Below are 55,530 nucleotides of genomic sequence, written 5' to 3' on the forward strand. Positions count from 1 at the left end.
GGCCAGGAACGCGTTGGCGGCGTACTTGGTCAGCTCGGCGGTGCGTCGGCTCGTCACCACGATCGGCGCGGCGTTGAGGTAGAGCGGCCGGTAGACCTCGCGCATCACCGCCTCCGCGCGGGGATCCTCGCTGCCGACCACGATCCGGTCGGGGCGCTTGAAATCGGAGATCGCCGCGCCTTCGCGCAAAAATTCCGGGTTCGACGCCACGGCGACATCCGCCTCGGGCCGGATCTCGCGGATGATGCGCTCGACCTCGTCGCCGGTGCCCACCGGCACGGTCGACTTGGTCACCACGACGGTGAAGCCCGACAGCGCCCCGGCGATCTCCCGCGCGGCGTCGAACACGAAGGACAGGTCGGCGAAGCCGTCGCCGCGCCGCGAGGGCGTGCCCACGGCAATGAACACCGCATCCGCCTCGGCTACCGCGTCCTGCAGGGTCGAACCGAAAGCGAGGCGGCCCTGGCGGACGTTCTCGGCGACCAGCGCGTCAAGGCCGGGTTCGTAGATCGGCATGGTTCCGGCGTTCAGGCTGGCAATCTTGGCCGGGTCGCGGTCGATGCAGATCACGCTGTGGCCGAAATCGGCGAGGCAGGCCCCGGACACCAAGCCGACATAGCCGGCGCCAATCATCGCAATCCGCATCCGGCCCTCCCGGCAGCCCGCCACGCGGCTTGTTGCAACGCAGCATGATCCGAGACCGGCCACGATGCAACCGGGGCCGCTCGGCAGTCTCCGATTCTGTCGCGACGATGCAACACCCAAGAACCACGACTGTTTTTTGACAGCGCACCCGGTCTCGGGTTGACGGCGCCCGGATCCTGTCGCCGTAGCGACACCGAAAACATGTCTGCGGGCGGCTTCGCAGCGCGGGCGGCTTCCTGTAGAAGCGCGGCCGCCGGCCGGGCGAGGCCGGGCGCCGCGAAGCCCATTCCAAGGATCGGCGAAGGACGACGATGACCGAACTGCCGAACGTGCACGTGCGCGCCGAAGTCTTGGCCCAGGCGCTGCCCCACATGCAGCGCTACGACCAGGAGATCGTGGTCATCAAGTATGGCGGCCACGCCATGGGCGACCGCGCCGCGGCCGAGGATTTCGCCGAGGACATCGTCCTCCTGGAGCAATCCGGCCTGAAGCCGATCGTCGTGCATGGCGGCGGCCCGCAGATCGGCAAGATGCTGGACCGGCTCGGCATCCAGTCCGAGTTCCGCGGCGGCCTGCGGGTCACCGACGAGGCCACCGTCGAGGTGGTCGAGATGGTCCTGGCCGGCTCGATCAACAAGCAGATCGTCGGCTGGATCTCGGCCGAGGGTGGCCGGGCGATCGGCCTGTGCGGCAAGGACGGCAATATGGTCCGCGCCAAACGGGCGATGAAGACCGTGGTCGATCCCGAGAACCAGACCGAGCAGGCGATCGATCTCGGCCTGGTCGGCGAGCCGGAGCATGTCGAGCGCGGTGTCCTCGACGCGGTGCTGAAGGCGGAACTGATCCCGGTGCTGGCCCCGGTGGCCTACGGGGCGGACGGGCAGACCTACAACGTCAACGCCGACACCTTCGCAGGCGCTATCGCGGGCGCGCTCCGGGCCAAGCGCCTGCTGCTGCTCACCGACGTGCCGGGCGTGCTCGACAAGGACAAGAAGCTGATCCCCGAGCTGACCGTGGAGGATTGCCGGCGCCTGATCGCCGACGGCACCATCACGGGCGGCATGATCCCGAAGATCGAGACCTGCATGTACGCGATCGAGCGCGGCGTGGAGGCGGTCGTGATCCTGGACGGCAAGGTCAACCACGCAGTGCTGCTGGAGCTGTTCACCGATTACGGCGCCGGCACCCTGATCCGCCGGGGCTGATCCTCCGCGGCCCTACGGGACGGCGATGGGCGGAACGGACGCGGCAACGCACGCTCCGCTCGCGCATTGTCCTCAGCCTGGCGCAAGCCGGCGCTGCAAGCCTGATCGTTCCCAGCCTTCGATTCCGCAGGGACCGAAGGCCGGGGCGGCGTCGCACCACGGGTTCCGGGCCGCATCCGTTTGCAACGCGATCGGTCATGGCCCTAGAATCTCGCGGTTTCAGGATTTCAAAGGGACACGGTGCACCACCCGGAGAAAGCCCAGTTCACCACCCCCGCGTCCCGTGGGTTTGCCGATGTCGACACCTGGGTGTTCGACCTCGACAACACGCTCTATCCGAGCGACGCGCAGGTTTGGCCGCAGGTGGACGAGCGCATCACCCTCTACGTCATGCGCCTCTACGGGCTTGATGGCATCTCGGCCCGCGCCCTGCAGAAGTATTTTTACCACCGCTATGGCACGACCCTGACGGCTTTGCTGACGGAGGAAGGGGTCGACCCGCACGACTTCCTCGACTTCGCCCACGACATCGACCACTCGACGATCAAGCTCGACCCAAGCCTCGGCGATGCGATCGAGCGTCTGCCCGGGCGCAAGCTGATCCTGACCAACGGATCGCGCCGGCACGCCGAGAACGTCGCGGCCAAGCTCGGGATCCTCGATCTTTTCGAAGCCGTGTTCGACATCGCAGCCGCCAATTTCGTCCCCAAGCCCGAGCGCTCCACCTACGAGCGCTTCCTCGCGGCCCACGGCGTCGAGCCGACCCGGGCGGCCCTGTTCGAGGACATCGCCCGCAACCTCACGGTGCCGCACGATCTCGGCATGGCGACCGTGCTGGTCGTCCCCAAGGTCGTCGACCCCTATCGCGAGGCCTTCGAGCAGGAGGCGGTGCGCGAGCCGCATATCGATCACATCACCGACGATCTCGCCGCCTTCCTGTCGGCCTGCGTGCTGCCCGAGACGACACGGGGTACGATGGGCACAACGCGACCCTGACGCGGGCCCGCACATCCGCAATCGACAAGCCGGCGACGATCCTGTAGAGAGCCGCCCAACTCACAACAGGATCGCCGAAATCCTGGTGCCGGACGCCCATGAGGGGCGACACGGTGCAACGGCTGGAGCTATGCCATGAACATCATCGAGCAGCTGGAGCGCGAGGAAGTCGCGCGCCTGGCCAAGACCATTCCCGATTTCGAGCCGGGCGACACGCTCATCGTCAACGTCCGTGTCAAGGAAGGCGAGCGCACCCGCGTCCAGGCCTACGAGGGCGTCTGCATCGGCCGCCAGGGCGGCGGCCTCAATGAGAGCTTCACGGTCCGCAAGATCTCCTACGGCGAGGGCGTCGAGCGCGTCTTCCCGGTGCACTCGCCGATGATCGATTCGATCAAGGTCGTCCGCCGCGGCAAGGTGCGCCGTGCCAAGCTGTACTACCTGCGCGATCGCCGCGGGAAGTCGGCCCGCATCGTCGAGCGCACCGATCGCTACAAGGCCAAGGAAGCCCCGGCCGCGGCCGAGTAATCGTCCGGGTTTCTAGTGGACTTGCCGCCCTTTGGCGGGTTGTCGGGGTAGAGCCCTGATGAAGAGGCGGGCTCTGCCCGCACCCGCAAAACGTCCCGGACCTTTTGAAACCTGATTTCGACCGATGATCGACCGGTCCGGCTCAGCCGGACCGGTTTTTTTGTCTCTGTAAATCAGGCGGCCCGGACCCGGTCGAGGAACTGGGTGATCTCAGCGAAGATCGGCCCGGATTTCTGCGACAGCTCGGCCGCGGCACCGAGCACCTGCTCGGCCGCCGCGCCGGATTCCCTGGGGGCGGTCGAGACGTCGGCGATGGTGCCATCCGCCTCCTGCGCGACGCTCCACACGTCTCGCCGACGCTCAGCTCCCGCGCAGGGCCTCGAGGACCTTGCCCCCGGGCCGGCCCGTGGGGGTCATGCCGAGCTTGCGCTCCACGTCCTTGATCGCGTCGCGAGTCTTCTGGCCGACCTTGCCGTCCGGCTCGCCGACATCGTAGCCGCGGGCGGCCAGCCGGGTCTGGAGGTCGCGCCGCTCGGCCCGGGACAGGGGCGGATCGTCGGTGGGCCAGGCAGCCTGGACACCGGCCTTGCCGCGCAGGCGATCGGACAGCACCGCGATGGCGAGCCCGTAGGATTCGGCCGCGTTGTAGGAGTAGATCGCGTCGAAGTTCTTGGTGACCAGGAAGGCCGGACCGTCGATCCCGGCGGGCGCGATGATGCCGGCCGGGCCTTCGCCGGAGAGCGGGCGGCCGTCCACTCGGGTCACGCCGAGGGAGGCCCAATGGGCGATCGGCTTCTTGTTCTTGCGCCCGGCGGCGGCGACGCTGAAGCCGCGGGGCAGCGTCACCTCGTAACCCCAGACTTGGCCGTGCTGCCACTTGGCGACGTGCAGGAAGTTCGCCGTGGAGCCGACCGCGTCGGCCACCGAATCGACCACGTCGCGCCGCCCGTCGCCGTCGCCGTCGACCGCGAGCCGGTGATAAGTCGTCGGCATGAACTGGGTCTGGCCGAAGGCACCGGCCCAGGAGCCTGTGAGGCGCTCGGGCGCGATGTCGCCGCGCTCGATGATCCGCAGGGTCGCGATCAGCTCGGACCGGAAGAAGTCGCGGCGGCGGTTGTTCGAGCAGGCGAGCGTCGCCAGCGACTGCACCAGCGGCATCTTGCCGAGGTTCTTGCCGAAATTCGATTCGACGCCCCAGACCGCCGCGATCGTGTAGCGGTCGACTCCGTAGCGCGACTCGGCCTGGGCGAGGGCGGCCGCGTTCTGCCGCATGGCCGCGCGCCCGTCCTCGACCCGCTCGTCGTCCACGAGCGCCGCCATGTAGTCCCAGATCGGCGTCTTGAACTCGGGCTGCGCCTGCGAGAGTTCGATCACCTTGTCGTCGTAGCTGATGCCGCGGGTGGCCGCCTGGAAGGTCTGGGCCGATACCCCGGCCGCCGCCGCCTGCCCCTGGATGCCCGAGAGGCAGGCGTCGAAATCGGCGCGCGCCGGCACCGCAGCGAAGCCCGCAAGCAGACCGAACCCGAGCGCGACGCCCGATCCGAGGGGGTGATTCCGCATCCTGGCGTTCCCGTTCGACGTGGCCTGTATGGTGTTCGAATCAGGCAATACCAGGGTTAAGGACCGGTTAGGTTCGGCGTGATGAGCCGTCCGCGCGCCGGCGCCACGGGGATCCCTGTGCGAAGCCTCCGGGCGCGCGCAGCGAACCGGGTCGCGACCGATCCCGGAGGTGCATCGGCCGGATCGGGCTGAAGCCTTCGCGGTGCCGTCAACGGACGAGCCATGGCCGGATCCCCGCGGCCACCCCGATATTGAGATCGCTGAACCTCAACTGGTGCTTCATTGATCGGACAATGCTCACACTCAATCTCTGCCAATACCAGTCTACGCAAATCGATCGAACATGATATCCGATATTGATATTATATCATCGACTCATGCTGCTGAAGATATCGCATGTACTCGCGGATGAAGATTTCATCCCGTTTGATGACAATTGATTAATCGATGATCGTCCATATGAACGGGAATGATTCTCGTTTTGCCCGGAGAAACACGAATTATGCGCCTGTCAGATCTCTCCATCGCAAAAAAGGTTGTCGGCGCGTTCTCGATACTGATTATCATCGCCCTAGGGACCGGGTTCATCACCTACCGGAAACTGTCCTTCATCCAGACATCGATCGGCTGGTCCGAGCACACCTACGATGTGCTGAACGTGAACGCGTCCCTGATCACCACGATGGTCGACCGCGAGACCGGGTTGCGAGGCTATCTGGTGGCGGGCGATCCGGCGTTCCTGGCGCCCTACCAGAGCGGTGCCAAGGGCTTCGACGCCGCCCTTCAGCGGCTGCGGACGCTCACATCCGACAACCCGGAGCAGCAGACCCGCATCGCCGGGATCGAGGCCCTGGCCAAGCGGTGGCAATCCGAAATCGCCGAGCCCGAGATCGCCCTGATGGGTCAGCCGGCCAAGCAGGCCGAGGCCAGGGCCCGGGAAGCCAGCGGCGCCGGCAAGACGATCATGGATGGGATCCGGGCGAAGGTCGCGGAGATCGACGCGCGCGAGCGCACCTTGCTCGCCGGCCGTCAGGTCGACGCCGCCGAGGCCTTCTCGACCTCCTACGTCGCGACCCTGATCTCCCTCGTCGCCCTCCTGGCCACCGCCATTGCGGGCGCGATCCTGTTGACCCGGCTGATCGCCGTCCCGACGCGCGCAATGACGCTGGTGATGGGTGAGCTGTCTCGCGACAATCTCGATGTCGTCGTCCCGAGCAGCGACCGGCGTGACGAGATCGGCCAAATGGCCGCGGCGGTCGAGATGTTCAAGGAGGCGCTGATCGCCAAGCGGGACGGCGACGCGGCGGCCGCACGGGAAGCCGACGCCAAGGCCCGGCGCGCTGCCCATCTCGACACCGTGGTGCATCGCTTCGAGACCGAAGTGTCCGGTCTGACGCAGGCGCTCGCGGGCGCGGCCACGGAACTCGAGGCGACGGCCCAATCGATGACCGGCATCGCCGAAGAGACCGACGCCCAGGCACAGACGGTGGCGGGCGCCGCCGAGCAGGCCTCCTCGAACGTCCAAACCGTGGCCGCCGCCACGGAGGAGCTGTCGATCTCGATCCGGGAGATCAACAGCCAGGTCACCCGGGCGGCGCAGGCCGCGAGCGCGGCCTCGGACGAGGCGATCCAGACCGACGGCGCCGTGCAGGTGCTGGCCGAGAGCGCCGACAAGATCGGCAGCGTGATCGCCCTGATCTCGCAGATCGCCGGGCAGACGAACCTGCTGGCCCTCAACGCGACCATCGAGGCGGCTCGGGCCGGGGATGCGGGCCGCGGCTTCGCGGTGGTGGCGAGCGAGGTGAAGGAACTGGCCGGCCAGACCACCCGCGCCACCGAGGAGATCGGCGCTCAGATCGGCGCGATCCAGACGGCCACCGGCCACGCGGTGTCGGCGATCCGTTCGATCGCCCGCATCGTCGGCGAGATCGCCACCAGCTCGACCGCGATCGCGGCGGCGATCGAGGAGCAGGGTGCGGCGACCCAGGAGATCGCCCGCAACGTCCAGCAGGCCGCCTCCGGGACGGACCGGGTCACCGGCAACATCGTCGAGGTCAAGCGCGCGGCCGGCGAGACCGGCTCGGCGGCGTCCCAGGTCCTCGACGCGGCCCAGGGCCTCTCGCAGAACTCGAACGACCTCAGCCGCGCCGTGGCGACCTTCCTGGCGGACGTGAAGGCGGCCTGAGCGGCGGGCGCCGACGGGTCCAAGGGCTTATCTGGATCGCCGTCGGCCAGGCAGCCCCGCGGACGCGTTGGGATGGCGCTTGATGGCCGGCCTAGTCGACACCAAGCCGGACCGCGTCATTGGAGGTCCGCTTCGGTGCGCCTCGAATAACGCGGAGCAAGGGCGACGGATCCAGAGCCACACGCGGCGCGGGCCAGGGCTGTCGATGCCGCCGTTGATGCCGCCCTTGGACCAAGCGTGTCACCGTTTGACAAGAAATTATTGCTTCGCGATAATCTTGGTTGCCGAAGCGAGTCGATCCCTGCCTATGCCGAACGTCATTCCCCTGTCTGCCGCGCGGGCTGAACCCGCCGAAGCGGAGCATCCGGCGTTCCGCCGCTATGGATATTGCCTCGCTTGGTTGCTAACGGTCATCCTGGGCTTGACCGTGCTGTTTGCCGTCGCGGTGCTGGCCTGCGGCCTCCTAGCCGGCGACGTGTGGCTCTGGCTCGCGCCGGGTGCGGCCTTCCTGGGTCCGCCGCCACCCGATACCTCGGGCCTCGTGTCCTTCGACGCGCTGCCCTTGGCAACGCGCTGGGCCTATGCAGCGACCTTCATCTTCGACACCTTCCCAGTGATCCTAATCCTCGCCGAGGCGCGCGCCTGCGCCCGGGATTTCGGTGCCGGGATCGCCTTCGGGCCGGCAGCACCGGCCCGGATGCGCCGGATAGCCCTCGGCCTGGCGGCCCATGCCGTCGCGCCCGCCCTCGGGCACGGTCTGGTCCTGCTGGTCGGGCACGGCGTCGACCTCGCCTGGTTCCATGCGTCGTCGGTACAGGCCCTGTTGCTGGCGGCCTGCCTCGCCGTTCTCGCCGAAGTGGCGCGGATCGGGCACGCCATCGCACGCGATCTCGATGGGTTCGTTTGATGCCGATCGTCATGCGCCTCGACGTGATGCTCGCCAAGCGAAAGCGCCGCTCGAAGGATCTCGCCCAAGCCATCGGCATCACCGAGGCGAACCTCTCGCTGCTGAAATCCGGCAAGGTGCAGGGCGTTCGCTTCGCCACCCTGGATGCGATCTGTCGGGAGCTCGTCTGCCAGCCTGGCGATCTACTGGAATACGAGCCCGATCACGAGACCGAGCGACCGCGCATCGCCGGTTGAGGCCCCGCTGATCTCCCAAATCGCACTGCCGTTCCACGGATCGGAGACCCATGCTGTGTCGCGTCGCTATCCACGCCCGTTCGTCTGTGGATTGGCTGCCCTTCTGCCCGTAGCCTGCGCCGCGCCCACCGGCCTCGACGGCCCGGCAGCCGCGCCGTCCTCGGCGTCGGAAGTGGCGACGACCCGCGTCCAGATCGTCTACGGCTCGCAACGCCCCCTGGTCGAACTGGTCTTCACTGGAGCCGACGGACGCGACAGGCGCGTGCTGGCCTGGGTGAACATGGGCGCCCCGACGATTGTCCTGTCCAAAACCCTCTATCGCGAACTCGGCGTTGGGGCAGGGCGTGACCTTGCGTTCCGGATCGGCGCGATCGGGATCACCGTACCAGCGGCCTCCGTGACCGACGGACCGGGTGAGCTGGACGGCCGGGATCTGTTCGACCTCCTGTTCGCGCCGCGCCGGGTCGAGGCCGTCCTGCCGGCGAGCGTCCTGCGCCGCTTCGCGATCGTGCTCGATCCGGCAGCCCGGACCTTGACCCTGGCCCCGCCCGGAACCTTGAAGCCCGCGGGCATCCCGGTTCCGATCCGGGTCGATCCGGCGAGCGGGATCGCCACGGTCGAGGCTCAGATGGGCGAGACGGCACTGCCGCTCGTCCTCGATGCGGGCGCCCCCTATACGTGGCTGCGGGGCAGCGCGGTCGCCGGGCTTCTGCGGTTACATCCCGAGTGGCACCGGGCCGATGGCGCGGTGGGGCGCAGCAATCTCGCGATGGCCGATCTCGGCCTGGAGCGGGACGGCACGCTGGTGCGGTTGCCCGACGTCACCCTCGGCGACCTCGTCCTGCCGGCGGTCGGAGCCCTGGGCACGGGTCCGATGCTCCGGCGCGTCGGCGACGCGCTCGTCGGCGAACTGTTCTGGGACCTGTGGCAGAAGCCTGCGCCGGTCCCAGTGGCGGGCTGGCTCGGCGGGAACGTCCTTTCGGATTTTCGGCTGACGATCGATTACACCGCCGGCCTGAGCACCTGGCAGCGCCAGCGGCCCACGGACCCGCACGATCTCGATGGAATCGGCCTGACCCTGGTGCGCTACGGCGACGATTACAGGGTGAGCCGGGTCGCCGACCGAAACGGGCAGCCCCTTGTCGCAGGCGTCGAACCCGGTGACCGCCTCGTAGCCGTCGATGGCCGCCCGCTCCGGGGCGCGGCGTCCGAATTCGCCTGGGACGCGCTCCGGGGCCGGCCCGGCACGCTTCGGCGCCTCGACCTGGAGCGCGACGGCCGCCCTCTTCAGGTCGAGGCGCCCGCCGTCGAGTTCTGAATGACAGCCGTCTCGATCAGGCCCATTCCCGCGCGGCGAGCTTCTGCTCGTAGGCGTCGATCGCCGCGCCGCGCTGCAGGGTCAGGCCGATCTCGTCGAGGCCGTTCAGCAGGGTGTGCTTGCGGCCGCTGTCGATGTCGAAATGCAGGGTGCCGCCATCCGGCCCCTTGATGGTCTGGGCTTCGAGATCCACCGACAGGGTCGCGTTCGAGCCGCGCTCGGCATCCTCGAACAGCTTCTCCAGATCCTCCGGCGAGACCGTGATCGCCAGGATGCCGTTCTTCGCGCAATTGTTGAAGAAGATGTCGGCAAAGCTCGTGGAGATCACGCAGCGGATGCCGAAATCACTGAGCGCCCAGGGGGCGTGCTCCCGGGAGGAGCCGCAACCGAAATTGTCGCCGCAGACCAGGATCTTGGCGTTCCGGTAGGCCGGCTTGTTGAGTACGAAATCCGGGTTCTCGGAGCCATCGTCCGCGTAGCGCATCTCGGCGAACAGGCCCTTGCCGAGCCCGGTGCGCTTGATCGTCTTGAGGTACTGCTTCGGGATGATCCGGTCGGTGTCGACGTTGATGATCCGCATGGGCGCCGCGACGCCTTCCAGCGTGGTGAATTTTTCCATCGTTCGAGGCTCTTGAAGGCTGGGTCTGGCGCTGGTTTAGCAGCCTCGGGGGCGGTCCGGAAGCGTCAGGCCGGATCCCCGGCCTCGGCGCGCCGCAGGGTGCCGTCGTGGAGCGCCGAGGCCACCAGCGCCCCGGCGATCCCGGCTTCGCGCAGGGCCCGCAGATCGTCCGGCCCGCGCACGCCGCCGGCCGCGTAGACCCGGCGGCCCGGCGCACGCAGGGCCCGGAGGGCTTCGAGGTCGGGGCCGGTGCCGGCCCCGACCCGGGCGAGCGTCATCGCGATCACGTCCGGCGGCCAGAGCGACGGATGGTCGTGGAGCGCCGCCGGGCCGAGGCGCTCGGCGCCGCGCGTGTCGAGGGACAGCACGGCGCGAGCCCCGAGACCGGCGACCAGCCCGGCATCCGTCTGACTCTCGCTGCCGATCACCGGCCGCCCGAGGCCGGTGGCGAGGAACGCCACGACGCCGTCCTGTTCGGCGAAGCCGGCATCGACCCACAGGTTGATGCCCGGGCAAGCCCGGGCGATGGCCTCCATAGCGGCCAGATTTGGCCCGGCGCCATCCATGATCGCATCGAGATCGGCGACGTAGAGGGTCTCAGCCGGCCAGGCGTCGAGCAGCCCGCGCGCCACGGCGGCGGGTCCGGAGCCCTTTGCCAAGGGCGTCTCGATCGAGGCATAGGAGGAGCGCTCGCCCCGGCGCGCCCGCACCACGCGGCCGCCGCGCAGGTCGAGCACCGGGATCACCGCGAAGCCGGAGCGCCCGAGTCCGTCGTTCATTGAGGCGTTCGTCGCGGTCATATGCGCATGCCAGGGGCAAAGACGATTGGGTGGGACCTCGGCGGGGTCCACGTCAAGGCCGCTCTGGTCGAGGACGGCCGGGTGATTGCGGCGACCCAGGTCCCGTGCCCGCTCTGGCAGGGGATCGGGGCGCTCGACGGTTCCCTGGCGGCCCTGCCGGACTGGGCGCGCGGCGCAGCGCAGCACGCCGTGACCATGACGGGGGAGCTGACCGATTGCTTCGCCGACCGGCGCGAGGGCGTGGCGGCGCTCTCGGGCTGGGCGGACACGCACTTGGCAGGCGGCGTGCGGATCTATGCCGGCCGCTCCGGCCTCGTAGCCCCGGAGGCGGCCGCGGCGGTGTTCGCGGACGTGGCCTCGGCCAATTGGCACGCCACCGCGGCGCTCGCCGGGCGGCACGCCCCGGATGCGCTGCTCGTCGATATCGGCTCCACCACCGCCGACCTGATCCCCATCGTCCACGGCCGCCCGGCCGCCGCCGGCTACAGCGATGCCGAGCGCCTGGAGACGGGGGAGCTGGTCTATACCGGGATCGTGCGCACGCCGGTGATCGCGCTCGCCGACCACGCCCCGTTCGCGGGCCGCCGCACCCGGCTGATGACCGAGACCTTCGCGCATATGGCGGACGTGTACCGGATCCTGGGCCTGCTCCCCGAAGGCGCCGACCAGCAGGCCAGCGGCGACCGCAAGGGCAAGTCGATCCCCGAGAGCGAGACCCGGCTCGCCCGGATCGTCGGGCGCGACCGGGGTGAGGGTACCGCCGAAGCCTGGGCGCTGCTGGCGGGCCATTTCGCCGAAGCGCAGCTGCGGCGGCTGCACGACGCCGCCGCCATCCTGCTCAGCCGGCCCGACCTCGCTGCGGGGGCGCCGCTCATCGTCTGCGGCGCGGGCGCCTTTCTCGGGCCGCGCCTGGCCGAACGGCTGGGGCGTGAGGCCGTCCCGCTCGTGAATCTGCTGCACGACCGGATCGCCGGGGAGCCCGACTGGATCTCGACCTGCGGGCCGGCGGTGGCCGTCGGCCTCATCGCCTCGGAGGATACATTCGCATGAGCGCCATCAAGATCCTGGCCCGGGTTCTGACGACCCGGGTCGGGCCGCATATCGAGCTGGCCGTGGAGACCGAATCCGGCGAGGTCCTGAAGGTGCTCGCCACCGAGGACCAGATCGATCGGCTCGTGGACGAGCTGGAAGACATGCTGAACTCGCCCGCCACCGAAGAAGACGGGGAGCCGCCGGAGGCCGCCTGAGACGGGGCGGGGCGAGCCGGGGATCCGCGATGAGCCTGATCGTCGCCAAGATCGCCATCACCCCGGCGCTGATGTGGGCCGTGTCGACGGCGTCGCGCCGCTGGGGCAGCCTGATCGGCGGCCTGCTCTCGGGCCTGCCGCTCACCTCGGCGCCGATCTCGATCTACCTCGCCGTCGAGCAGGGCGAGGGCTTCGCCGCCGACGCCGCCATCGGCTCGGTGGAGGGGCTCGGGGCGGTGACCCTCTGCTACTGCGCCTACGCCCTGTGCGCGCCGCGGATGGGCCCGGCCCCGGCCCTCTGCGCCGCCCTGTCGGCCTTCGTGCTGGGCGGCACCCTGCTGCACGGGCTGATCCGGCCGGGCTTGTGGCTCGCCACCGCGATCGACGTTCCGGCCATGGCGCTCGTGGTGGCGCTGTGCCCGCGGACGACCGAGCCCGAGGCACCGGTTCCGCGCCCGCGGCCGCCGCGCTGGGACATGCCGGCGCGCCTCGCGGCGGCGACCGCGCTCGTGCTGCTGGTCTCGACGCTCGCGCCCTATCTCGGCGCGGGCCTGAGCGGCCTTCTGGCGCCGATCCCGATCATATCCTGGCCGCTCATCGCCTTCGCCCGCTTCCAGGACGGCGTCCGCGCCTCCCTCGACGTGGTGCGCGGCAGCGCCCAGGGCGCGTTCGGCGTGCTGGCCTTCTACGTGTGCATCCACCTGCTGCTCGGCCGGACCGACATGATCATCGCCTACGCCGTATCGATCGCCCTGTCGGGGGCCTGCGTGCTGCCGTGGCTGTTCGTGGGGCGCCGCATCCGGGCGGGGTGACACGATCGCCATCACCAAGGGCTCGCGGCTGAAGGATAGCAGCGCGCGTCAATCGACCTGGTACAGGGCGACGCGGCCAATGCCCGCGATGCCGAGCTTCTGCGCGCTCGCGCGCGACAGATCGATCAGATAGTTCCGTTTGGCCTTGGTGTGCTCGTTGGTCCGATCCGTGATCTGAACGATGACCGAGTGACCGTTACGGGTGTTGACGACCTTCACCTTCGTCCCGAACGGGAGGGTGTGGTGCGCGGCCGTGAGCTTGTTCGGGTCGTATATCTCGCCGCTGGCTGTCCGGCCCGAGTGCTTGTACCAACTCGCCCGGCCGCTCCCGAGAAGTTTCGGCTTGGCCGCGGCCCCATCGTGTCCGGTCTGAGGATCGGGCGGTGCCGGCTGCTCAGCGACGGCTTCCGTGGTCGACGGCTCGGCACCGGAAGGCTCGGCGCTCAAAGGTTCCGATCGCACTCCGGCAAGCCCGTCCTGTGCCAACACCGGATCCACACGCTGGCCGAAGCGCCCCATGAGACCGGCCTGTTCCTGGCCGGCCGAATGGACCGATGCCGGAAACGTCGGCTGCGCGGGCAGGCTGAAGGACGACGCCTCCGGCGGATCTGTATTCTCGATCGATGATGACAGTGAAGGCAGTTGCGCGGTGAACTGGCGGTACGTGAAGACCGGTGCTTCCCGCTTCGGGCCGCTCACCTGATCCGGGCCGGATCGGATTTCCATGCCCGGTGATTGATCAGCCCGAGCCGCGGCGGCAGGAAGCGACAGGATCGAAGCTAAGATCAGGGTCCGGGCGACGCTTCGTCTGTTTTCGCCGCCAGGCCCGATCATAGCATTCACCCGTGATTATTGATAATCGACGGACGCATAAATCGTCTCAGGTGCCTGAGTTCCGCACGACTGCTAAAACCGCCGTCTGAGCGGCCTCATCCTTCGGACGTAGCCCATCGGTCAAGCTTGCCGATCTGACGGCCCGACGTTCGCCCCCCGTGTCGACGGCACCCCGTACGGTCCGCTCGACCGATGCAGCCGCCTGTGGCGCTCGATCCCGCAAAGAAAAACCCGCGGCCGTGAGGCCGCGGGTTCTTGCCGACAAATCCGATGCGGGCGGATCAGGCCGCGGTGCGCTTGCGGGCTTCCTGCTTGGTGTCGACGCCGGCGGCTTTGATCTCGGAGAGCTTCTGGGCGACGTTGCGCGAGAACACGAACTCAGCCGGGCGCTGGTTCTCCAGGCTGACCTCGGGCGCCATCGCACCGTCGGTCTTGATGCCGCGGATCGCGTGGACCAGCGGCTTCCACGGCTTGCGGACCGAATCGACCACCGAGGAGGCCTCGTAGCCGGAATGGACCATGCAGTCGGCGCACTTCTCGTAGTTGCCGGTGCCGTAGGAATCCCAGTCGGTCTCTTCCATCAGTTCCTTGAAGGTCGCCGCGTAACCCTCGCCGAGCAGGTAGCAGGGCTTCTGCCAGCCGAACACGGTGCGGGTCGGGTTGCCCCAGGGGGTGCAGTGGTAGGTCTGGTTGCCAGCCAGGAAGTCGAGGAACAGGCCCGACTGCTGGAAGGTCCACTTCTCGCGGCCCTTCTCCTTGCCGTGACGGAAGACGCCGCGGAACAGCTCCTTGGTCGCCTTGCGGTTCAGGAAGTGCTTCTGGTCGGGGGCGCGCTCGTAGGCGTAGCCGGGAGAGACGGTGATGCCGTCAATGCCCATCCGGGTCACGCTGTCGAAAAAGTCGGCGATCTTCTCGGGCGAAGAATTGTTGAAGAAGGTGCAGTTGATGGTGACCCGGAAGCCCATCTCTTTAGCCTTCGCGATGGCCGCGACCGCCTTGTCGTAGACTCCGCGCTGGCACACCGACTGGTCGTGCATCGACTGGTCGCCGTCCAGGTGGATCGACCAGGTGAAGTACGGGCTGGGCTTGTAGTCCTTGATCTTCTTCTCGAGCAGAAGCGCGTTCGTGCAGACGATCGCGAACTTCTTCTGATCGATGATGCCTTGGACGATCTGCGGCAGATCCTTGTGCAGCAGCGGCTCGCCGCCGGCGATCACCACCACGGGGGCACCGCACTCGCGCACCGATTCGAGCGCGTCGGCGACCGGCAGGCGCTTGTTCAGGATCTCGTCCGGGTAATCGATCTTGCCGCAGCCGGCGCAGGCGAGATTGCAGCGGAACAGGGGTTCCATCATCATCACCAACGGATAGCGCTTGCGGCCCGTGAGGTGCTGCTTGAGGATGTAGCCGCCGATCTTCGCGACGTACCGGAGGGGGATACCCAAGATTGCGGCTCCTTACTGCGTCGGCCCCGGGGCGTCGGGGTGCTTACCGCGAAAAAAACGCGAATTCCAGCACTCTAGCTTGGAACTCATCTGAACCGGCCCCGTTTCGGCGAGGCCATAACGACTTATCCCGTTCCTGACGCAAGCGCGCCACATGGGTGGCGTACGGCAGGATCTGCGGATCGGGTCACCTGACGGTTGAGGACAGCACGTGCATTGCGTCCGCAATGCGACCGGAATCCCAAAGAATTTGGTCTCGGCCCCGGGATTGCGGTGCGATATCGCACGTCCGCCTAGGCAAGGGCTGCGCCGGGGCCATTGCGTTGCAATCTGGGATCACGCTCTTTACTGAGCCCTGTGGCCGCAATGCAAGGGGTGGCCTGCGGCGGGCGATCCCGCATCGGACGGGTCCGGCTTGCACAGGCGCGCCGTGCGACCAGATTGAGCGGTGCGGCGTTCCCAGACACCGTAGGGCGCTCGCGCGGATCGCGGGGCGGCCTTCACGCGGGCGTTCGAGCCCGGTCGCGCCGATCCGGCCGGAACAGTTGGGATAAGCCGGCCGCGCATGGGGCGCGTCCGGGGCGAACAGGCAGGGTGCTCGTGATCGAAGGTCTCGTCGCGTTCTCGGTGCGGTATCGGTGGATCGTGATCGCCCTGATGGCGTTCGTCACGGTCGCGAGCCTCGGAGTCGCGGCGCATCTGTTCCGCATCAACACCGATGTGGAGCGGCTGATCGACCCGAAGGAGCCCTGGCGCCAGGACGAGATCAATTTCGAGACGGCGTTCCCGCAGCGCGGCAACACCATCGTGGCGGTCATCAACGGCGAGACGCCCGAGGAGACCGAGGAGGCGGCCGCCAACCTGGCCAAGGCGCTGACCGCCCACAAGAACCTGATCGAAACCGTCTACCGGCCCGATGGCGGCCCGTTCTTCGACAAGAACGGCCTGCTGCTGATGCCCCAGGCCCAGCTCGACAAGACGCTGGAAGAACTTACTCAGCAGCAGGGCCTGCTCGGGCCGCTGGCCGCCGACCCGTCCTTGCGCGGCGTGATGCGGGTGCTGTCGCTCGGCGCACGCGGCGTGAAGTCCGGCGACGCCAAGCTCGAAGACCTCGAGAAGCCCATGGGGCAGATCGATTCCACCCTGCAGAAGGTGCTGGCCGGCAAGCCCGCGCGGATGTCCTGGCAGGAATTGCTGGCCAACGGCGAGAGCAGCGTCACGGACAAGATGAAGTTTGTGATGATCCAGCCGGTGCTGGACTTCAACGCCCTGGAGCCGGGCTATCAGGCGACCAAGCTGATCCGCAACGTCGCCCAGGACCTCAAGATCGATTCCGAGCACGGTTTGCGCATGCGGCTGACTGGCACGGTCGCAGTGGCGGACGAGGAATTCGCGACCCTTTCGGAGGATGCCGGTCTCAACAACAGCATCATCGTCGGCGCGATCGTGCTGTTCCTGTGGCTGGCGCTGCGCTCCGGCAAGCTGGTCGGCGCGGTGCTGATCACCACCTTCGCGGGCCTCATCGTCACGGCCGCCCTCGGCCTGATCATGGTCAAGGAGCTGAACCCGATCTCCGTGGCCTTCGCGGCCCTGTTCGTCGGGCTCGGCATCGATTTCGGCATCCAGTTCTCCGTGCGCTACCGGGCGGACCGCTACGAGCAGCCGACCCTCCAGAGCGCGATCCGGGCCGCCGCCCGCGGGGTCGGCTGGTCCCTGACGCTGGCCGCCGTGTCCCTGGTGGCCGGTTTCTTCGCGTTCCTGCCCACCGCCTTCCGGGGCGTCTCGGAGCTCGGCCTGATCGCCGGCGTCGGCATGGTCGTGGCCTTCCTGTTCGCTCTGACCCTGCTGCCGGCCCTGATCGCGGTGTTCAAGCCCAAGGGCGAGAAGGAAGCGGTGCAGACCGCGTGGCTGGTCGGTGTCGATCCGTGGATCATCCGCCACCGCAAGCCGATCCTGATCGCGGTCGGGCTTGTGACCCTGGCCGGGGCGCCGCTGCTGTGGCACCTGCCGTTCGATTCCAACCCGATGCACCTGCGCAGCACGAAGACGGAATCGATCGCCACCTATCTCGACCTGATCAAGAACCCCGAGACCAGCCCGAACCTGATCGACGTGCTGGCCCCCAGTGTCGACGCGGTTCCGGCCCTGTCGAAGACCCTGGCGGCGCTGCCGGTGACCGCCACAGTCAACAGCATCGACACGTTTGTGCCGCGGGACCAAGACAAGAAGCTCGCGGCGATCGCCGATACGGCGCAGCTCCTCGATCCGGTACTCAATCCCGGCCGCAAGCCGCCGCCGCCGACCGATGCCGAGAACGTCAAGGCGCTCAAGGATGCCGCCACGGCGCTGAACGGCGTCGCAGGCGACGGCAAAGACGCCGCGGGCGCGCAGACCGCCAAGCAGCTCGCCGGGACGCTGGACAAGCTCGCCGGCGGGCCGGTGCAGCTGCGCGAGGCGGCTTCGGTCGCCCTGACCAAGGATCTCGTGCCGCTGCTGCAGCGCCTGCGCGATCTGCTCCACCCGGAAAAGATCACGCTGGACAACCTGCCACCGCAGCTGAAGGCCGATTGGGTCGCGGCGGACGGGCGCGCCCGCATCGAGGTCCATCCCAAGGGCAATTCGAACGACGACGAGGTGCTGCGTACTTTCTCGGACGAGGTTCTGAAGGTCGCGCCCCACGCAACCGGTGCGCCGGTTGCCACGACGCAATCGACCTACACGATCCTGGGCGCCTTCGTGCAGGCGGCCGTGACCGCCTTCGTGCTGATCTTCGTCATCCTGTCGGTGGCCCTGCGCAAGCCCTGGGACGTGGCGATGACGCTGGGCCCGCTGGTCATCGCGACCCTGTGGACGCTCATGGCCCTGCGGATCATCGGCATGCCGCTGAACTTCGCCAACATCATCGCTCTGCCGCTGATGCTCGCGGTCGGCGTCGCGTTCCACATCTACTACGTGATCGCCTGGCGGGCTGGCGTCACCGATATGCTGGCCTCGAGCCTGACCCGGGCGATCTTCTTCTCGGCGCTGACCACCGGCAGCGCCTTCGGCTCCCTGGTCCTGTCGAGCCACCCGGGCACAGCCAGCATGGGCAAGCTGCTGGCGCTGTCGCTGTTCTTCACCTTGATCGCGGCGTTCTTCGTGGTGCCGGCGACGCTGGGTGAGCCACCCGCGCAGGGCGACGACGACCGCCCGGAGGGTGAGAAGGCCGCCGCGGCCGCGCTACGGAAGAGCCACGCCCTCCCGGAGCCGGTGCCGGCCAAGTAGAGTGTCCCGGCCCCTTCAGAGGACCTTCTCGAAGAAGTGGTCGGGGTAGGGATCGTCGTTGAAGCGATCGATCTCGACCCAGCCCGCCTTGCGGTAGAGCGCCAGGGCCTCCGGGAGGGCGCTGTTGGTGTCGAGGCGCAGCACCGCGATCGACAGGTCGCGGGCGGCGGCCTCGACGGCCTCCATCAGTTGACGGGCCAGCCCGAAGCCCCGGGCGGCGGGGTCGATCCAGAGCCGCTTGATCTCGGCGACCGGTCCGCCGCGGCCCTTCAGGCCAACGCATCCCACCGGCAAGCCGTCCGCCGTAGCGAGCAGGAACGCGCCGCGCGGCCGGATCATGGCCTGCGCCTCCGGATCGCGAGACAGCTTGACGTCGAACCCGGTCTTCAGCCGGCGCGCGAGCTCGGCGTAATACGCCTGCAGGCAGGTGCGGGCGGCCTCGCTGCGCGGATCGACCTCCTCGATCGCGAACCGGTCGCGACCGAGGGTCAGGGCGACCAGATCCATCGCGCGCAGGAGCTCCTCGGCCCGCGGCGCCCGGGCCAACAGCGCGGAGGCGCGCGCGTCGGACAAGTCCTCGTAGGCCGCATACTCCCGCTGCCCGGCCTCGGTCAGTCGTGCGACCCGGCGGCGGGCATCGTCCGGATGTGGCTCGGTTGTGAGCAGGCCCTCGTCTTCGAGGCTGCGCAGCAGGCGGCTCATCAGTCCGGAATCGAGGTCGAGATAGGCCCGGATCTCGGCCACGTCCGTGCGCCCCGCGCCGATCGCGTTCACCACGCGGGCCGCGCCGAGGGGTCGGCCCCGGCCGAGGAACGAGGTGTCGAGGGCGCCGACCTCCGCGGTGACGGCACGGGCGAAGCGGCGGAAGCGGGCGATGGAATCAGACATCATAATAGCTGACTTTAGTCAGGCATTATGAGCGGTCAATCACAGGCGCCGAACCAGGCTCGGCCCCTAACCCGAAAAGTCGGAAAACCCACCCCTGACCGCGCCCGACGCATCGGCAGCTGCCCGGGAGGCCGGGGCAATCAGCGCGTCGCGCTCGGCGGCGTAGAGGTAGCCCGGCGCCTCGCCGGGGAACTCGCCGGCGGTGGCGGGGTGGGTGTAGAGCTCGGTCAGACCGTCCGGGAGCTGGGCGAGCAGCGCCGCCACCCGCGGTGGGGTCATCGCGCCGGACCAGGCGAGGCCGAGGGTCCGGTCGGGGATCAGCAGGCCGGCCTGGCGAGCGCGCACGGCGAGCAGGGCCGCCCACGGGGCGATGTCGAGGGCCGGCCGGGGCCGGGCGCTGGGTTCGGCCCGGCGAAGCAGATCGCGGGGCTCGCGAGGCACCCGGATCGCCTGCATGCCGTAGCCGCGCCCGATGCGCAGCACCGCGCCGGCGATCAGCGGGTGGACGTGGAAGTGCTTGTGGGCGTTGACGTGATCGAGGGGCAGGCCGGTCGCCCGATAGGCCTCGAACTGGGCCTCGATCTCCGCGGCGAGCTGACGCCGGGCAGCGGGCTTGCGGGCGAGGTCGAGGCCGACCCGAGCCATGTCGGCGCGCATCAGGCCGGCGGCGTCGGTCAGGTCGGGCAATTGCGCCGCCGGCAGGGTCGGCCAGGCTTCCACCAGCACGAGGTGGAGGCCGACCCGAAGGGACGGCATCCGCTTCGCCCGGGCCACGGCGTCGGCGGCGGCCGGCGCCGAGACCATCAGGCTCGCCGCGGTGAGGATCCCCTCCCGGTGGGCCTGCTCGACGGCCTCGTTGACCTCAAGGCTCAGCCCGAAATCATCCGCGGTGACGACCAGACGCTTCACGGGGACCTCGTAAGGGGTGTCGAGAGGGCAAGCCCTCTCGCGGGTCCAGGGCGGAGCCCTGGAAGAGGTGCGGGGCTCCGCCCCGCTCCCCGCCGGGGCCGCAGGCCCCGGACCCCTGTTTTTACGCCGCCTTGGCGGTGCCCTGGCGCTCCTTGAGGAAGCGGTAGAACTCCACGCCCTCGCGCAGGCGGCGCTTCATCATGTCGGGGGAGCGCACCATCTCGCCGACGATCGAGGCGATCTTCGGAGCGCGGAAGTAGAACTTCTTGTAGAACTCCTCCACCGACGTGAAGATCTCGGTGTGCGAGAGGTGCGGGTAGTGCAGCGGCGCGACCTGCACGCCGTTCTCGTCGACCAGCTCGGCGTTCTCGATGTCGAGCCAGCCGTTCTCCACCGCCTGCTTGTACAGGAAGGTGCCCGGGTAGGGCGCGGCCAGCGAGACCTGGATCGTGTGCGGGTTGATCCGCTTGGCGAAGGCAATCGTCTCCTGGATCGTCTCCCTGGTCTCGCCCGGCAGACCGAGGATGAAGGTGCCGTGGATGGCGATGCCCAGCTCGTGGCAATCCTGGGTGAACTTTTCCGCGACCTCGACGCGCATGCCCTTCTTGATGTTGTGCAGGATCGTCTGGTTGCCGGACTCGTAGCCGACGAGCAGCAGGCGCAGGCCGTTCTCCTTCAGCACCTTCAGGGTCTCGCGGGGCACGTTCGCCTTGGCGTTGCACGACCAGGTCACGCCGAGCTTGCCCAGTTCGCGGGCGATCTCCTCCGCACGCGGCAGGTTGTCGGTGAAGGTGTCGTCGTCGAAGAAGAACTCCTTGGTCTGGGGGAACTCCTTCAGGCAGTACTTGATCTCCTCGATCACGTGGGCGACCGAGCGGGTGCGGTAGGTGTGCCCGCCGACCGTCTGCGGCCACAGGCAGAAGGTGCAGCGGCTCTTGCAGCCCCGGCCGGAGTAGAACGAGATGTAGGGGTGCTTCAGGTAGCCGATGAAGTACTTCTCCATCTCCAGGTCGCGCTTGTAGACGCTGGTGACGAAGGGCAGCTGGTCCATGTCGGTCATGATCTCGCGGTCCTCGTTATGGACCACGACGCCGTTCGCATCGCGATAGGACAGGCCCTTGATCTGGGCCATCGGGACGCCGTCGGCGACTTCCTTGACGGTGAAGTCGAACTCGTTGCGGGCGCAGAAATCCACCACCGGGGCCTGGGCCATGGCGCCGGCGGCGTCGACCGCGACCTTGGCGCCGATCAGGCCGGCGATGAGCTTCGGGTTCGCGGCCTTCAGCGCCTCGATCGTCTTCACGTCGGACTTGAACGACGGCACCGAGGTATGGAGCACGACGAGGTCGAAGTCGTTGGCCTGGGCCACGATTTCGGGGAGCTTGATGTTGTGCGGGGGTGCGTCGATCAGCTTCGAGTTCGGCACCAGGGCGGCCGGCTGGGCTAGCCAGGTCGGGTACCAGAACGACTTGATCTCGCGCTTGGCCTGGTAACGGGAGCCGGCGCCACCGTCGAAACCGTCGAAGGTGGGGGCCTGGAGGAAGAGCGTGCGCATGGGGTTCAAGGCCTCAGGGCGTTGCCGGGGGAGGGGTGAGAAAGCGGGGGCCGCGTTCAACGTGTGGGTGCGCCAGCGTCGCGGCCGAGTTCGGCGTCCGGGATCAGAGTACCGTCCGCAACCACGTGATAATCATGACCTTTCCATGTCACCGCCCCCGACACGAAGGCCCAGGAGAAGTTCAGGAAGGAGAGGATGTCGCGGATCGGCAACAGTCCGTAGGGGTGCGGGGCGAGGCCGAACGCCCGCTCCAGCTGTCGGCACAGGAGGATCCGGCCGGCCAGAGCGAGGCCCGCCACCACCAGGGCGCCGGTGCCGGCACCGGGCAGGAGCGCGCCGACCAGGGCCAGCGGGAAGGCGTGGGTGACGATCGAGCCGGCATAGCCGGCCGGATCGACGTTGCGGATGGTCCGGTTCCAGCGCAGCTCGTGCCGCCACAGGCCGGAGAGCTCGGTATCGACGCTGGTATGACCGATGGTGAAGCTCGGGATCGCCACCCGGCCGCCGAGGCTGCGGAGCGCGGCGCCGATCGCGTAATCATCGGCTAGATCGTTGCGGAAACTGCGGAAGCCGCCGACCGCGTCGAGGCTCGCCCGGGTGAACGCGATGGTCGAGCCGAAGCACGGCTTGGCTAGGCCGAGACTCAGGCCCATCACCACGTTGGGCAGGAACTGCGCGTCGATCGCCAGCGCCGAGAGCTGGTCGTAGAGGCCCCTGAAGGCCGGGACGCCGTGATACAGGCAGGTGACGCCGGAGACGCCCTCCTGCGACAGCTCGGCGACCAACCGCTCCAGGTAGTCGGGCCGCACTACCATGTCGCTGTCGGCCAGAACGATCACATCGTGGGCGATCCGCTCGGCCATATTGATCAGGTTCGAGACCTTGCGGTTCGAGCCGTGCTGGCGCCCGTCGATCACGAGGTCGATGCGGGCGGCCGGGTAGGCCTGCTGCAGCCGCTCGACGACCCCGATGGCCGGGTCGGCGGCTTTCTGGACACCGAACACGACCTGAACCTCGCCGGCGTAATCCTGGCGCAGCACGGACTCGAGATTGTCGTACAGGTTGGGTTCCAGGCCGCAGAGCGGCTTGAGCACCGTCACGGACGGCCGGGGCGCCTCCGGAGGCAGCGCCGGCACAGGCCGGGCAGCGAAGCGGCCGGCGCAATAGGCAGCGGCCAACGCATAGAGACAGCCCGCCGCCGCCAGGAGAAGGCAGAACAGCGAGAGCCACGACGATACGGTGAGCGCCAGTGAGGTGAGATCCATCCGGTCGGGTCCGTGCGGTCGTCCGGCCGCCTCAGGCGGCGATGGCCGCGTGCGGCCCTGTCAGGGCGGCAGGCACGGCTGCTATCTTCACGGCGTCTTGAGTCACGGCGTCGGTTTTGCGGCGAGCATGCCGTCGGCGCGCTGGCGGAGGAATTTTACCACCGCGTCTGCGCCTCCGGATTTCAGGGGCGCCGACAAAGCGTTGCGCTGGGCGGCGATCTCGCTCACGTCGCCGTTGAGCAGAACGTCTTGAATGCGGTTGCCGGCATTGACTACGAAGTCGACCGCGGAATCGTCGCCGTCGGCCGCGGTGACGCGGGTCGGCACCACGCGCTGGCTGCCGCGCTCCTCGACCTTCGGGGTCACCTCGAACTTGCCGCCGGCCGCCCGGGCCAGGCGATTGGCGTAGGTGACCGTCAGGCTGCGCTTGAACGCATCGGTGACCGCCTCCTGCTGCTCCGGGGTGAAGCTCGACCATTTCGAGCCGACCGCGACGCGGGCCATGGCCGGGAAATCGAAGGCCTTCTCCAGCGCCGGCCCGATGGCCGCGACCCGGGCGGACAGTGGGCTCGGGCCGTCCTTCAAGGCGGCGGTGAACGCGGCGTAGAGGTCGCGCACGGTCTGCACTGCGGGATCGTCCGCGGCCCAGGCGGAGACCGGGGCGAGGAGGGGAGCGGCCAGCAGGGCGACGGCCGCGAGCCGACGGGTCAGGCGCACTTCTTGAACTCCTCGCCGTCGCCGATCCGCGCGCCCATCCGAGGCGGGGCGTAGCTGTAGAACGGCCCAAGCGTCGCCGGCTGCGGAACCATCTTGGCGGTGCGGCCGATGCCGGCTTCCGGCTCGCGCTCGGCCTCCGCGGCGGTCTCGGCCGTGAGCTTGGCCTCGATCCGGTGCCAGAGCAGGAGGCTCGGGATCCCGACCCCCAGGTCGGCGAAGCGCTTGACCAGCGACAGGGCCAGCGCCGCCTCGGCGGGAATGTTAAAGAGGCTGCAGAGGGCGATCAGCCCCCCCTCTTGAGCACCCAGCGCGCCCGGCACCGCGAAGGCCGCACCGCGGACCGCCTGGGCGAGGCTCTCGATCACCAGGGCCTGCGCGAAATCGACCGGGTAGCCCATGAAATGCAGGCACACATAGACTTCCAGCGTGCCGATGACCCAGCCAGCCAGGTGGATCACCAGCGCCGAAGCGAAACGGCCGTGGTTGCCGTACATCCGGCGCAGGCTGTCGTAGAGCTGATCGATGGCACCGAAGGCGCGCCACTCACGGCCCGAGGCGAAGCGACTCATCAGCCCCTGGATGATCCGGTGCCCAGCCCGCCGCTGGATCAGGTAGAACGCGCCCAGCGCCGGAACCGCCACGGCCAGCCCGCACGCGACCGTCCGGGCGATCGGCCCGTCGCCGGCGATCAGGACCAATAGGCCAAGGCCGATCACCGTGAACAGGAGCTGCGTCAGCGCCTGCGTCATCAGGTCCACGAACATGCTGGCCCCGGCCAGGGCGCCCGGGACGCCGCGCTTGGCCATCAGCCGCGCGCCGACGAAGTCGCCACCCACAGTGGCCACCGGCAGAAGCGTATTGATTCCCTCACGGACGAACCGCAGCGACACGCAGTCGACCAATCTGGCCGCGCCCGCCGGGAACACCACGTACCAGCCGAGTCCCGCCCAGGCGACGGCCGCGACGCGGGCCGCCACGACAAGGGCGGCGCCCCAGCCGGCGCTCACGACGGCGGCCGACACGTCCTCCAGGCCGGAGGAAATGAACAGGCCGACGACCGTGCAGAGACCGGCGATCGAGGCCAAGGTCGTCAGGCGCTTCATAATGGTCTTTCAAGCTCGCAAATGGCTTGATGCGGGAAATCGGTCACGGTCGCGGCAGAAATAGGTCCGGGCGACCAGGAACGTTTCTGCCACGTTGCAGCACGGATTACCGGTGTCTATCACCCGTTTGACACACCGGGAGCCAAAGCGGTGGCCGGGCCGAGGAGCCCGCGCAGAAGACCGCGGCACGTCGCAGAAGGGGCACACGTCATGGAGCGCGAATCACCGATCACGGCCGTCGAGGCCGTGAGCGACGACACGCATGCCGACGGCTTCCGGGGTGGAATGGAGCCGGGCGTGCCCGCCCCTCACTCCCCGGTCATGGCCTGGAACGAGTGGGACCCGCTGGAGGAGGTGATCGTCGGATCCCTCGACGGCGCCACCATCCCGACCCACCACCTGACCGTGATCTTCAACCTGCCGCGGGCGGCCCAGCCGTTCTACCGCTTCGCCAGCGGCTGGAAATACCCCAAGTTCATGAAGAAGCTGGCGCAGCAGGAACTCGACAATTTCATCAAGATCCTGGCCGGCGAGGGCGTCAAGATCCGCCGTCCCGACGCGGTGGACTTTTCCCGCACATTCAAGGCCCCGCGCTGGACTTCCCGGGGCTTCTGCGTCGCCTGCCCGCGCGACCCGTACCTGGTCATCGGCGACGAGATCATCGAGAGCCCGATGTGCTGGCGTTCCCGGTACTTCGAGGGCGACGCCTACCGGTCGCTGTTCAAGGAATATTTCCGCGCCGGCGCCCGCTGGACCTCGGCCCCGCGGCCGCAGCTGACCGACGACCTCTACAATTACGATTACCGGGTGCCGAACCTGAAGGCCGGCGAGCCGATGCAGTTCACTGTCAACGAATTCGAGCCGGTCTTCGACGCCGCCGACTTCGTCCGCTGCGGCCGCGATCTGTTCGTGACCCGCTCCAACGTCACTAACCTGATGGGCATCGAGTGGCTGCGCCGTCACCTCGGCCCGGGCTTCCGCATCCACGAGATCGAGAGCCGCTGCCCGCAGCCGATGCACATCGACTCGTCGTTCATGCCGCTCGCTCCCGGCAAGGTGCTGGTGAACCCGGACTATATCGATGTCGAGAAGCTCCCCGCCGTGCTCAAGAAGTGGGACGTGCTGATCGCCCCGCGCCCCGACCCGGTCGAGGGCTTCATGAGCAAGATCTCGATGTGCTCGCCCTGGACCTCGATCAACGTCCTGGCCATCACCGAGAAGAAGATCGTCGTCGACCAGAGCCAGCCGACGCTGATCAAGGCGCTCAAGGATTGGGGCTTCGACCCGATCCCGGCGCCGTTTCTGAGCTACGGCCCGTTCGGCGGCTCGTTCCACTGCGCCACCCTCGACGTCCGCCGCCGCGGCGTGCTGAAGTCGTATTTTTAGGACTTGAGCCGTCGCCCTCCCTCTGCACGGGAGAGGGCGACGCGGCGGTCAGGGCCCAGAAATGCCGTCGATCAGCGCCTTGTTGAACCCGTCGGGATCCGACATCTGCGGCGCGTGGCCCAGCGCCGGGAACTCAACGAGCCGGGCCCCCGGGATCGCCTTCGCGGCAGCCTTGCCGAGTTCGGGGTAATTCCCGAGTTTGCCGCGCATCTCCGGCGGAGCGAGGTCCTTGCCGATCGCCGTGTTGTCCTTCTGGCCGATCATCAGCAGGGTCGGCACCGCGATCTGCGGCAGCCGGTAGACCACCGGCTGGGTCAGGATCATGTCGTAGAGGAGCGCCGAGTCCCAGGCGACCGCCTCTTTGCCCGGGCCGGCGTTGAGCCCGGCCAGCATCCTCACCCAGGGCTCGTAGCGGGGCTCCCACTGGCCGGCATAGTAGGTCGCGGTCTCGTAGGCGCGGATCGACTCCGCCGAGACCTTCAGCTCGCGCTGATACCATTGCTCCACCGAGACCGGGGGCACGCCCTTGGCGCTCCAATCCTCCAGCCCGATCGGGTTCACCAGCACCAGCTGCGCCACATCCGTCGGGTACATCAGGGCGTAATGCGCGGCCAGCATGCCGCCGGTGGAGTGGCCGACCAGGATCGGCCGCGCGATCCCGAGCCTGTCCAGCAGGGCACGGGTGTTCTCGGCGAGCTGGCGGAACGTGAACTGGTACGCGGCCGGCTTGCTCGACTTGCAGAAGCCGATCTGGTCCGGTGCGATCACCCGATAGCCGGCCCCGGTCAGCGCCCGGATCTGGCTCTCCCAGGTCGCCGCGCAGAAATTCTTGCCGTGGAGCAGCACGACGGTGCGCCCGTTCGGGTTTTCCGGTGCGGCATCGATGTAAGCCATCTCCAGCGCCTGGCGCTGCGACGGGAATGTGAAGCGCTGCACCGGGAAGGGGTACTCGAACCCTTCGAGTTGCGATCCAAACGACGGTGTCGGCAGCCGGTTGGCCGACGCAGCGCCGGGGTACCCCAGGACCAGTATGAGAGATGCAAGGACGGATCGAAGCATGAGCTACCTGGAAACCTGACCGACATGAGGCGCCGCGTTGTCCGCTCAGATTGGGCATCCTGGCCAGCCTGTCCAATCGTCGGTGACACGCATCTTCGCGACCGCGCCAGCCCGCGCTATCTCTGAGACGTCCCGCCGTTCCCCAACGCGGTGCGCAGGAGCCTCGTCCCAATGCGCCTCCCCATTCTGGCAGTCCTCACCGGCGCCCTGATCCTCGCCGCGGTGCCGGCCCAGGCCGCGGATGCCTGCGACGCCCTCGCGGCCAAGGTGATCCGGATCACCGGCGCCTCGCTGGCCGGGCGGGAGGGCCCGTTCGCGGTGTTCCGCGCGCAGGATGCCGAGCGGATGAGCCTCGATTGCCGGGCGCCGGCCCGGATCACGATCGCCTCCCGGGACCGCGAGCCGCCGCGCGCCTACTTCACCCTGGTGGGGCTCGCCGCCCGAGCCCTCACCGGGGTGGATGTCCCCGCCGCGGAGGTGCTGGCGCTCAACCTCCATCAGGACAGCCTGCTGGCCGACGCGCCGCAGCGGGGCGGCACCGTCCGGGCGCTGATGCTGTGCGAGACCGGCCCCCGGGCGGATGGGCTGCGGGACGACCTCACGGTCTGCCGGGTCGCGCCCCGGGCCGGGGTTTCGCGAATCCGCCGCGCGGGGTAGAGCGCAGCCCATGTCGACACGCGAAACACCCGGCCCCGTCGTCCAAGTCGGCGCGGCGCGCTTTGCCAACCACCTGCCGCTGACGCTGATCGCCGGCCCGTGCCAGCTCGAAGGGCGCAACCACGCCCTGGAGATCGCCGCCGCCCTCAAGGAGATGGCGGCGGCCCTCGGGATCGGCCTCGTGTTCAAGACCTCCTTCGACAAGGCCAACCGAACCTCCGGCAGCGCGGCCCGGGGCATCGGTCTCGAAGGCGCCTTGCCGGTCTTCGCCGAGATCCGGGACACCCTGGGCCTGCCGGTGCTCACCGACGTGCACGCCGCCGAGCACTGCGGACTCGCCGCCGAGGCCGTGGACGTGCTGCAGATCCCGGCCTTCCTATGCCGCCAGACCGACCTGCTCCTGGCCGCCGCCGCCACCGGCCGGGCGGTCAACATCAAGAAGGGCCAATTCCTGGCGCCCTGGGACATGAAGCACGTCGCCGCCAAGGTGACGGAAGCCGGCAACCCGAACGTGATCGTCACCGAGCGCGGCGCCTCGTTCGGCTACAACACCCTGGTCTCGGACATGCGCAGCCTGCCGATCATGGCGCAGGTGACCCACGGCGCGCCGGTTGTGTTCGACGCCACCCATTCGGTGCAGCAGCCGGGCGGCCAGGGCGCCAGTTCCGGCGGCCAGCGGGAATTCGTTGCCGTGCTGGCCCGGGCCGCCGTGGCGGTCGGCGTCGCCGGGGTGTTCATCGAGACCCACCCCGATCCGGACCGGGCGCCCTCGGACGGCCCCAACATGGTGGCCCTGCGGGACATGCCGGCGCTCCTCGAGGAGCTGATCGCCTTCGACCGCCTCGCCAAGAAGCGCTCCGCCTGATCCGGGATCAGGCCGGCTGGAGCACGTGGATGCGCAGGGGCTGGACCAGGGCGTAGCGCCCGTCGGCCTCGCGCTCGGCCGCCTTGTGGAACGCGACCTCCACCACTGGCCGCCGCGCTTCGATCGTCGCCGCGCGGGTGGGATCGACCGCGCTGACCCGTGCCAGGAAGGCGTCGAGGGCGGCGAAGCTCTCGCGCCGCGCCACGGTCACGTCCTGCCGGCATAGAAAGGCGCCGCTCCCTAGCGCCGCCGCGATAGCGTCTTGGGCGGCGGCTCGCACTGCGGTCTCGTCCTCGATCGGCCGCAGGGCATCGAAGAAGCTGCCCTCCGCCAGCGGCTCCACCACCACCAGGGTCCCGCCCGGCGCCAGGATCCGGGCGGCCTCGGCAAGCGCTACGGCCGGGTCGGGCACGTGGTGCAGGGCGTTGAGCATCACGGCGCCGTCGAAGCTCGCATCGGGGAACGGCAGAGCCTCGGCGGAGGCGGCCTCGAACCGCGCAGACGGCACGGCGGCCCGGGCCTTCTCCAGCGCCGCCGCGCCCGGATCGATGCCCGTGACGGTCGCACCATCCTCGGCGAGCCGTTTCGCCAGGGTCCCCGGTCCGCAGCCGATGTCGAGGATACGCTTGCCGGAGAGCGGCGCGAAGGTGTCGCGGATCAGCGTCAGGGCATCCATCGTGTGGCTCTCCGGAACCGCGTTATTCGCAGCGCCCCTGCTCTTAAGCACTTTTCGATTGGAACAGGATGCGTGGCTCGGCGTCATCCCGGCTGATGCGCTTCGGGCGCGATCGTCTCGACGCGCGACCAAGGAGCCTCGACGAAGGACTTCGACCCGTCGGCGCCACGCAACGGAAAATATTCGCAAGACGATCGAGCGGCGGTCCGACGAGCTCAGGCACCAGACGTCGCCTCCAGACCGAGCGACGAAGATAAATTTCACACAGACCGCCGATCCCGTCGGAAATCGCCCGCGAAAACTTGGAACCCTTCGCCGAGCGGCCACGTTAATGGGCATGTTCGATCGAGGATCGAGAAGGAACATTATGCGCAAGATTGGTATCATCGCCACCGCAGCCGCCCTGGCTCTCGGCAGCGTCGCCGCCACGACCGGCGCCGAAGCCCGTCCCTACGGCTTCCACGGTGGCTACGGCCACGGGTATGGTCACAGCTATGGCTACCGGGGTGGACGTCGCGGCATCGGCACCGGTGCGGCCATCGGCCTCGGCATCGCCGGCCTTGCGGCGGGTGCGGTCGCCGCCGGTGCGGCGAGCAACTACTACAATGGCGGTGGTTATGGCCCGGTCTACGGCGCCCCGGCTTACGGCTATGGCGCTCCGGCCTATGGCTACTACGGCGCGCCCTACTAAGGACTGCGATCCAAACGGATCAGAAGGCGACCGGCGCGAGTCGGTCGCCTTTTTCGTGTCGGGCTCAGCGCCCGCGATAGGGAGCGACGCCGGTCTCGGGCAGCCAGATCGTCTTGGGCGCCTCGCCGGTCTGCCAGAACACGTCGATCGGGATGCCGCCGCGCGGGTACCAGTAGCCGCCGATGCGCAGGTAGCGCGGCTCCAGCAGGTCGCGCAGCCGCTTGCCGATCGCGACCGTGCAATCCTCGTGGAACGCCCCGTGGTTGCGGAAGGCGCCGAGATAGAGCTTCAGCGACTTTGATTCCACGAGCCAGTCGCCGGGCACGTAGTCGATCACCAAGATGGCGAAATCCGGCTGTCCGGTGACCGGGCAGATCGAGGTGAACTCCGGCGCGGTGAAGCGTGCCACATAGTCGGTGTCGGCATGCGGATTCGGCACCCGGTCGAGGCGGGCCTCGGTGGGCGAGGCGGGCAGCGCCGTGGGCTGGCCCAGCTGTAAGGTATCAGACGTGGTCATAGTGTCCCTATAAAGCCGGGCGCGGTCCAGCGCACCCATTCGCGCCACGACCCAATCTTTACCGTCCTCAGCCAGGGTCCGCGCGACCGTCAGTGTCGTCTGATGCGAGCCCCGGCACCATGCGTCTCACCGTCCTCGGGTTGATCGGCGTCATCACAGCTGCGACCGTCCCCGCCCAGGCCAGCGGGAACGACGCTGCTCAGCGCATGCTGGACGCCATGAGCCGACATGATCTCTGCGCTCGCAACGACAGGCAGTTGCGCAAGCTGAATCGGTCGCTATCCGCGGTGCCGATCCGGCATCCGGTTTCGGCGCGAGCACGGTAGGGTTGCGGCCCTGCACTGTCACGGCACGTGCACAGGCAGCGCCTACGCCAGTGCTTGCCGCCGGACGCGGCTTGACGGATAAGCCGCCGCGATGCGCCGCACCCCGGATCGGGGCTGCCGCCGCCGACAAGCGGCCCCGTGAGAGGACGTTCCATGACCGCGATCACCAATATCAGCGCCCGCGAGATCCTCGACAGCCGCGGCAACCCCACGGTCGAGGTCGATGTCCTGCTGGAGGACGGCTCGTTCGGACGCGCCGCGGTTCCGTCCGGCGCCTCCACGGGCGCGCACGAGGCGGTCGAGCTGCGCGACGGCGACCAGAGCCGCTTCCTGGGTAAGGGCGTGCTGAAGGCGGTCGAGGCCGCCCAGACCGAGATCCTGGACGCGATCGGCGGCATGGAGGCCGAGGAGCAGGTCGCCGTCGACGAGGCGATGATCGAGCTCGACGGCACCCCCAACAAGGCGCGCCTCGGGGCGAACGCGATCCTCGGCGTGTCGCTGGCGGTCGCCAAGGCTGCGGCCGAGGCCTCCGGCCTGCCGCTCTACCGCTATGTCGGCGGCGTGCAGGGCCGGGTCCTGCCGGTGCCGATGATGAACATCATCAACGGCGGGGCGCATGCCGACAACCCGATCGACTTCCAGGAATTCATGATCCTGCCGGTGGGGGCGGAGTCGCTCGCCGACGCCGTGCGCATGGGCTCCGAGGTGTTCCACACCCTCAAGGGCAAGCTGAAGAAGGCCGGCCACAACACCAATGTCGGCGACGAGGGCGGCTTCGCTCCGAACCTGCCGTCCGCCGAGGCCGCCCTCGACTTCGTGATGGACGCAATCACGGCCGCCGGCTTCAAGCCCGGCACCGAGATCGCCCTCGGCCTCGACTGCGCCGCCACCGAGTTCTTCAAGGACGGCGCCTACGCCTACGAGGGCGAGGGCACGATCCGTTCGATCGAGGCGCAGGTCGACTATCTGGCGCAGCTGGTGGCCAACTATCCGATCCTGTCGATCGAGGACGGCATGTCCGAGGACGATTGGGCCGGCTGGAAGCTCCTGACCGACAAGATCGGCGCACGCTGCCAACTCGTGGGCGACGACCTGTTCGTGACCAATGTCGAGCGCCTGTCCCGCGGCATCGCCGAGGGCACGGCCAACTCGATCCTGATCAAGGTCAACCAGATCGGCACGCTCACCGAGACCCTGGCCGCCGTCGATATGGCCCAGCGCGCCGGCTACACCGCGGTGATGTCCCACCGCTCCGGCGAGACCGAGGATTCGACCATCGCGGATCTCGCGGTCGCGACGAATTGCGGGCAGATCAAGACCGGCTCGCTCGCCCGCTCCGACAGACTGGCCAAGTACAACCAGCTGATCCGCATCGAGGAGGGCCTCGGCCCGCAGGCGCTCTACGCCGGCGCTTCGGCGATCAAGCATCTGGCGCGGGGCTGAGCGCGCCCGCGTCGTCTCTCGCCACCGTGCGGTGAGGGACGACATAAGCGGCTCGTCTTTCGGGCCCGGACGATCCCGAAAGCGACGGGTGAACGATCTCCCTCAAGATCGCTCGCCCGGACCGTCATTGCGAGCGCAGCGAAGCAACCCAGGGAACCGCAACATTCTGAGATTGCGCGCTGCACTGGGTTGCTTCGCTGCGCTCGCAATGACGGTGACATCACTCCGCCGGCAGCGTCCAGACCTTCTGCGGGCGCGCCAGGCCCCGCAACTCGATGACGCCCACGGCGTCCAGCGCCCGGCCGCACCGCTCCGCGAAGGAATCCGAGATCAGCAGCGAACGGCCGAGTACCTCGCACTGGCTCTCGATCCGGCTGGCCTCGTTCACCGCCCGCCCGATCACCGTGAAGTCGAGGCGCCGCTCCGTCCCGACATTCCCGTAGACCACCGTGCCGAAATGCACGACGCAATCGGCCGTCAGCTCCGGAAGCCCCGCTTCGCGGCGCCGGGCGTTGAGCGCGGCGTTGGCCGCGAGCCCGTCCGCGGCGGCGTCGAGGGCGCTGCTGCAGACCGGGCAGGGGAGGATGCCGGCATCGGCCACCGGGAAGATCGCCAGGAAGCCGTCGCCGAGGAATTTCAGGATCTCGCCACCGTGCCGGGCCACCGGATCGCCCAGCGCGTCGAAATGCGCGTTGAGCCACGTGACCATGTCGTAGGGATCGGCCCGGTCGGACAGGGCCGTGAAGCCGCGCAGGTCCGTCAGCAGGATCGCGGCCGGCACCGCCCGCCCCTGGCCGCGCTGGATCTGGCCGTCGAGCACCCGCTCCGCCGTCGAGCGCCCGAGATAGGTGGCCGTGACCTCGCGCAGGGTATGCCCCAAGCCGAGCTTGGCCACCGCGAGCGCGAGGACCGGCAGGACTTCGGCCACTGCCGCCAGGTCGGCCTGCGAGAAGCCCGCGCGCGCGCAGGTGCAGAACGAGAGCGCGACGCCGCGTAGCGCCGTGCCAGGTGCGAAGCCGACGATGTGGACCGCGTATTCGGTACCGCCCTCGGCGCGGAGGTCGTGCAGGACCGGATAGTCGGTCTCCGGCCCCGGGCTGTCGAGGCACCAGCGCCCAAACACCTCCTCGCGCTCCAGCATCGCGAAGATCGGGCTGCGCAGCCAATCCGCTTCCTGCTCGGCGCCGTGGGGATTGGGCACGAAGCTCAGGCCCTGGCCGAGATGCCAGTTCAAGCTGACGCCGCGCACCATCGGGTCGATGGCGGGCGTCATGACGCTGACCCGCCAGAGGGGGACGCCAGATTCGCACAAGCCCTCGCAGACCCGGGCGAGCAGCGTTTCGTAATCGTCGGTCGCGGTGGCGTGCTCGGCGATCCAGCGCGCCAGCTCGGTCATGTCCATCTGCGCGGGGTCGCTCCGTGATCCGGCCGAACAGGATCATACCCTACGGGCACGATCCGGCAGCCCCGAAAAGCTCCGTTAACCTTTCCGCGCGAGGTTCCCGCCATGGTCGTCCGCCGCCGCGTCAGAATGGTCGTCTTGCCCCTGGGTCTCTGGACCCTGTCGGCGCTCGTGGTCGGCTTCTTCGTGTGGCAGGCCGAGAGCGGAAACCGCGGCCTGGAAGCCAAGAAGGTGCTCAAGATCCGCGCCTACGGCCTGACGCAGGAACTCGCGGCCGTCCGGGAGGAGCGCGCGACTTGGGAACACCGGGTCGCGCTTCTGAAGAGCGACCAGATCGACCGCGACCTCCTCGAGGAGCGAGCCCGGATCGTGCTGGGCCGCGTCCACGCCAACGACGTCGTCATCATCACGCCCTGACGTCCCGGCGCGACCTTAGACTCCCTCTGACAAGAGCGCCTTCCTGTCAGAGCGTCAACCCTCGCTTTCCAAACGGTGCTGTCCTACACCCCGTTCCAGTCGCGTGGAATCACGGGGAGAGCGCCGATGGACGCTGCCAAGGAGCCTGCGAAGGACGCTTCGTCCTCGCAACCGCAGGTCGCGAGCCCGGAAGCCGGAAGCTCCCAGGCCGGAAGTCCTCAAGTCATTGAGGCGCACAAGCCTGCGCCGAACATGCCGCAATTCACCCGCGCGGAAGATCTCCACGCCTATCACGAGATGCTGCTGATCCGGCGCTTCGAGGAGAAGGCCGGCCAGCTTTACGGCATGGGCCTGATCGGCGGCTTCTGCCACCTCTATATCGGCCAGGAAGCCGTGGTGATCGGCATGCAGATGGCCTCGATCGACGGCGATCAGGTCATCACCGGCTATCGCGACCACGGCCACATGCTGGCCTGCGGCATGGACCCCAAAGGCGTCATGGCCGAGCTGACCGGGCGCCGGGGCGGCTACAGCCGCGGCAAGGGCGGCTCCATGCACATGTTCAGCCGTGAGAAGCAGTTCTTCGGCGGCCACGGCATTGTCGGCGCGCAGGTCTCGCTCGGCACCGGCCTAGCCTTCGCGGACCATTACCGGGAGAACGGCAAGGTCAGCCTCACCTATATGGGCGACGGCGCGGCCAACCAGGGCCAGGTCTACGAGAGCTTCAACATGGCGGCGCTCTGGAAGCTGCCGGTTGTCTACGTGATCGAGAACAACCGCTACGCCATGGGCACCTCGGTGGCCCGGGCCTCGGCGCAGACCGACTTCTCCAAGCGCGGCCTCTCCTTCGGCATCCCGGGCGAGCAGGTCGACGGCATGGACGTGCGTACGGTGCGCGAGGCCGCGGCGCGGGCGGTGGAGCACGCCCGCACGGGCCAGGGACCCTACATCCTGGAAATGCAGACCTACCGCTATCGCGGCCACTCCATGTCCGATCCGGCCAAGTACCGGACCAAGGACGAGGTCTCGAAGATGCGCGACGAGCACGACCCGATCGAGATGGTGCGCAGGCGCCTGCTCGAGCTGCACGGGGTGCCGGAAGCGGAGATCAAGGCGACCGACGCCAAGGTCCGCGAGACCGTGAACGCGGCCGCCGAGTTCGCCACCAACGATCCCGAGCCGGATCCCGCCGAGCTCTGGACCGACATCCTGCTGGATGCGCACGCCTAGCGCGTTCCCGAAACACTGGCCGCCCCGACCGATAGAGACGACCGCAGAGCTGAGCATGGCGACCGACATCCTGATGCCCGCCCTCTCCCCCACCATGGAGGAGGGCAAGCTCGCCAAGTGGCTGAAGAAAGAGGGCGATCCGATCAAGTCCGGTGACGTGCTCGCCGAGATCGAGACCGACAAGGCGACCATGGAGGTCGAGGCCATCGACGAGGGCGTGCTCGCCAAGATCCTGATCGAGGAGGGCACCGAGGGCGTCGCGGTCAACACGCCGATCGCCATCATCGCCGGCGAGGGCGAGGACGTGTCGGAGGCGGCCGCCAGCGGCGGCAAGCCGAAGCCCAACGGCGCCGGCGGTCACCCGGCGCCAACGCCGGACATGCAGGCCGAGGGCATGGCCGAGAAGCCGGCGCCGGCCGCGAAAACGGGCTCCGACGCCCCCAAGGCGCCCGCGGCGCCGGCCGTCATCACCAACAAGGCCGACGAGCCGGTGATGGAGGAGTTCCCGGCCAACACCCCGATGGTCACCACCACGGTGCGCGAGGCCCTGCGCGACGCCATGGCCGAAGAGATGCGCCGCGACGGCGACGTGTTCGTCATGGGCGAGGAGGTCGCCGAGTACCAGGGCGCCTACAAGATCACGCAAGGGCTGCTGCAGGAATTCGGCGCCCGGCGGGTGGTCGACACCCCGATCACCGAGCACGGCTTTGCCGGCATCGGCGTCGGCGCGGCGCTCTCCGGCCTGAAGCCGATCGTCGAGTTCATGACCTTCAACTTCGCCATGCAGGCGATCGACCACATCATCAACTCGGCGGCCAAGACGCTGTACATGTCCGGCGGCCAGCTCGGCTGCCCGATCGTGTTTCGCGGCCCCAACGGCGCCGCCGCCCGGGTCGGCGCCCAGCACAGCCACGATTACGCCGCCTGGTACTCGAACGTACCCGGCCTGAAGGTGATCGCCCCCTACACGGCCTCGGACGCCAAGGGCCTGCTCAAGGCCGCGATCCGCGACCCGAACCCGATCATCTTCCTCGAGAACGAGATCCTCTACGGCCAGTCCTTTCCGGTGCCGCAGCTCGACGACTTCGTGCTGCCGATCGGCAAGGCGCGGGTCCACCGCACCGGCAAGGACGTAACCATCGTGTCCTTCGCGATCGGCATGACCTACGCGCTCAAGGCCGCGCAGATCCTGGCCGAGGAAGGCATCGAGGCCGAGGTGATCGACCTGCGCACGATCCGGCCGATGGATTCCGAGACGGTGGTGCGCTCGGTCAAGAAGACCGGCCGCTGCATCACCGTGGAGGAGGGCTTCCCGCAATCCGGCATCGGCGCCGAGATCGTCGCCCGCCTGATGGTCGACGCCTTCGACTATCTCGATGCCCCGGTCCTGCGCATCACCGGCAAGGACGTGCCGATGCCCTACGCGGCGAACCTCGAAAAGCTCGCGCTGCCGAACGTGGCCGAGGTCGTCGAGGCGGCCAAGAGCGTCTGCTACAAGTGACGGGACCCGCGGGCGGCACCGCAGCGCCGTCCTCCCGCCCCGTCCGGGTTCGGAGACCAGCCGGCGCACCATGAGCCAGGATCCCACACAGGACTTCGTCGAACTCGCCGTGCCGCCGGACGCCCGTGCCCAGGGCGGCATCGAGGTGCTGCGCGCCGCCGTGGTGGACGGCGCCGTGAGCGTCGCCCTGCGCCGCTCCTTCGACGATCCCGCGATCTGGGGCCGGCTGCTGATCGACCTCGGCCGGCAGGCGGCCCGCGCCTACGCGCTGGAGACCGACATGTCGGAGGAGGAGGCGTTCGAGCGCATCCGCGCCGGCTGGGAGGCCGAGGGGCTCGACCCCGGCGGCTTCAACTAGCGATGGTGCCGACCATGGCTGTGGCCGCTCTCCATTCGGCAACCTACGCGGATCTCATGGCGGTGCCGGAGCATCTCGTGGCCGAAATCGTCGATGGGACGCTGGAGACGCATCCGCGGCCACGCCCACGACATGCGCTGGCGGTATCGGATCTCAACACCGTGCTGGGTCCGCCTTTCCGCCAAGGACGCGGCGGTCCCGGCGGCTGGCTCTTCATGATCGAGCCGGAGCTTCATCTCGGGGCCCATGTTGTCGTGCCGGACCTCGCCGGCTGGCGCCGACCTCGGATGCCGTCCATAACGGAGTCCGCGTATATTGAGACCCCACCGGACTGGGTCTGCGAGATCCTCTCGCCCTCGACAGCCCGGCTCGATCGAGGCCCGAAGCGCCGCATCTACGCCGAAGCGGGAATCGGCCATCTCTGGCTGCTCGATCCGGGTGAAGGTTTTCTGGAAGGTTTTGGCCTCGCGGACGGGCGCTGGGTGGTCTTGGCCACCGTCCAGCGCGGCGAGACCGTAGCGCTGCCGCCCTTCGACGCCGTCCCGTTCCCCCTCGACGACCTGTTTCCCTTCGACGATCCGGCCGCCCCGGCCTTGCCCGAGACCTGATGCCATGCCGATCAACGTGCTCATGCCCGCCCTCTCGCCGACCATGGAGAAGGGCAACCTCGCCAAGTGGCTGAAGAAGGAGGGCGACGCCGTGAAGTCCGGCGATGTCCTCGCCGAGATCGAGACCGACAAGGCGACCATGGAGGTCGAGGCCATCGACGAGGGCGTGCTCGCCAGGATCGTCGTGCCCGAGGGCACCGCCGACGTGCCGGTCAACGACCTGATCGCGGTGATCGCCGCGGAGGGCGAGGATCCGTCGAGCGTGCAGGCCGCGGGCGGCGGCAACGGCAAGGCCCAGCCGGAGGCCAAAGGCGAGGCGAAATCGGCCGCCGCGCCGTCGCCGGCCGACCAGAACACCACGCCGGGCGGCGGCCACATGTCCTACGAACGGGTGAACGAGGCGCCGGAAGGTGCGCAGCCCAGCGGCAGCCCGCAGCCCCAGGGCGCCGGCGGCCGGCTGTTCGCGTCGCCGCTCGCGCGCCGCATCGCCAAGCAGGAGGGCGTCGACCTCGCCGCCGTTGAGGGCACCGGCCCGCACGGCCGTATCATAGCCCGCGACGTTCAGGCCGCCAAGGCGTCCGGCATCACCAAGGCGCCGGCACCGCAGTCCGCCGCCGAGGCGCCCAAGACGGCCGCGCCGGCCCCGAAGGCGGCCCCCGCTGGCGGTGCGCCGGCCGGCCTCACCCTCGATCAGGTCCGGGGCTTCTACGCCAAGGGCTCGTACGAGGAAGTGCCGCTGGACGGCATGCGCAAGACCATCGCCAAGCGCCTCACCGAGGCGATGCAGGTCGCCCCGCACTTCTACCTGACGGTGGATTGCGAGCTCGACGCGCTGATGAAGCTGCGCGAGACGCTCAACGGCTCCGCGGCCAAGGACAAGGACGGCAAGCCCGCCTTCAAGCTCTCGGTGAACGACTTCGTCATCAAGGCGATGGGCCTCGCGCTGACCCGGGTGCCGGCCGCCAACGCGGTCTGGGCCGAGGACCGGGTGCTGCGCTTCAAGCATGCCGAGGTCGGCGTCGCGGTGGCGATCGACGGCGGTCTGTTCACCCCGGTGATCCGCCGGGCCGACGAGAAGACGCTGTCCACCATCTCCAACGAGATGAAGGACTTCGCCGCCCGCGCCCGCGCCAAGAAGTTGAAGCCGGAGGAATATCAGGGCGGCGTCACCTCGGTGTCGAACCTCGGCATGTTCGGGATCAAGCACTTCACCGCGGTGATCAACCCGCCGCAATCGAGCATCCTGGCGGTGGGCGCGGGCGAGAAGCGCGTCGTCGTGAAGGACGGGGCGCCGGCCGTGGTCCAGGTGATGACCTGCACCCTGTCGTGCGACCACCGGGTGCTCGACGGGGCGCTCGGCGCAGAGCTGGTCTCGGCCTTCAAGGGGCTGATCGAGAACCCGATGGGCATGCTGGTGTAGGCAGCGTGCAACTGGATGAGCAATTATATTATTCGGGGTATTTGAATGACGACGGATGGCCGCGACAACAAGGGTGGAACGCCCAAGAAGGAAGATCCACCCAAGCCCGACAAGGAACAACCCAAACCCGTCAAAAATCAGCCCCTTCGCAGTATGATTTTTGATCACGACATTGAAGGCTCTGATAAAATCGAGAAGCGCGAACAGCCCAATCGGCCCAAAAAGCTCGATGAGTGACAGTTTAGAAATAGAAGAAATTAAAAGTTATCGCAATCGATTGGTCGATTTACGCCAAAAATCTAGCGAAACCGCCTCGTCAACTATCAGAACTATAAGCCTAGGACTTAGTCTTACAATTTATGGCTTCGTGTTTAGCCCATCAACCAACGCTGTATGGCAAAAATATTCTATCTATTTCCTTCTGGGCGCGGTGTGCGGAGTTTTGAGTTCTCTCAGCGACGTTCTACAGAGCTTGTATGAAAGAAAGAGCGCCGTCGAAGTACTTAATTTCTTACGTGATCAGAGAGAAGCCGGAGCCACTCCCGACGCAGCTGAATTAGAGGATTACAGAAGTCGCCATGGGGGCCAGATAGCCAGCTTCCTACTCTTGAAGCGTGCCATTTTGGCACTTGTAGGCAGCTCATCGATAATCGTCGCGGTCGTTGTCGCCATCAAGAATCAATAGGTATAGCAAATGTCCGACACCTACGACGTCCTCATCATCGGCGCCGGGCCGGGCGGCTACGTCACGGCGATCCGGGCGGCGCAGCTCGGCTTCAAGACCGCCGTGGTCGACCGCGAGCATCTCGGCGGCATCTGCCTGAACTGGGGCTGCATCCCCACCAAGGCCCTGCTCCGCTCCGCGGAAATCTATCACTACTTCCAGCACGCCGGCGATTACGGGCTGACCGCCGAGAAGGTCGGGTTCGACACCGCCGCGATCGTGAAGCGCTCCCGCGGCGTCTCGGGCCGGCTCAACGGCGGCGTCGGCATGCTGCTCAAGAAGAACAAGGTCGACGTGATCTGGGGCGAGGCCGCGGTCGACAGCGTCGCGAAGGGCAACCAGCCCGGTCAGGTCACCGTGACGGAGAGCAAGCGCGCCGAGCCGCCGAAGGGCGCCAAGGGCGCCGGCACCTACGGCGCCAAGCACATCATCGTGGCGACCGGCGCCCGCCCCCGGGCGATCCCCGGGATCGAGCCCGACAAGACGCTGATCTGGACCTACTACGAGGCCATGGTCCCGGAGACGATGCCCAAGAGCCTGCTGGTGATGGGCTCGGGCGCGATCGGCATCGAGTTCGCCTCGTTCTACCGCACCATGGGCGCCGAGGTGACCGTGGTCGAGCTGCTGCCGCAGATCCTGCCGGTGGAGGATGCCGAGATCGCCGGCCTCGCCCGCAAGCGCTTTGAGAAGCAGGGCATCAAGATCCTCACCGGCGCCAAGGTCACGAAGGTCGAGAAGGGCGCGAACTCCGTCACGGCGACCATCGAGGGCGGCGACGGCAAGACCCAGCAGATTACCGCGGAAAAACTGATCTCGGCGGTGGGCGTGGTCGGCAACATCGAGAATATCGGCCTGGAGAAGCTCGGGGTTAAGATCGACCGCGGGATCGTGGTGACGGACGGGCTCGGCCGCACCAACGTGCCCGGCCTCTACGCGATCGGCGACGTCGCCGGCCCGCCGATGCTCGCCCACAAGGCCGAGCACGAGGGCGTCCTCTGCATCGAGACGATCAAGGGCCTGCACACCCACCCGATGGACAAGGCCAAGATCCCGGGCTGCACCTATTGCCAGCCGCAGATCGCCAGCGTCGGGCTGACCGAGGCCAAGGCCAAGGAGCAGGGCTTTGCCGTGAAGGTCGGCCGGTTCCCCTTCGCGGGCAACGGCAAGGCGATCGCGCTGGGCGAGCCGGACGGGCTGATCAAGACCGTGTTCGACGCCAAGACCGGCCAGCTGCTCGGCGCCCACATGGTCGGCGCCGAGGTGACCGAGCTGATCCAGGGCTACGTGGTGGCGATGAACCTGGAGAGCACCGAGGAGGAACTGATGCACACGGTGTTCCCGCACCCGACGCTCAGCGAGATGATGCACGAGAGCGTGCTCGACGCCTACGGGAAGGTAATCCACACCTGACGTTCGATACGGCGCCGGGAAACAATCGACGAAGGGCGTGACGAGCCCTTCGTCGGCCCGCATCCCACCGCAGTCCGTTGGGCTGCACCGCAGCCGCGAAGGGGGGTCAAGGAATCGCGCAGCCGACCAGAGGGCGCCTCCGAAGCTCGCTTCGCTCACCCCTCCCGAAAAAGGGCCCGATGGAAACGCCCTCTCCGTTAGCTGCTAGGTCGGCGACTCGGTGTTCGAGGTCGACCGAGCCGTCAAGGCGAGACTCACGGCCTGGAACAGGGCGATCACGAACAGGGTCGCCAAGCTTCCCCCGACGGGGATCAGCGCCAACGCCCAAGGGTCGAAGCCTCGGACGAGCAAAAGTGTGACAAAGCTTCCGATCACGGATGCGATGATCATGCGAAAGATGCAGCATTCCGACGGTTGCATGATTCCTCCCGGTCGGCAGCTCCCTAACTTATAATTAAAATTTCGGCCAGAATTTGCAATCGTAAATAGTACGCAGCGCACGATGACGTCGCCATTCGGTCCGGCGAGCGTGTCCCTCGATCGATACCGGTTCGACCTCGCGGACACCTCATCTCGCGGACGCGGTGTGGCGGTCGATATGGCCAGTCGAACCCGATTGCCCGAAAACTTCAAGGGATCGCGCGCTTGAGAATGAACGGTCGCGAAGGTGCGTCAGCCGTTCCCGCGCTCCACCGGCTCGGCCTGATCCTGCGAGGGTACGTAGGCGCACCACGCGCAGATGCCCCGTTCAGCACCACGGCTGGCATTGCGCTGCGAGCAGAGCGGGCAGACGAGCAGGATCAGCCGGCCGCCGGAGCGGAGCGCGAGCCCGCGCCCCCGGAATGTGACCTCCGTCGCCTCGTCACCGGTCCGTCGATCGCGCATCCTGTCGCTCATCGAGCGCCTGCGATGCCGTGCTTCATCCCGGCTGCGGACGTGGTCCCGCCATTTGATTCGCCCAGCATCGCGACGCTCCTCCCAAGCTTGTCCAGGAATACAAGCTCCGGGCCATCGAATGGCTCCGCTTGACCTGTAACTTGGCAGGAACCTTGGCCTGTGAGCCGACGGGATGCGCCGGAGCCGAATCGTCCTTATTGAAGCGGCTACGTGCAGTGCGGAAGCGGTCGGGGATAAAATGACGGAGCCAGCAGAGACGATAAGCATGAACGCTGTGCCGACCTACGCGGATGTCGCCCGGGCGGCGGAGCGCATCGCCAGAATCGCTCATCGCACGCCGATTCTGACCTCGCGCACCGCGGATGCACAGACCGGCGCAAACCTGTTCTTCAAGGCCGAGAATCTGCAGCGGGGCGGGGCCTTCAAATTCCGCGGGGCCTACAACGCGATCAGCGCCCTGCCGGAGGCGGTGCGCGCCCGCGGGGTGCTGTCGTTCTCCTCGGGCAACCACGCCCAGGCAATCGCCCTGGCGAGCCGTCTGCTCGGCATCCCGGCGACGATCATCATGCCAAAGGATGCACCGGCGGCGAAGATCGCCGCGACTCGGGGCTACGGTGCCGAGGTCGTGCTGTACGACCGCTACACTCAGGATCGCGAGGCGCTCGGGCGCGAGATCGCCGAGCCCCGGGGCATGACGGTGATCCCGCCGTTCAACCATCGCGACGTGATCGCTGGGCAGGGGACACTGGCGCAGGAGCTGATCGAGGAGACCGGGCCGCTGGACGTGCTGGTGGCCTGCCTGGGCGGCGGCGGCCAGCTCGCGGGCTGCGCGCTCTCCGCGGCCACGCTGTCGCCGGGCTGCCGGGTGATCGGCGTCGAGCCGGAGGCCGGCAATGACGGGCAGCAATCGTTCCGTGCGGGCAGGATCGTCACGATCCCAGTCCCGCGCACCATCGCGGACGGGGCGCAATCGACGGCACTCGGCGACCTCACCTTCGCGATCATCCAGCGCGAGGTCGCCGACATCGTCACCGTCTCCGACGCGCAGCTCATCGAGACCATGCGGTTCTTCGCCCAGCGGATGAAGCTTCTGGTCGAGCCGACCGGCTGCCTCGCAGCAGCCGCCGTGCTGCACGGGCTCGTCGATGTGAGGGGCAAGCGCGTCGGCGTGGTGATCAGCGGCGGCAACGTCGATCTCGCGACCTTCGCGCATCTGGTCGGTCGATCAAGCTGACGCGCCGAATGCCGCGGCCCTGTGGCCCGGCCGGAGTGGACCGGGCGGGGACGGATGCTTATCTTGTGCTTGTCAGAATACGCGCTCCCGGGCCTTGAACCCGGATGGGCGGGAGGGTGACGATGTTTTCAGACTTCAAGGTTCTTTCGCTGACCGATCGTGCGGCCGAGCGGATCAAGGCGATCATGGCGGATGCCGACCGGCCGATCGCGGGCCTGCGGGTCGGCGTCCGGAACGGCGGCTGCGCCGGCATGTCCTACACGATGGAATATGCCGAGGCGGCCAAGCCCGGCGAGGACGTGGTCGAGGATCGCGGCGTCCGGGTGTTCGTCGATCCCAAGGCGGTGCTGTTCCTGCTCGGCACCGAGATGGACTTCACCACCACCAAGCTCGCCTCGCAGTTCGTGTTCAACAACCCGAACCAGACCTCGGCCTGCGGCTGTGGCGAGTCGGTTGCGATCACCCCGGTCTCCGAGGACCGGATCCCGGCACGGGTCTGAAGCATCATCCCGAAAGGCGGTTTGCGGCTTTCGGGGTGATGCGACATCGAAATCCTCGGGCTCGCCTCAGGCGACTTGGGAGAGCGACTCGGCCGCGTCGTCCACGACGCGGTTGCGGCCTGCGCGCTTGGCCGCGAACATGCACAAATCCGCCCGCTCCAAGAGCGAGGCCGGGCTGTCGCTGGCGTGCAGCACCGCGATGCCGAGCGAGACCGTGACCTTGCCGAGCGATTCACCGGTCGATCGCTTCACGAGTTCCCGGCCCATCACGCTGGCCCGGACCGTCTCGGCCACCTGCCGCGCCAGGGCACGGTCGGCCCTCGGCAGCAGGATCCCGAATTCCTCGCCGCCGAATCGGGCGAGTTGCGCCTGCTTGCCGGCATTCTCACGCATGACGATCGCGACGAGCCGCAGCACCTGATCACCCGTCAGATGACCGTAGAGGTCGTTGAAGCGCTTGAAGAAGTCGATGTCGAGGACGATCAGGCTCATCGGGGCGGCCCCGGCGCGGGCAGCCTCAACGGAGGCTTTCAGCATCTCCTCGAAATGCTTGCGGTTCGCCAATCCGGTCAGCGCGTCGGTCAGGCTCTCGAGCCGGCTCGCCTCCAATTTCTCGCGCAGGGTCTCGATCTCGCTTCGGGTCTCGCGCATCCGCGCTTCGAGAACCCGGTTGTTCACCGCGACCTCGCGGGTGGTGGAGACCAGAGTCGAGACGATCTCGCCGAGCCGCGCCCGGGTCGGCATGCCTTCCTGCGCCAAGTCTTGGGCCAGCCCACGCAGGGCCTCGCCGTATTGCGCAGTCGAGCCCAGGGACAGGTCCAAAATCTCGGTCACCGCGGCGATCTCGTCCAGCACCCCGAGGCTGACATCACCCGCCGCGCTCGTGAGCTGCCGGCCGTCGAGATAGGCCTCGTGTAGATCGTCGATATCGGATTCCGTGAGGCAGCCGTTCTGCGTGGTCAAGCGCTTGACCGAGTCGCCGAGCAGGGGCAATTCGCCGGACACATAGGCGTACCAGACCGCGTAGGCACGCGGCGTCGCCGACGGCCCGTAATCGTGAATCAGGTCATGGGCGCGCTTGGCCAGCGCCAAGCTGCGATCGCGATCCGAAGAGTGCTCGTGGCTCATCCGCATCCCGCCGTCCGGGGCCGCCGGTGGATTGAGAAACTACGGCCCGAATCTCAGTCTAAAGCAGGTTGGTAGCTGGAAAGTTAAGCCAAGACCGATATGCGTTACTTATCTTTCTTTGCCAAGACTGGTCGAAGTAAGAAGGCCGGAACGTGCGAGCCAAGTCCGATCGGCGTATCGCCGTCGGCGTCGACGCGGCGGCCGCGTTCATCACGCTCCCTGTCCTCGCGCACCGGCTCGGAGCGCGGGGCGGGACGGCTCTCGCTGCGCTGGCTACCGGAGCCGCCGCGCGACCGCTGACGGCCCCCGGCTTCGCCAGCGCCGCGGCTGTTGGATCTGGCCTCGGCCCGAACCTCGGGCTTTGCCTCGGACACCTTGGCCTCGGACGACCGGCCTTCCGGCGACCTGCCCTCGGGCGCGCGCTTCTCAGCGGAGCGCCCGTCGGAGCGCCCCTCGGACCTGCCCGAGCGCCGCCCGCCGCGGCCCTCGCCCGACCGGCCGCGATGGCGCGTGCCAGTATCGGCGGACGAATCGTCGGCGACCGTGGTCAGGTCGCCGTCCAGCCAGGGGATCGGCTGCCCGATCAGCGCCTCGATGGCGCTCAGCGAGCGATCGTCACCGGGGGCGACCAGCGTGTAGGCCGCGCCGCTGCGGCCGGCCCGGCCGGTGCGGCCGATCCGGTGGACGTAATCCTCCGGGTGATGCGGGATGTCGAAGTTGAAGACGTGGCTGACCGCCGGGATGTCGAGGCCGCGGGCCGCCACGTCGCTGGCGACCAAGAGTGCGGTCTCGCCGGCGCGGAACGCGTCGAGCGCGGTGGTGCGGGCCCGCTGATCCATGTCGCCGTGCAGCGCCGCGGCGTCGAAGCCGTGGCTGACCAGCGATTTCTGCAGCAGCGCGACGTCGCGCTTGCGGTTGCAGAAGATGATGCCGTTGTTCAATTCGGCCTCGCCGCGGATCAGACTGCGCAGGCGCTCGCGCTTGGCATGGCCCTCGGACCCGACCGCGACCAGCCGCTGCGTAATGGTCGAGGCCGTGGACGCCGGCCGCGCCACCTCGATCCGCTGCGGGTTGTGCAGGAACATGTCGGCCAGCCGCTCGATCTCCGGCGGCATGGTCGCCGAGAAGAACAGGGTCTGCCGGGTGAACGGGACCATCTTCACGATCCGCTCGATGTCGGGGATGAACCCCATATCGAGCATGCGGTCGGCCTCATCGATGACCAAGAGCTCGACCCCGGTAAGCAGCAGCTTGCCGCGCTCGAAATGGTCGAGGAGTCGGCCCGGCGTCGCGATCAGCACGTCGGTGCCGCGGGTGAGCTTGGCATCCTGGTCGGCGAAGGACACGCCGCCGATGATCAGCGCGACGTTGAGCTTGTGGTTGGTGCCGTAGCGGTCGAAATTCTCGACCACCTGCGCCGCCAGCTCGCGGGTCGGCTCCAGGATCAGCGTGCGCGGCATCCGGGCCCGGGCGCGACCGTTCTCCAGCAACGTCAGCATCGGCAGCGTGAACGCCGCGGTCTTGCCGGTGCCGGTCTGGGCGATGCCCAGGACGTCCCGGCGTGCCAGCACGTGGGGGATGGCCTGGGCCTGGATCGGCGTCGGCTCGGTGTAACCCGCCGTCTGGACGGCGTTCAGGACTTTCTCGCTCAGTCCCAGGTCGGAAAAAGGCATCTGCGTTCAGGAACCGTTGCGCGCCCGGCCGGCGCGGTGGACACCGTCGCGGCAACGGCTCGGGATGGCTCTGATAGGGCGCACGAACGCTCCCGTGGCCGCGGGGCGCATGTGGCAGTCAGTTAGGGGCTTGGCGCAGCTTGTCAATCTCGCAATGCGCGCATCCGGGCTCCACGCACAGCCGATCAGGGCTGGCGGCGGTCCACGGCGGGCAACAGGCAGGGATCGAGGCGGGTCGCCCGGGCGGCGACGTCGGCGGGCGTGATCGAGCCGGTTGTCTCCGGATCGACTGGGAGTACCCGCCCGCCCAGGGCGAGCTGGGCCAGCTCCGGGTCGATCCGGCTCAGCCGGGCGAGCTGATGGGTGGCCAGGATGGCGAGCAGCCCGACGAAAGCCGAGATGCGCAACGCCCAGGCCAAAGATCCAGCGGGCCGATCCGGCGCTCCCGCGCCGGGGCTCGACGCGAACCCGGCTTCCGTCTCGGCGGTGGGCCGGCGGGTCCCGAATGATCTTGTCGGCCGTTCGCCGGGCGCGAGCATGGACGATCCTCTCTGCCAGGCCGCGACACCGGCAACGGGCTATGCCGGCAGGCTTAAGGGAACAGGGTTAATCGGCGGCTTACGCAAGACCGGCGACCGACGCACCAAGCGTGCCGAAATAAAACGCCGCCACCGAAACCCGATCGCAAGACTCTCATCAATGCGCGCCCAGAAACGGCTAGACCCTGCAGCCGATCTGCCCTTCGATCCCGGCTAGTCTTCAGATTTTGTTAGAGTTCAGATGCAGCTTCCGATGCTCGGTCGCATGGTGATGACGGGAATGTGTGCACGTAACCTTCATCTTTCGTTGACGAGATCGGGCTAGTCTCGGCAAGCTTGTTGCAGGAAAGCAACAGACCCGCAGACAGAGAGCGCCTAGAAGGCAGCCGGCTTAAGCCAATCCCAGGACCCAAGAGATTATGAAAAAAGTTCTCCTTGCATCGACCGTCCTCGCCGGCATGACCGTCGCCGCTTCCGCGGCCGACCTGCCGCGTCGCGCTGCGCCGCCGCCGGTGTTCACGCCTGTGCCGGTGTTCACCTGGACCGGTTTCTATGTCGGCGTGAACGCCGGCTACGGCTTCGATGCCAGCAGCCGCAACACCACCAACTACGCCTTGCCGACGGGCTCGGTGATCAATTCAGCGAACACGAACGCCATCGTCAGCGTCAACAACCGCAACAACAACGACGGCTTCACCGGCGGCGCGCAGATCGGCTACAACTACCAGTTCACGCCGGGCTCCGGCTTCGTGGTCGGCATCGAGGCTGACGCCCAGTACGTCGACTTCGCCCGCCGCGCCAACGCCACCCAGAACTACGGCCTCGTCGGCGCTCCGGGTACCGCGTTCTCGAACCCGCGCGCCTTCGTCGCCACCAGCGGCAACGGCCTCGACTACTTCGGCACCGTGCGCGGCCGCCTCGGCTACGCCTTCGACCGGACCCTCGTGTATGCCACCGGCGGTTACGCCTACGGCTCGGGCCAGGACGACCAGAACTTCGCTGGCAACCGCTTCCGCGACAGCTTCCGCTCCGGCTACGCCGTCGGCGGCGGTCTCGAGTACGCCCTGCCCACCGATTCGTTCCTGAACTTCTTCAAGTCCTCGGCCGTGACGCTGAAGGTCGAAGGCCTGTACGTGAACCTCGACCGCCAGAAGAACACCGCCGGTGGCGTGTACTACGGCAACATCTTGGCCCCGAACGGCACCGCCTACCTCAACGGCGCTGCCGCCAACACCGAGTTCGCCGTCGTCCGCGCCGGCCTGAACTACAAGTTCGGCTCGTACTAGGATCGAACCTCGGCGCCGGCCCAGCCGGCACTGTCGAGACGAGGGGCCCGGCCGTAAGGTCGGGTCTCTTGTCGTTTCCGGGCCTCCCGGTGCGACAGAGACGACAGGAACGGCCGTTTCAACGCGGAATTATGACCGCAGCGCCGCGCTTGCCCGGACGCTCGGGAGCGATCTCTCATGCGAAACGCCTTCTTTTTCCTGCCGTTTGCCGTCATCGCCCTGGCCGGGTCCCCGGCCGGAGCCCAGGATTCCAGCGTGATCGGCAACAAGACCGTGCTGCCCGGCACCGGGCCCGGCACGTCGACCGGGGGCGAGGGCGGCGGCAGGCTGATGACAGCGGGAAGCGCCGAGGCTGCAGCCAAGCGGCAGGGGCTCAAGCCGGCCTCCTTCATGGCCTCCAAGATGATCGGCGTAGTGGTGCGCAATCCGGCCGGCGACGATGTCGGCAAGATCGACGACCTGCTGATCGCCGACGGCGGTGCTCTCAAGGCGGTGGTGCTGGATGTCGGCGGCGTCCTGGGTCTCGGCAGCAAGCGCATCGCCGTAGAGCCCGACGCCCTCGTGCTGCGGCCGGGTGGCGATCGATTCTCCGCCGTGCTCAACATGAGCAAGGACACGATCGCGGCCGCCCAGCCCTTCGATCCGGCCAAGGCGTTGGCGGATTGATTTCACCAGCGCCGGTCCTGGACTGGCTAGGCGGTTTGACGGGCCACAGCCCGCCCCCCATTAGAGAAAAGGCCTATGACATCGTAAGTTGTCATAGGCCTGCTTGCTTGCGATGGATCTGACGAGAGGCAAGGCGCCCTATCAGATATCCAGATCGACCCCGTCGGCGAAGGCGGCGCGCTCGCTGATGAAGGCAAAACGGGCTTCCGGTTTGTTGCCCATCAGGCGCTCCACCGTGTCGCCGGTGGATTCCCTGGCCTCGTCGAGGATCGCGACCCGGAGCAGCGTGCGCTTCTTCGGGTCCATGGTGGTCTCCTTGAGCTGGGCCGGCATCATCTCGCCCAGGCCCTTGAAGCGCCCGATCTCGACCTTGCCGCCCTTGAACACCGTCTTGGTGATCCGCTCCCGATCGGCGTCGTCCCTTGCATAGGCCACCTTCGAGCCCTGCTGCAGCCGGTAGAGCGGCGGGATCGCCAGGTAGAGATGGCCGCGGTCGATCAGCTTCGGCATCTGCCGGTAGAAGAACGTGATCAGCAGCGAGGCGATGTGGGCGCCGTCGACGTCGGCGTCCGTCATGATGATCACCTTGTCGTAGCGCAGATCCGCCTCGCGGAAGGCCGCGCCGGTGCCGCAGCCGAGCGCCAGGGTCAGGTCCGAGATCAGCTGGTTGGCGCCGAGCTTGTCCCGGGAGGCCGAGGCGACGTTGAGGATCTTGCCGCGCAGGGGCAGGATCGCCTGGGTGGTCCGGTCGCGGGCCTGCTTGGCCGAGCCGCCGGCGGAATCGCCCTCGACGATGAAGATCTCGGAGCCGGCGGTGCCGGCGGCCGAGCAATCGGCCAGCTTGCCAGGCAGGCGCAGCTTGCGGGTCGCGCTCTTGCGGGCGACCTCCTTCTCCTGGCGCCGGCGCAGCCGCTCCTCGGCCCGGTCGATCACCCAGTCGAGCAGCTTGTTGGCCTGGGCCGGAGAGGCGGCCAGCCAATGGTCGAAGGCGTCGCGCACCGCCGTCTCGACGATGCGTTGGGCTTCCACGGTGGCGAGCTTGTCCTTGGTCTGGCCCTGGAACTCGGGCTCGCGGATGAACACCGACATCATCGACGCGCAGGTCGCCATGACGTCGTCGGTGGTCACCGCATTCATGCGCTTGGCCTGGTTCACACGCTCGGCGTGCTCGCGCAGGCCCCGCAGCAGCGCGACCCGCAGGCCGGCCTCGTGGGTGCCGCCCTCCGGCGTCGGGATGGTGTTGCAGTAGGAATGCGAGAAGCCATCCTCGGCGACCATCCAGGCCACCGCCCATTCGAGCGAGCCGTGCGAGCCGGGCTTGGTCACCTTGCCGGTGAACATCGCCTCGGTGACCAGTTCCTTGCCCTCGATATCCCGGGCCAGGTAATCGCGCAGACCGTCCGGGAACCGGTGCACCGCCTCGGCCGGCACGCCTTCCAGGCCCTCGAGCAGGGCGGGGGCGCAGCGCCACCGGATCTCGACGCCGCCAAACAGGTAGGCTTTGGAGCGCGCCATCTTGAACAGGCGGCGCGGGTCGAACTTCAGCGAGCCGAAAATCTGAGCATCGGGGTGGAACCGCACCCGGGTGCCGCGCCGGTTCTGCACCCGGCCGACCAGCTCCAGCGCCCCCTGCGCATGACCGCGCGAAAACGTCTGGCGATAGAGGGTCTGGTTGCGGGCGACCTCGACCTCCAAGAGGTCGGACAGGGCGTTGACCACCGAGATGCCGACGCCGTGCAGGCCGCCGGAGGTCTCGTAGACCTTCGAGTCGAACTTCCCGCCGGCATGCAGCGTCGTCATGATGACTTCGAGCGCCGACTTGCCGGGGAATTTTGGGTGCGGGTCCACCGGGATGCCGCGGCCGTTGTCGGTGACCACGAGGGCGCCGGTCTCCTCCAGCTCGACCTCGATGAAGCTCGCGTGGCCGGCCACCGCCTCGTCCATGGAATTGTCGATCACCTCGGCGAAGAGGTGGTGCAGGGCCCGCTCGTCGGTGCCGCCGATATACATGCCGGGTCGGCGCCGGACCGGCTCCAAGCCTTCCAGCACCTCGATGTCGGAGGCGGTGTAGCCGGCCTCGGGCTCGGCCGCCGCGATGGTCGAGACCGAGGCTGATTCCGCAAGCCGCCGTCGCGGCTCCGCCGGACGCGGGGCAGGGGGCTTCGCACCGGGCCCGAACAGGTCGCGCGCCGGATCGCTCACGCGTGGCCTCCGTGAACGCGGCGCATCGGCCGGCTCGGTGTTGGGCAGACGGGCGTCGGCCGGACCGGCCTGGGAGCGTGCAGCATGCGCCTTCATCCCCGCATCATAGCGGAACAAAACAGAAACATCCAGAGCGTTCGGTGCGTCGCCGAACCGCCCCACCATCGCATGCTGCGCCGCCGCGAGCGAGGGGCGCGGACGGCGCCGGCCGGTTCGGCGCGGCGGGCGCCGTCATCACGACGTTGCACAATCGTGGGTTAACGCATTCTCAGCAGTCGCCCGAACCGGAACCGCGCGACCCCAGCCGCGTTACGTCCGGAACGAGCTTGACCGTGGTCAGGGAGCCGCCGTCGATGAGCAACGCCGCGATCGAGGCCCGCCGCCTCACCCTGATCCGCTTCGAGCATGCTGCCGGCACCGCCTTCGGGTGCGACGAGGAAGCGGTCACGGCACCGCAATCCCGTTTGCTCGTGGCCTCAGCGACCGTCGCGATTGCGACCTTCGCCACCGCCCTGGCGGCGACGATCAGCTACCTGGTCTGATCCCGCCGCCGCGAGCGACCGGTCTCAACCGGCGCCCGACTTCTTCGCAGGCGCCTTCTTGGCCGTAGCGCGCTTGGCCGCCGGCTTCTTGGCAGCGCTCTTCTTCGCCGCCGGCTTGTCGCCGGCCGAAGCCCGGGCCGGACTCTTGCGCGCCGAGCCGCGCTTGGCCGGCTTGCCGCCGCCCGAGGCCCGCTTGGCGTTCACCAGCGCGATCGCCTCGTCGAGGGTCAGCGCCTCGGAATTCATCGTCTTCGGCAGCGTGGCATTGATCTCGCCGTCGGTGACGTAGGGGCCGTACTTGCCGGCCTTGACCACCAAGTCGCGCCCGCTGGTCTCGTCCTTGCCGAGCGGCCGGCCCGGATCGGCGGCCGGACGGCCGCGGCCGCCGCCCTGCTCCTTGGCGACGATCAAGTCGATGGCGCGGTTGGCGCCGATCTCCAGCACGTCGTCGTCCTTGCCGAGATTGGCGTACATCTTCCCGTGCTGCACGTAGGGACCGAACCGGCCGAGATTGGCCAGGATCGGCTCGCCGGTCTCGGGGTGGCGCGCCACCTCGCGCGGCAGCGACAGCAGGGCGAGCGCCTTCTCCAGGCCGACCTCGGAGGGCGACAGGCCCTTCGGCAGGGACGAGCGCTTCGGCTTCGCCCCGTCCTTCTCGGTGGAGGCCTCGCCCAGCTGCACGAACGGCCCGAACCGCCCGTCGCGGATCGTCACCGGCATGCCGGTCACCGGGTCGTTGCCCAGCACCCGGACGCCCGGCTGGCCGCCTTCCCCCGAGGAGCCGTCCCCGTCGCCGTCGACCCCCGAGGCCGAGAGCTGGCGGGTGTACTTGCACTCCGGGTAGTTCGAGCAGCCGATGAAGGCGCCGAACTTGCCGAGCTTGAGCGAGAGCTGGCCGGTGCCACAGACCGTGCAGGTGCGCGGGTTCGAGCCGTCGCCCTTGTCGGGGAAGATGTGCGGGCCGAGCAGGCCGTTGAGCGCCTCCAGCACGTCGGTGACGCGCAGTTCCTTGGTCTCGCCGATCGCCGCGGAAAAGTCTTTCCAGAAATCGCGCAGCACCGCCCGCCAGTCGATCTCGGCGTTGGACACGCGGTCGAGCTGGCCTTCGAGATCGGCGGTGAAATCGTACTCGACGTAGCGACGGAAGAAGCTTTCGAGGAAGCCGGTGACGAGCCGCCCCTTGTCCTCCGGCTGCAGCCGCTTCTTTTCGATTTTTACGTACTCACGATCCCGAAGGGTCTGGAGAACGGCCGCGTAGGTCGAGGGCCGGCCGATGCCGAGCTCCTCCATACGCTTGACCAGGCTCGCCTCGGAATAGCGCGGCGGCGGCTCGGTGAAATGCTGGGTCGCGGTGATGCGCTCGCGGGTGAGCGGGTCGCCGGCCTTCATGGGCGGCAAGCGCTTGCTCTCCTCGTCCTCCTCGTCGTCCTTGCCCTCCTGGTAGAGCGCCAGGAATCCGTCGAACTTCACGACCTGGCCGGTGGCGCGCAGGTCGATCCGGCGCGGGCCGACATTGGCCGTGACGTCCACGGTTGTGCGCTCCAGCTCGGCCGATTCCATCTGGCTCGCCATGGTGCGGGTCCAGATCAGGTCGTAGAGCTTGGCCTGCTCCGGCTCGAGATGGCGGGCCACCATCTTGGGCAGGCGGCTCATGTCGGTCGGGCGCACGGCTTCGTGAGCCTCCTGCGCGTTCTTGGCCTTGACGCTGTACTTGCGCGGCACGTCTGGCACGTAGCGCTCGCCGAACTCCTTGCCGATCACCTTGCGGGTGTCCTGGATCGCCTCCGGCGCCATGTCGACGCCGTCGGTCCGCATGTAGGTGATGATGCCGACCGTCTCGCCGCCGACATCGACCCCCTCGTAGAGCCGCTGCGCGACCCGCATGGTCTGCGCCGGCGCCATCCCGAGTTTTCGCGATGCCTCCTGCTGGAGGGTCGAGGTGGTGAAGGGCGGCTGCGGGTGGCGCTTGGCCGGCTTCGCCTCGACGCTCGCCACCTGGAAGGTCGCGAGTTCGAGGTCGCGCTTGAACGCCGCCGCCGCGTCGCCGGTACCGACATCGAGGCGCTGGATCCGCTTGCCGTCTGCCCCGACCAGGCGGGCTTCGAAGGTCGCGCCGTCCGTGGTGGTCAGCGTCGCGACGATCGACCAGTACTCGCGCGGCTTGAAGCTCTCGATCTCCATCTCGCGCTCGACCACGAGCCGCAAAGCCACCGACTGCACGCGGCCGGCCGAGCGGGCGCCGGGCAGCTTGCGCCACAAAACCGGCGAGAGGTTGAAGCCGACGAGGTAATCCAGCGCCCGGCGCGCCAAGTAGGCGTCGACCAGGGCTTGGTCGATCTCGCGCGGCTTGCGCATCGCCGCCTCGACCGAGGCCTTGGTGATGGCGTTGAACGTCACGCGCTCGACCGGGATGCCCTTGAGCGCCTTGCGGGCGTTCAGCGCCTCCAGGACGTGCCAGGAAATCGCCTCGCCCTCGCGATCCGGGTCGGTCGCCAGGATCAGCTTGTCCGCGCCCTTGCAGGCCTTGGCGATCTCGCTGACCCGGCTGGCGCCCCGGTCCGCGAGTTCCCAGACCATGTGGAAATCCTGCTCGGGATCGACCGAGCCGTCCTTTGCCGGCAGGTCGCGGATATGCCCGAAGGAGGCGATCACCTCATAATCGCGGCCGAGATACTTATTGATCGTCTTGGCTTTGGCCGGCGACTCGACGACGACGACTTTCATTCAGACCTCTGCCCCTCGACGGAGCCTGGGCGCGACGGACGAATTCTGTTCGAAATTCGCGTGGGACGAGTGCCCGCCGTCGGGCCGGGGCCGCGCGCCGGGGACAAGTGGGTTACGAGGGGCGGGTTGTCAAATGGCGGGCGGTCACCGTCGATCCGGCCAAACGCGGCAGGACCTTGGCCGAGCGGGCAACTTTGGGCGCGGTCACCGACGGTTGTCTGAATTACCCCGCGCCGTCATTGCGAGCGCAGCGAAGCAACCCAGCGTCGTGCGATCCCCGAACCTGGCGCGTCCCTAGGTTGCTTCGCTGCGCTCGCAATGACGGTGGCGCATCGTCCGACCGGCTCAGATCCCCGCGTACCACTCGTAGCCGCGATCCTCCCAGTAGCCGCCGGCGCCCTGGCCGAAGCCCGC

Annotated in this window: 56 protein-coding genes (1 of these 56 only partly in view); 32 read left to right on the plus strand and 24 right to left on the minus strand. The window is 68.2% G+C overall.

Going from position 1 to position 55,530, the window contains the following annotated elements; translation table 11 throughout:
• Positions 1-645 (minus strand): nucleotide sugar dehydrogenase (locus MKL11_RS32585; protein WP_243951474.1); only part of this gene is annotated, 645 nt, incomplete at its 3' end.
• Positions 646-956: 311 nt separating this feature from the next.
• Between MKL11_RS32585 and argB the strand changes: the two genes are divergently transcribed.
• The 3 genes from argB (at position 957) to rplS (ending at position 3,371) form a co-directional block, all read left to right on the plus strand.
• On the plus strand, positions 957-1,850 hold the full coding sequence (gene argB / locus MKL11_RS32590; RefSeq protein WP_243951476.1) for an acetylglutamate kinase: 894 nt from the start codon (positions 957-959) through the stop codon (positions 1,848-1,850).
• 240 nt (positions 1,851-2,090) lie between these two features.
• Positions 2,091-2,846, plus strand: coding sequence for a pyrimidine 5'-nucleotidase (locus MKL11_RS32595; protein ID WP_243951478.1), 756 nt, complete (start codon positions 2,091-2,093; stop codon positions 2,844-2,846).
• Between the two features lie 135 nt (positions 2,847-2,981).
• Complete coding sequence (gene rplS, locus MKL11_RS32600; protein WP_092040614.1) at positions 2,982-3,371, plus strand: 50S ribosomal protein L19; 390 nt, start codon at positions 2,982-2,984, stop codon at positions 3,369-3,371.
• A 173-nt stretch (positions 3,372-3,544) separates the two neighbouring features.
• Here the strand turns inward: rplS and MKL11_RS32605 are convergent, their stop codons facing one another.
• Complete coding sequence (locus MKL11_RS32605; RefSeq protein WP_243951480.1) at positions 3,545-3,718, minus strand: hypothetical protein; 174 nt, start codon at positions 3,716-3,718, stop codon at positions 3,545-3,547.
• Positions 3,719-3,731: 13 nt separating this feature from the next.
• Complete coding sequence (locus MKL11_RS32610) at positions 3,732-4,931, minus strand: lytic murein transglycosylase (RefSeq protein WP_243951482.1); 1,200 nt, start codon at positions 4,929-4,931, stop codon at positions 3,732-3,734.
• Between the two features lie 502 nt (positions 4,932-5,433).
• Between MKL11_RS32610 and MKL11_RS32615 the strand changes: the two genes are divergently transcribed.
• From MKL11_RS32615 to MKL11_RS32630, 4 genes are all read left to right on the plus strand, one after another.
• On the plus strand, positions 5,434-7,116 hold the full coding sequence (locus MKL11_RS32615; protein ID WP_243951484.1) for a methyl-accepting chemotaxis protein: 1,683 nt from the start codon (positions 5,434-5,436) through the stop codon (positions 7,114-7,116).
• Between the two features lie 307 nt (positions 7,117-7,423).
• Complete coding sequence (locus MKL11_RS32620) at positions 7,424-8,023, plus strand: hypothetical protein (protein ID WP_243951486.1); 600 nt, start codon at positions 7,424-7,426, stop codon at positions 8,021-8,023.
• The gene (locus tag MKL11_RS32625) at positions 8,023-8,259 is read left to right on the plus strand and encodes a helix-turn-helix domain-containing protein (protein ID WP_243951488.1); all 237 of its coding nucleotides are present in this window, start codon (positions 8,023-8,025) and stop codon (positions 8,257-8,259) included. Before MKL11_RS32620 ends, MKL11_RS32625 begins: the two co-directional genes overlap by 1 nt.
• 55 nt (positions 8,260-8,314) lie before the next feature.
• A complete protein-coding gene (locus MKL11_RS32630; protein WP_243951490.1) occupies positions 8,315-9,577 on the plus strand; it encodes a PDZ domain-containing protein in 1,263 nt (420 codons plus the stop codon).
• A 16-nt stretch (positions 9,578-9,593) separates the two neighbouring features.
• Here MKL11_RS32630 and leuD read toward each other — a convergent pair whose 3' ends face one another.
• The gene (gene leuD / locus MKL11_RS32635) at positions 9,594-10,196 is read right to left on the minus strand and encodes a 3-isopropylmalate dehydratase small subunit (RefSeq protein WP_243951492.1); all 603 of its coding nucleotides are present in this window, start codon (positions 10,194-10,196) and stop codon (positions 9,594-9,596) included.
• A gap of 65 nt (positions 10,197-10,261) precedes the next feature.
• Positions 10,262-10,975, minus strand: coding sequence for a HisA/HisF-related TIM barrel protein (locus tag MKL11_RS32640; protein ID WP_243951494.1), 714 nt, complete (start codon positions 10,973-10,975; stop codon positions 10,262-10,264).
• 27 nt (positions 10,976-11,002) lie between these two features.
• On the opposite strand from MKL11_RS32640, the gene MKL11_RS32645 reads away from it, so the two are divergent.
• From MKL11_RS32645 to MKL11_RS32655, 3 genes are read left to right on the plus strand one after another with little or no spacing between them, the layout of a single operon-like run.
• Positions 11,003-12,046, plus strand: a complete 1,044-nt coding sequence (locus MKL11_RS32645; RefSeq protein ID WP_409565950.1) for a hydantoinase/oxoprolinase family protein — start codon at positions 11,003-11,005, stop codon at positions 12,044-12,046.
• Complete coding sequence (locus tag MKL11_RS32650) at positions 12,043-12,243, plus strand: hypothetical protein (RefSeq protein ID WP_243951498.1); 201 nt, start codon at positions 12,043-12,045, stop codon at positions 12,241-12,243. Before MKL11_RS32645 ends, MKL11_RS32650 begins: the two co-directional genes overlap by 4 nt.
• Before the next feature lie 29 nt (positions 12,244-12,272).
• A complete protein-coding gene (locus tag MKL11_RS32655) occupies positions 12,273-13,055 on the plus strand; it encodes a hypothetical protein (RefSeq protein ID WP_243951500.1) in 783 nt (260 codons plus the stop codon).
• 48 nt (positions 13,056-13,103) lie between these two features.
• Here MKL11_RS32655 and MKL11_RS32660 read toward each other — a convergent pair whose 3' ends face one another.
• Complete coding sequence (locus MKL11_RS32660) at positions 13,104-13,889, minus strand: septal ring lytic transglycosylase RlpA family protein (RefSeq protein ID WP_243951502.1); 786 nt, start codon at positions 13,887-13,889, stop codon at positions 13,104-13,106.
• A gap of 281 nt (positions 13,890-14,170) precedes the next feature.
• Positions 14,171-15,334, minus strand: a complete 1,164-nt coding sequence (gene hpnH, locus MKL11_RS32665) for an adenosyl-hopene transferase HpnH (RefSeq protein ID WP_147854312.1) — start codon at positions 15,332-15,334, stop codon at positions 14,171-14,173.
• A 600-nt stretch (positions 15,335-15,934) separates the two neighbouring features.
• Here hpnH and MKL11_RS32670 point away from each other — a divergent pair.
• A complete protein-coding gene (locus tag MKL11_RS32670) occupies positions 15,935-18,598 on the plus strand; it encodes an MMPL family transporter (protein ID WP_243951505.1) in 2,664 nt (887 codons plus the stop codon).
• 15 nt (positions 18,599-18,613) lie between these two features.
• Here MKL11_RS32670 and MKL11_RS32675 read toward each other — a convergent pair whose 3' ends face one another.
• The 6 genes from MKL11_RS32675 to MKL11_RS32700 all read right to left on the minus strand — a co-directional run bounded on the left by MKL11_RS32675 (position 18,614) and on the right by MKL11_RS32700 (position 25,035).
• Complete coding sequence (locus tag MKL11_RS32675) at positions 18,614-19,489, minus strand: helix-turn-helix domain-containing GNAT family N-acetyltransferase (RefSeq protein WP_243951507.1); 876 nt, start codon at positions 19,487-19,489, stop codon at positions 18,614-18,616.
• Between the two features lie 63 nt (positions 19,490-19,552).
• Positions 19,553-20,395 (minus strand): hopanoid biosynthesis-associated protein HpnK, encoded by an 843-nt coding sequence (hpnK, locus tag MKL11_RS32680; protein WP_243951509.1) that lies wholly within the window; start codon positions 20,393-20,395, stop codon positions 19,553-19,555.
• A 121-nt stretch (positions 20,396-20,516) separates the two neighbouring features.
• Entirely contained in the window at positions 20,517-21,950 is a 1,434-nt protein-coding gene (hpnJ, locus tag MKL11_RS32685) for a hopanoid biosynthesis associated radical SAM protein HpnJ (RefSeq protein ID WP_243951510.1), read from the minus strand.
• A 56-nt stretch (positions 21,951-22,006) separates the two neighbouring features.
• The gene (gene hpnI / locus MKL11_RS32690) at positions 22,007-23,215 is read right to left on the minus strand and encodes a bacteriohopanetetrol glucosamine biosynthesis glycosyltransferase HpnI (protein WP_243951512.1); all 1,209 of its coding nucleotides are present in this window, start codon (positions 23,213-23,215) and stop codon (positions 22,007-22,009) included.
• A 102-nt stretch (positions 23,216-23,317) separates the two neighbouring features.
• Positions 23,318-23,932: a phospholipid-binding protein MlaC gene (locus tag MKL11_RS32695; protein ID WP_243951513.1), complete on the minus strand. Its 615-nt coding sequence runs from the start codon at positions 23,930-23,932 to the stop codon at positions 23,318-23,320.
• The gene (locus MKL11_RS32700; RefSeq protein WP_243951515.1) at positions 23,923-25,035 is read right to left on the minus strand and encodes a flippase-like domain-containing protein; all 1,113 of its coding nucleotides are present in this window, start codon (positions 25,033-25,035) and stop codon (positions 23,923-23,925) included. Before MKL11_RS32700 ends, MKL11_RS32695 begins: the two co-directional genes overlap by 10 nt.
• A gap of 210 nt (positions 25,036-25,245) precedes the next feature.
• Here MKL11_RS32700 and MKL11_RS32705 point away from each other — a divergent pair, with 210 nt between their 5' ends.
• On the plus strand, positions 25,246-26,421 hold the full coding sequence (locus tag MKL11_RS32705; RefSeq protein ID WP_243951518.1) for an amidinotransferase: 1,176 nt from the start codon (positions 25,246-25,248) through the stop codon (positions 26,419-26,421).
• A 48-nt stretch (positions 26,422-26,469) separates the two neighbouring features.
• Here MKL11_RS32705 and MKL11_RS32710 read toward each other — a convergent pair whose 3' ends face one another.
• Complete coding sequence (locus MKL11_RS32710) at positions 26,470-27,480, minus strand: alpha/beta fold hydrolase (protein ID WP_243951520.1); 1,011 nt, start codon at positions 27,478-27,480, stop codon at positions 26,470-26,472.
• Between the two features lie 171 nt (positions 27,481-27,651).
• Between MKL11_RS32710 and MKL11_RS32715 the strand changes: the two genes are divergently transcribed.
• Complete coding sequence (locus MKL11_RS32715; protein ID WP_243951523.1) at positions 27,652-28,137, plus strand: hypothetical protein; 486 nt, start codon at positions 27,652-27,654, stop codon at positions 28,135-28,137.
• Between the two features lie 10 nt (positions 28,138-28,147).
• Positions 28,148-29,002: a 3-deoxy-8-phosphooctulonate synthase gene (gene kdsA, locus MKL11_RS32720; RefSeq protein WP_243951525.1), complete on the plus strand. Its 855-nt coding sequence runs from the start codon at positions 28,148-28,150 to the stop codon at positions 29,000-29,002.
• Between the two features lie 7 nt (positions 29,003-29,009).
• Here kdsA and MKL11_RS32725 read toward each other — a convergent pair whose 3' ends face one another.
• A complete protein-coding gene (locus MKL11_RS32725; RefSeq protein WP_243951527.1) occupies positions 29,010-29,678 on the minus strand; it encodes a class I SAM-dependent methyltransferase in 669 nt (222 codons plus the stop codon).
• 367 nt (positions 29,679-30,045) lie between these two features.
• Between MKL11_RS32725 and MKL11_RS32730 the strand changes: the two genes are divergently transcribed.
• On the plus strand, positions 30,046-30,369 hold the full coding sequence (locus MKL11_RS32730) for a hypothetical protein (protein ID WP_243951530.1): 324 nt from the start codon (positions 30,046-30,048) through the stop codon (positions 30,367-30,369).
• 64 nt (positions 30,370-30,433) lie between these two features.
• Here the strand turns inward: MKL11_RS32730 and queF are convergent, their stop codons facing one another.
• Positions 30,434-30,886 (minus strand): preQ(1) synthase, encoded by a 453-nt coding sequence (queF, locus tag MKL11_RS32735; protein WP_243951532.1) that lies wholly within the window; start codon positions 30,884-30,886, stop codon positions 30,434-30,436.
• A gap of 119 nt (positions 30,887-31,005) precedes the next feature.
• Here queF and MKL11_RS32740 point away from each other — a divergent pair, with 119 nt between their 5' ends.
• Positions 31,006-31,212, plus strand: a complete 207-nt coding sequence (locus tag MKL11_RS32740) for a hypothetical protein (protein WP_243951534.1) — start codon at positions 31,006-31,008, stop codon at positions 31,210-31,212.
• A 153-nt stretch (positions 31,213-31,365) separates the two neighbouring features.
• Entirely contained in the window at positions 31,366-32,655 is a 1,290-nt protein-coding gene (gene eno / locus MKL11_RS32745) for a phosphopyruvate hydratase (RefSeq protein WP_243951536.1), read from the plus strand.
• Positions 32,656-32,875: 220 nt separating this feature from the next.
• Here eno and MKL11_RS32750 read toward each other — a convergent pair whose 3' ends face one another.
• The gene (locus tag MKL11_RS32750) at positions 32,876-34,057 is read right to left on the minus strand and encodes an adenylate/guanylate cyclase domain-containing protein (protein ID WP_243951538.1); all 1,182 of its coding nucleotides are present in this window, start codon (positions 34,055-34,057) and stop codon (positions 32,876-32,878) included.
• A gap of 105 nt (positions 34,058-34,162) precedes the next feature.
• On the opposite strand from MKL11_RS32750, the gene MKL11_RS32755 reads away from it, so the two are divergent.
• The 9 genes from MKL11_RS32755 to lpdA all read left to right on the plus strand — a co-directional run bounded on the left by MKL11_RS32755 (position 34,163) and on the right by lpdA (position 41,725).
• On the plus strand, positions 34,163-34,474 hold the full coding sequence (locus MKL11_RS32755; RefSeq protein ID WP_243951541.1) for an FtsB family cell division protein: 312 nt from the start codon (positions 34,163-34,165) through the stop codon (positions 34,472-34,474).
• A 126-nt stretch (positions 34,475-34,600) separates the two neighbouring features.
• The gene (gene pdhA, locus MKL11_RS32760) at positions 34,601-35,704 is read left to right on the plus strand and encodes a pyruvate dehydrogenase (acetyl-transferring) E1 component subunit alpha (RefSeq protein WP_243951543.1); all 1,104 of its coding nucleotides are present in this window, start codon (positions 34,601-34,603) and stop codon (positions 35,702-35,704) included.
• A gap of 55 nt (positions 35,705-35,759) precedes the next feature.
• Positions 35,760-37,205: a pyruvate dehydrogenase complex E1 component subunit beta gene (locus tag MKL11_RS32765; protein ID WP_243951545.1), complete on the plus strand. Its 1,446-nt coding sequence runs from the start codon at positions 35,760-35,762 to the stop codon at positions 37,203-37,205.
• A 70-nt stretch (positions 37,206-37,275) separates the two neighbouring features.
• A complete protein-coding gene (locus tag MKL11_RS32770) occupies positions 37,276-37,563 on the plus strand; it encodes a DUF5076 domain-containing protein (protein ID WP_243951547.1) in 288 nt (95 codons plus the stop codon).
• Between the two features lie 14 nt (positions 37,564-37,577).
• Positions 37,578-38,171: a Uma2 family endonuclease gene (locus tag MKL11_RS32775; RefSeq protein WP_243951549.1), complete on the plus strand. Its 594-nt coding sequence runs from the start codon at positions 37,578-37,580 to the stop codon at positions 38,169-38,171.
• Between the two features lie 4 nt (positions 38,172-38,175).
• Positions 38,176-39,591, plus strand: coding sequence for a pyruvate dehydrogenase complex dihydrolipoamide acetyltransferase (locus tag MKL11_RS32780; RefSeq protein ID WP_243951550.1), 1,416 nt, complete (start codon positions 38,176-38,178; stop codon positions 39,589-39,591).
• Between the two features lie 45 nt (positions 39,592-39,636).
• Positions 39,637-39,828: a hypothetical protein gene (locus tag MKL11_RS32785; RefSeq protein WP_243951552.1), complete on the plus strand. Its 192-nt coding sequence runs from the start codon at positions 39,637-39,639 to the stop codon at positions 39,826-39,828.
• Positions 39,821-40,276: a hypothetical protein gene (locus MKL11_RS32790; protein WP_243951554.1), complete on the plus strand. Its 456-nt coding sequence runs from the start codon at positions 39,821-39,823 to the stop codon at positions 40,274-40,276. The genes MKL11_RS32785 and MKL11_RS32790 overlap by 8 nt, the downstream gene beginning before the upstream one ends.
• A gap of 9 nt (positions 40,277-40,285) precedes the next feature.
• Positions 40,286-41,725 (plus strand): dihydrolipoyl dehydrogenase, encoded by a 1,440-nt coding sequence (lpdA, locus tag MKL11_RS32795; RefSeq protein ID WP_243951557.1) that lies wholly within the window; start codon positions 40,286-40,288, stop codon positions 41,723-41,725.
• Between the two features lie 672 nt (positions 41,726-42,397).
• Here the strand turns inward: lpdA and MKL11_RS32800 are convergent.
• Complete coding sequence (locus MKL11_RS32800; protein WP_243951558.1) at positions 42,398-42,610, minus strand: hypothetical protein; 213 nt, start codon at positions 42,608-42,610, stop codon at positions 42,398-42,400.
• 277 nt (positions 42,611-42,887) lie between these two features.
• On the opposite strand from MKL11_RS32800, the gene MKL11_RS32805 reads away from it, so the two are divergent.
• Entirely contained in the window at positions 42,888-43,856 is a 969-nt protein-coding gene (locus tag MKL11_RS32805; RefSeq protein WP_243951560.1) for a threo-3-hydroxy-L-aspartate ammonia-lyase, read from the plus strand.
• 122 nt (positions 43,857-43,978) lie between these two features.
• Positions 43,979-44,356 carry a HesB/IscA family protein gene (locus MKL11_RS32810; RefSeq protein WP_243951563.1) on the plus strand — a complete coding sequence of 126 codons (378 nt, stop codon included), beginning with the start codon at positions 43,979-43,981 and terminating at the stop codon, positions 44,354-44,356.
• A gap of 66 nt (positions 44,357-44,422) precedes the next feature.
• On the opposite strand, the gene MKL11_RS32815 is transcribed toward MKL11_RS32810, so the two are convergent.
• The 3 genes from MKL11_RS32815 to MKL11_RS32825 all read right to left on the minus strand — a co-directional run bounded on the left by MKL11_RS32815 (position 44,423) and on the right by MKL11_RS32825 (position 47,564).
• A complete protein-coding gene (locus MKL11_RS32815; protein WP_243951565.1) occupies positions 44,423-45,484 on the minus strand; it encodes a sensor domain-containing diguanylate cyclase in 1,062 nt (353 codons plus the stop codon).
• A 104-nt stretch (positions 45,485-45,588) separates the two neighbouring features.
• The gene (locus MKL11_RS32820; RefSeq protein ID WP_243951567.1) at positions 45,589-47,157 is read right to left on the minus strand and encodes a DEAD/DEAH box helicase; all 1,569 of its coding nucleotides are present in this window, start codon (positions 47,155-47,157) and stop codon (positions 45,589-45,591) included.
• A gap of 185 nt (positions 47,158-47,342) precedes the next feature.
• Positions 47,343-47,564 (minus strand): hypothetical protein, encoded by a 222-nt coding sequence (locus tag MKL11_RS32825; protein ID WP_243951569.1) that lies wholly within the window; start codon positions 47,562-47,564, stop codon positions 47,343-47,345.
• Between MKL11_RS32825 and MKL11_RS32830 the strand changes: the two genes are divergently transcribed.
• The 3 genes from MKL11_RS32830 to MKL11_RS32840 all read left to right on the plus strand — a co-directional run bounded on the left by MKL11_RS32830 (position 47,557) and on the right by MKL11_RS32840 (position 49,648).
• The gene (locus MKL11_RS32830; protein ID WP_243951571.1) at positions 47,557-47,913 is read left to right on the plus strand and encodes a hypothetical protein; all 357 of its coding nucleotides are present in this window, start codon (positions 47,557-47,559) and stop codon (positions 47,911-47,913) included. The two genes, MKL11_RS32825 and MKL11_RS32830, sit on opposite strands and share 8 nt — an antisense overlap.
• Before the next feature lie 202 nt (positions 47,914-48,115).
• The gene (locus MKL11_RS32835) at positions 48,116-48,982 is read left to right on the plus strand and encodes an outer membrane protein (protein WP_243951573.1); all 867 of its coding nucleotides are present in this window, start codon (positions 48,116-48,118) and stop codon (positions 48,980-48,982) included.
• Between the two features lie 177 nt (positions 48,983-49,159).
• Positions 49,160-49,648, plus strand: coding sequence for a PRC-barrel domain-containing protein (locus tag MKL11_RS32840; protein WP_243951575.1), 489 nt, complete (start codon positions 49,160-49,162; stop codon positions 49,646-49,648).
• Positions 49,649-49,789: 141 nt separating this feature from the next.
• Here the strand turns inward: MKL11_RS32840 and parE are convergent, their stop codons facing one another.
• Positions 49,790-51,850, minus strand: a complete 2,061-nt coding sequence (parE, locus tag MKL11_RS32845) for a DNA topoisomerase IV subunit B (protein WP_243951577.1) — start codon at positions 51,848-51,850, stop codon at positions 49,790-49,792.
• A gap of 353 nt (positions 51,851-52,203) precedes the next feature.
• On the opposite strand from parE, the gene MKL11_RS32850 reads away from it, so the two are divergent.
• A complete protein-coding gene (locus MKL11_RS32850) occupies positions 52,204-52,392 on the plus strand; it encodes a hypothetical protein (RefSeq protein ID WP_243951580.1) in 189 nt (62 codons plus the stop codon).
• 24 nt (positions 52,393-52,416) lie between these two features.
• Here the strand turns inward: MKL11_RS32850 and topA are convergent, their stop codons facing one another.
• Together topA and MKL11_RS32860 are read right to left on the minus strand one after the other, a co-directional pair.
• Positions 52,417-55,116 carry a type I DNA topoisomerase gene (gene topA, locus MKL11_RS32855; protein ID WP_243951582.1) on the minus strand — a complete coding sequence of 900 codons (2,700 nt, stop codon included), beginning with the start codon at positions 55,114-55,116 and terminating at the stop codon, positions 52,417-52,419.
• A gap of 345 nt (positions 55,117-55,461) precedes the next feature.
• Positions 55,462-55,530, minus strand: partial view of a molybdopterin-dependent oxidoreductase gene (locus MKL11_RS32860; RefSeq protein WP_243951584.1) — the 3' end only. Its footprint extends 885 nt past the window's final position; only the last 69 of its 954 coding nucleotides appear in the window; the start codon falls outside the window, past its right edge; its stop codon occupies positions 55,462-55,464.

Source organism: Methylobacterium sp. J-077, from assembly GCF_022829365.1.
Classification (GTDB): domain Bacteria; phylum Pseudomonadota; class Alphaproteobacteria; order Rhizobiales; family Beijerinckiaceae; genus Methylobacterium.

Excerpts from the sequence above, each read along its gene's own strand:
- argB (WP_243951476.1), top strand. The coding sequence starts at position 957 with ATGACCGAACTGCCGAACGTGCACGTGCGCGCCGAAGTCTTGGCCCAG.
- rplS (WP_092040614.1), top strand. The coding sequence starts at position 2,982 with ATGAACATCATCGAGCAGCTGGAGCGCGAGGAAGTCGCGCGCCTGGCC.
- MKL11_RS32610 (WP_243951482.1), bottom strand. The coding sequence starts at position 4,931 with ATGCGGAATCACCCCCTCGGATCGGGCGTCGCGCTCGGGTTCGGTCTG.
- MKL11_RS32615 (WP_243951484.1), top strand. The coding sequence starts at position 5,434 with ATGCGCCTGTCAGATCTCTCCATCGCAAAAAAGGTTGTCGGCGCGTTC.
- MKL11_RS32620 (WP_243951486.1), top strand. The coding sequence starts at position 7,424 with ATGCCGAACGTCATTCCCCTGTCTGCCGCGCGGGCTGAACCCGCCGAA.
- MKL11_RS32625 (WP_243951488.1), top strand. The coding sequence starts at position 8,023 with ATGCCGATCGTCATGCGCCTCGACGTGATGCTCGCCAAGCGAAAGCGC.
- leuD (WP_243951492.1), bottom strand. The coding sequence starts at position 10,196 with ATGGAAAAATTCACCACGCTGGAAGGCGTCGCGGCGCCCATGCGGATC.
- MKL11_RS32640 (WP_243951494.1), bottom strand. The coding sequence starts at position 10,975 with ATGAACGACGGACTCGGGCGCTCCGGCTTCGCGGTGATCCCGGTGCTC.
- MKL11_RS32645 (WP_409565950.1), top strand. The coding sequence starts at position 11,003 with ATGCCAGGGGCAAAGACGATTGGGTGGGACCTCGGCGGGGTCCACGTC.
- MKL11_RS32650 (WP_243951498.1), top strand. The coding sequence starts at position 12,043 with ATGAGCGCCATCAAGATCCTGGCCCGGGTTCTGACGACCCGGGTCGGG.
- MKL11_RS32655 (WP_243951500.1), top strand. The coding sequence starts at position 12,273 with ATGAGCCTGATCGTCGCCAAGATCGCCATCACCCCGGCGCTGATGTGG.
- MKL11_RS32660 (WP_243951502.1), bottom strand. The coding sequence starts at position 13,889 with ATGATCGGGCCTGGCGGCGAAAACAGACGAAGCGTCGCCCGGACCCTG.
- MKL11_RS32675 (WP_243951507.1), bottom strand. The coding sequence starts at position 19,489 with ATGATGTCTGATTCCATCGCCCGCTTCCGCCGCTTCGCCCGTGCCGTC.
- hpnJ (WP_243951510.1), bottom strand. The coding sequence starts at position 21,950 with ATGCGCACGCTCTTCCTCCAGGCCCCCACCTTCGACGGTTTCGACGGT.
- hpnI (WP_243951512.1), bottom strand. The coding sequence starts at position 23,215 with ATGGATCTCACCTCACTGGCGCTCACCGTATCGTCGTGGCTCTCGCTG.
- MKL11_RS32700 (WP_243951515.1), bottom strand. The coding sequence starts at position 25,035 with ATGAAGCGCCTGACGACCTTGGCCTCGATCGCCGGTCTCTGCACGGTC.
- MKL11_RS32705 (WP_243951518.1), top strand. The coding sequence starts at position 25,246 with ATGGAGCGCGAATCACCGATCACGGCCGTCGAGGCCGTGAGCGACGAC.
- MKL11_RS32710 (WP_243951520.1), bottom strand. The coding sequence starts at position 27,480 with ATGCTTCGATCCGTCCTTGCATCTCTCATACTGGTCCTGGGGTACCCC.
- MKL11_RS32715 (WP_243951523.1), top strand. The coding sequence starts at position 27,652 with ATGCGCCTCCCCATTCTGGCAGTCCTCACCGGCGCCCTGATCCTCGCC.
- kdsA (WP_243951525.1), top strand. The coding sequence starts at position 28,148 with ATGTCGACACGCGAAACACCCGGCCCCGTCGTCCAAGTCGGCGCGGCG.
- MKL11_RS32725 (WP_243951527.1), bottom strand. The coding sequence starts at position 29,678 with ATGGATGCCCTGACGCTGATCCGCGACACCTTCGCGCCGCTCTCCGGC.
- MKL11_RS32730 (WP_243951530.1), top strand. The coding sequence starts at position 30,046 with ATGCGCAAGATTGGTATCATCGCCACCGCAGCCGCCCTGGCTCTCGGC.
- queF (WP_243951532.1), bottom strand. The coding sequence starts at position 30,886 with ATGACCACGTCTGATACCTTACAGCTGGGCCAGCCCACGGCGCTGCCC.
- MKL11_RS32740 (WP_243951534.1), top strand. The coding sequence starts at position 31,006 with ATGCGTCTCACCGTCCTCGGGTTGATCGGCGTCATCACAGCTGCGACC.
- eno (WP_243951536.1), top strand. The coding sequence starts at position 31,366 with ATGACCGCGATCACCAATATCAGCGCCCGCGAGATCCTCGACAGCCGC.
- MKL11_RS32750 (WP_243951538.1), bottom strand. The coding sequence starts at position 34,057 with ATGGACATGACCGAGCTGGCGCGCTGGATCGCCGAGCACGCCACCGCG.
- MKL11_RS32755 (WP_243951541.1), top strand. The coding sequence starts at position 34,163 with ATGGTCGTCCGCCGCCGCGTCAGAATGGTCGTCTTGCCCCTGGGTCTC.
- pdhA (WP_243951543.1), top strand. The coding sequence starts at position 34,601 with ATGGACGCTGCCAAGGAGCCTGCGAAGGACGCTTCGTCCTCGCAACCG.
- MKL11_RS32765 (WP_243951545.1), top strand. The coding sequence starts at position 35,760 with ATGGCGACCGACATCCTGATGCCCGCCCTCTCCCCCACCATGGAGGAG.
- MKL11_RS32770 (WP_243951547.1), top strand. The coding sequence starts at position 37,276 with ATGAGCCAGGATCCCACACAGGACTTCGTCGAACTCGCCGTGCCGCCG.
- MKL11_RS32775 (WP_243951549.1), top strand. The coding sequence starts at position 37,578 with ATGGCTGTGGCCGCTCTCCATTCGGCAACCTACGCGGATCTCATGGCG.
- MKL11_RS32780 (WP_243951550.1), top strand. The coding sequence starts at position 38,176 with ATGCCGATCAACGTGCTCATGCCCGCCCTCTCGCCGACCATGGAGAAG.
- MKL11_RS32785 (WP_243951552.1), top strand. The coding sequence starts at position 39,637 with ATGACGACGGATGGCCGCGACAACAAGGGTGGAACGCCCAAGAAGGAA.
- MKL11_RS32790 (WP_243951554.1), top strand. The coding sequence starts at position 39,821 with ATGAGTGACAGTTTAGAAATAGAAGAAATTAAAAGTTATCGCAATCGA.
- lpdA (WP_243951557.1), top strand. The coding sequence starts at position 40,286 with ATGTCCGACACCTACGACGTCCTCATCATCGGCGCCGGGCCGGGCGGC.
- MKL11_RS32800 (WP_243951558.1), bottom strand. The coding sequence starts at position 42,610 with ATGCGCGATCGACGGACCGGTGACGAGGCGACGGAGGTCACATTCCGG.
- MKL11_RS32805 (WP_243951560.1), top strand. The coding sequence starts at position 42,888 with ATGAACGCTGTGCCGACCTACGCGGATGTCGCCCGGGCGGCGGAGCGC.
- MKL11_RS32810 (WP_243951563.1), top strand. The coding sequence starts at position 43,979 with ATGTTTTCAGACTTCAAGGTTCTTTCGCTGACCGATCGTGCGGCCGAG.
- MKL11_RS32815 (WP_243951565.1), bottom strand. The coding sequence starts at position 45,484 with ATGAGCCACGAGCACTCTTCGGATCGCGATCGCAGCTTGGCGCTGGCC.
- MKL11_RS32820 (WP_243951567.1), bottom strand. The coding sequence starts at position 47,157 with ATGCCTTTTTCCGACCTGGGACTGAGCGAGAAAGTCCTGAACGCCGTC.
- MKL11_RS32830 (WP_243951571.1), top strand. The coding sequence starts at position 47,557 with ATGCGCAACGCCCAGGCCAAAGATCCAGCGGGCCGATCCGGCGCTCCC.
- MKL11_RS32835 (WP_243951573.1), top strand. The coding sequence starts at position 48,116 with ATGAAAAAAGTTCTCCTTGCATCGACCGTCCTCGCCGGCATGACCGTC.
- MKL11_RS32840 (WP_243951575.1), top strand. The coding sequence starts at position 49,160 with ATGCGAAACGCCTTCTTTTTCCTGCCGTTTGCCGTCATCGCCCTGGCC.
- MKL11_RS32850 (WP_243951580.1), top strand. The coding sequence starts at position 52,204 with ATGAGCAACGCCGCGATCGAGGCCCGCCGCCTCACCCTGATCCGCTTC.
- topA (WP_243951582.1), bottom strand. The coding sequence starts at position 55,116 with ATGAAAGTCGTCGTCGTCGAGTCGCCGGCCAAAGCCAAGACGATCAAT.